This window comes from Acinetobacter nematophilus (assembly GCF_026344175.1).
Lineage (GTDB): Bacteria > Pseudomonadota > Gammaproteobacteria > Pseudomonadales > Moraxellaceae > Acinetobacter > Acinetobacter nematophilus.
Genome location: NZ_JAPKMY010000003.1, coordinates 287,175 through 344,488 on the forward strand (window position 1 = coordinate 287,175; position 57,314 = coordinate 344,488).

General features: G+C 38.3%; 59 protein-coding genes, 4 tRNA genes and 2 pseudogenes (2 of these 65 cut by a window edge). 36 read left to right on the forward strand and 29 right to left on the reverse strand.

Going from position 1 to position 57,314, the window contains the following annotated elements; all coding sequences use genetic code 11:
- A protein-coding gene (locus tag OSH00_RS08460; RefSeq protein ID WP_266130044.1) for a DMT family transporter crosses the window boundary here: on the forward strand, positions 1-307 show its 3' portion. It extends 614 nt beyond the left edge of the window; 307 of the gene's 921 nt are visible here — the last part of the coding sequence; its start codon lies beyond the left edge, outside the window; it ends in the stop codon at positions 305-307.
- A 66-nt stretch (positions 308-373) separates the two neighbouring features.
- Here OSH00_RS08460 and OSH00_RS08465 read toward each other — a convergent pair whose 3' ends face one another.
- The 4 genes from OSH00_RS08465 to OSH00_RS08480 all read right to left on the reverse strand — a co-directional run bounded on the left by OSH00_RS08465 (position 374) and on the right by OSH00_RS08480 (position 3,837).
- Entirely contained in the window at positions 374-811 is a 438-nt protein-coding gene (locus tag OSH00_RS08465) for a hypothetical protein (protein ID WP_266130045.1), read from the reverse strand.
- 15 nt (positions 812-826) lie between these two features.
- Positions 827-1,036, reverse strand: a complete 210-nt coding sequence (locus OSH00_RS08470) for a YheV family putative zinc ribbon protein (protein WP_266130157.1) — start codon at positions 1,034-1,036, stop codon at positions 827-829.
- 54 nt (positions 1,037-1,090) lie between these two features.
- Positions 1,091-3,118 carry a M3 family metallopeptidase gene (locus OSH00_RS08475; RefSeq protein WP_266130046.1) on the reverse strand — a complete coding sequence of 676 codons (2,028 nt, stop codon included), beginning with the start codon at positions 3,116-3,118 and terminating at the stop codon, positions 1,091-1,093.
- 92 nt (positions 3,119-3,210) lie between these two features.
- Positions 3,211-3,837, reverse strand: a complete 627-nt coding sequence (locus tag OSH00_RS08480; protein ID WP_266130047.1) for a hypothetical protein — start codon at positions 3,835-3,837, stop codon at positions 3,211-3,213.
- Between the two features lie 62 nt (positions 3,838-3,899).
- Here OSH00_RS08480 and OSH00_RS08485 point away from each other — a divergent pair, with 62 nt between their 5' ends.
- The gene (locus OSH00_RS08485; RefSeq protein ID WP_266130048.1) at positions 3,900-4,703 is read left to right on the forward strand and encodes a barstar family protein; all 804 of its coding nucleotides are present in this window, start codon (positions 3,900-3,902) and stop codon (positions 4,701-4,703) included.
- Positions 4,704-4,759: 56 nt separating this feature from the next.
- Here the strand turns inward: OSH00_RS08485 and rnr are convergent, their stop codons facing one another.
- The gene (gene rnr / locus OSH00_RS08490) at positions 4,760-7,204 is read right to left on the reverse strand and encodes a ribonuclease R (protein ID WP_266130158.1); all 2,445 of its coding nucleotides are present in this window, start codon (positions 7,202-7,204) and stop codon (positions 4,760-4,762) included.
- 264 nt (positions 7,205-7,468) lie between these two features.
- Here rnr and OSH00_RS08495 point away from each other — a divergent pair.
- The 3 genes from OSH00_RS08495 (at position 7,469) to OSH00_RS08505 (ending at position 7,774) form a co-directional block, all read left to right on the forward strand.
- Positions 7,469-7,558, forward strand: a tRNA-Ser gene (locus tag OSH00_RS08495).
- A gap of 15 nt (positions 7,559-7,573) precedes the next feature.
- Positions 7,574-7,650: transfer RNA gene (locus OSH00_RS08500), tRNA-Arg, on the forward strand.
- Between the two features lie 47 nt (positions 7,651-7,697).
- Positions 7,698-7,774 (forward strand) — tRNA-Arg (locus OSH00_RS08505).
- Between the two features lie 74 nt (positions 7,775-7,848).
- On the opposite strand, the gene OSH00_RS08510 is transcribed toward OSH00_RS08505, so the two are convergent.
- Complete coding sequence (locus OSH00_RS08510; protein WP_266130049.1) at positions 7,849-8,784, reverse strand: hypothetical protein; 936 nt, start codon at positions 8,782-8,784, stop codon at positions 7,849-7,851.
- 179 nt (positions 8,785-8,963) lie between these two features.
- Here OSH00_RS08510 and OSH00_RS08515 point away from each other — a divergent pair, with 179 nt between their 5' ends.
- The gene (locus OSH00_RS08515) at positions 8,964-9,161 is read left to right on the forward strand and encodes a hypothetical protein (protein WP_196075046.1); all 198 of its coding nucleotides are present in this window, start codon (positions 8,964-8,966) and stop codon (positions 9,159-9,161) included.
- Between the two features lie 199 nt (positions 9,162-9,360).
- Positions 9,361-9,715, forward strand: a pseudogene (locus OSH00_RS08520) (type 2 periplasmic-binding domain-containing protein); the annotation flags it as partial.
- A gap of 77 nt (positions 9,716-9,792) precedes the next feature.
- Here OSH00_RS08520 and OSH00_RS08525 read toward each other — a convergent pair.
- On the reverse strand, positions 9,793-10,230 hold the full coding sequence (locus OSH00_RS08525) for a winged helix-turn-helix transcriptional regulator (RefSeq protein WP_266130050.1): 438 nt from the start codon (positions 10,228-10,230) through the stop codon (positions 9,793-9,795).
- 104 nt (positions 10,231-10,334) lie between these two features.
- On the opposite strand from OSH00_RS08525, the gene OSH00_RS08530 reads away from it, so the two are divergent.
- From OSH00_RS08530 to OSH00_RS08550, 5 genes are all read left to right on the forward strand, one after another.
- Positions 10,335-10,766 (forward strand): hypothetical protein, encoded by a 432-nt coding sequence (locus OSH00_RS08530; RefSeq protein ID WP_266130051.1) that lies wholly within the window; start codon positions 10,335-10,337, stop codon positions 10,764-10,766.
- A complete protein-coding gene (locus tag OSH00_RS08535; protein WP_338150154.1) occupies positions 10,705-11,604 on the forward strand; it encodes an MFS transporter in 900 nt (299 codons plus the stop codon). The genes OSH00_RS08530 and OSH00_RS08535 overlap by 62 nt, the downstream gene beginning before the upstream one ends.
- Before the next feature lie 122 nt (positions 11,605-11,726).
- A tRNA-Arg gene (locus OSH00_RS08540) sits at positions 11,727-11,803 on the forward strand.
- Positions 11,804-11,992: 189 nt separating this feature from the next.
- The gene (locus OSH00_RS08545) at positions 11,993-12,208 is read left to right on the forward strand and encodes a hypothetical protein (protein WP_266130053.1); all 216 of its coding nucleotides are present in this window, start codon (positions 11,993-11,995) and stop codon (positions 12,206-12,208) included.
- 132 nt (positions 12,209-12,340) lie between these two features.
- The gene (locus tag OSH00_RS08550) at positions 12,341-12,697 is read left to right on the forward strand and encodes a hypothetical protein (RefSeq protein WP_266130054.1); all 357 of its coding nucleotides are present in this window, start codon (positions 12,341-12,343) and stop codon (positions 12,695-12,697) included.
- Between the two features lie 20 nt (positions 12,698-12,717).
- Here OSH00_RS08550 and OSH00_RS08555 read toward each other — a convergent pair whose 3' ends face one another.
- Positions 12,718-14,007, reverse strand: coding sequence for an SRPBCC family protein (locus OSH00_RS08555; RefSeq protein ID WP_266130055.1), 1,290 nt, complete (start codon positions 14,005-14,007; stop codon positions 12,718-12,720).
- 191 nt (positions 14,008-14,198) lie between these two features.
- On the opposite strand from OSH00_RS08555, the gene OSH00_RS08560 reads away from it, so the two are divergent.
- From OSH00_RS08560 to OSH00_RS08585, 6 genes and pseudogenes are all read left to right on the forward strand, one after another.
- Complete coding sequence (locus OSH00_RS08560) at positions 14,199-14,699, forward strand: YcxB family protein (RefSeq protein WP_266130056.1); 501 nt, start codon at positions 14,199-14,201, stop codon at positions 14,697-14,699.
- Between the two features lie 46 nt (positions 14,700-14,745).
- Entirely contained in the window at positions 14,746-15,384 is a 639-nt protein-coding gene (locus OSH00_RS08565) for a fumarylacetoacetate hydrolase family protein (protein WP_196075039.1), read from the forward strand.
- Positions 15,385-15,624: 240 nt separating this feature from the next.
- Positions 15,625-16,158, forward strand: a complete 534-nt coding sequence (locus tag OSH00_RS08570; RefSeq protein ID WP_266130057.1) for a PAAR domain-containing protein — start codon at positions 15,625-15,627, stop codon at positions 16,156-16,158.
- On the forward strand, positions 16,151-16,888 hold the full coding sequence (locus OSH00_RS08575; RefSeq protein WP_266130058.1) for a VRR-NUC domain-containing protein: 738 nt from the start codon (positions 16,151-16,153) through the stop codon (positions 16,886-16,888). The genes OSH00_RS08570 and OSH00_RS08575 overlap by 8 nt, the downstream gene beginning before the upstream one ends.
- A 12-nt stretch (positions 16,889-16,900) precedes the next feature.
- Positions 16,901-17,998, forward strand: coding sequence for a type VI immunity family protein (locus OSH00_RS08580; protein ID WP_266130059.1), 1,098 nt, complete (start codon positions 16,901-16,903; stop codon positions 17,996-17,998).
- A 17-nt stretch (positions 17,999-18,015) separates the two neighbouring features.
- Positions 18,016-19,115, forward strand: a pseudogene (locus OSH00_RS08585) (type VI immunity family protein).
- 104 nt (positions 19,116-19,219) lie between these two features.
- Here OSH00_RS08585 and OSH00_RS08590 read toward each other — a convergent pair.
- Positions 19,220-20,020 carry an AraC family transcriptional regulator gene (locus OSH00_RS08590; RefSeq protein WP_266130060.1) on the reverse strand — a complete coding sequence of 267 codons (801 nt, stop codon included), beginning with the start codon at positions 20,018-20,020 and terminating at the stop codon, positions 19,220-19,222.
- A gap of 119 nt (positions 20,021-20,139) precedes the next feature.
- Between OSH00_RS08590 and OSH00_RS08595 the strand changes: the two genes are divergently transcribed.
- The gene (locus OSH00_RS08595; RefSeq protein ID WP_266130061.1) at positions 20,140-21,081 is read left to right on the forward strand and encodes a DMT family transporter; all 942 of its coding nucleotides are present in this window, start codon (positions 20,140-20,142) and stop codon (positions 21,079-21,081) included.
- Between the two features lie 91 nt (positions 21,082-21,172).
- On the opposite strand, the gene OSH00_RS08600 is transcribed toward OSH00_RS08595, so the two are convergent.
- Positions 21,173-22,417, reverse strand: a complete 1,245-nt coding sequence (locus tag OSH00_RS08600; protein ID WP_266130062.1) for a YihY family inner membrane protein — start codon at positions 22,415-22,417, stop codon at positions 21,173-21,175.
- Between the two features lie 118 nt (positions 22,418-22,535).
- Here OSH00_RS08600 and wrbA point away from each other — a divergent pair, with 118 nt between their 5' ends.
- Positions 22,536-23,129, forward strand: a complete 594-nt coding sequence (wrbA, locus tag OSH00_RS08605; protein WP_266130063.1) for an NAD(P)H:quinone oxidoreductase — start codon at positions 22,536-22,538, stop codon at positions 23,127-23,129.
- A 164-nt stretch (positions 23,130-23,293) separates the two neighbouring features.
- Here wrbA and OSH00_RS08610 read toward each other — a convergent pair whose 3' ends face one another.
- The 5 genes from OSH00_RS08610 to OSH00_RS08630 form a co-directional block, all read right to left on the reverse strand.
- On the reverse strand, positions 23,294-23,656 hold the full coding sequence (locus OSH00_RS08610; RefSeq protein ID WP_266130159.1) for a hypothetical protein: 363 nt from the start codon (positions 23,654-23,656) through the stop codon (positions 23,294-23,296).
- A 230-nt stretch (positions 23,657-23,886) separates the two neighbouring features.
- Positions 23,887-24,750: an acyl-CoA thioesterase gene (locus OSH00_RS08615; RefSeq protein WP_266130064.1), complete on the reverse strand. Its 864-nt coding sequence runs from the start codon at positions 24,748-24,750 to the stop codon at positions 23,887-23,889.
- Between the two features lie 152 nt (positions 24,751-24,902).
- On the reverse strand, positions 24,903-25,478 hold the full coding sequence (locus OSH00_RS08620) for a xanthine phosphoribosyltransferase (RefSeq protein WP_196075033.1): 576 nt from the start codon (positions 25,476-25,478) through the stop codon (positions 24,903-24,905).
- A 103-nt stretch (positions 25,479-25,581) separates the two neighbouring features.
- Positions 25,582-26,289, reverse strand: coding sequence for a DUF3108 domain-containing protein (locus OSH00_RS08625; protein WP_266130065.1), 708 nt, complete (start codon positions 26,287-26,289; stop codon positions 25,582-25,584).
- A gap of 152 nt (positions 26,290-26,441) precedes the next feature.
- Positions 26,442-27,128 (reverse strand): hypothetical protein, encoded by a 687-nt coding sequence (locus OSH00_RS08630; RefSeq protein WP_266130066.1) that lies wholly within the window; start codon positions 27,126-27,128, stop codon positions 26,442-26,444.
- Positions 27,129-27,358: 230 nt separating this feature from the next.
- Here OSH00_RS08630 and OSH00_RS08635 point away from each other — a divergent pair, with 230 nt between their 5' ends.
- Positions 27,359-28,240 carry an energy transducer TonB gene (locus OSH00_RS08635; RefSeq protein WP_196075030.1) on the forward strand — a complete coding sequence of 294 codons (882 nt, stop codon included), beginning with the start codon at positions 27,359-27,361 and terminating at the stop codon, positions 28,238-28,240.
- A 470-nt stretch (positions 28,241-28,710) separates the two neighbouring features.
- Here OSH00_RS08635 and OSH00_RS08640 read toward each other — a convergent pair whose 3' ends face one another.
- From OSH00_RS08640 to radC, 3 genes are all read right to left on the reverse strand, one after another.
- Positions 28,711-28,995, reverse strand: a complete 285-nt coding sequence (locus OSH00_RS08640; protein ID WP_266130160.1) for an antibiotic biosynthesis monooxygenase family protein — start codon at positions 28,993-28,995, stop codon at positions 28,711-28,713.
- Positions 28,996-29,099: 104 nt separating this feature from the next.
- Positions 29,100-30,011 carry a bestrophin family protein gene (locus tag OSH00_RS08645; RefSeq protein ID WP_266130067.1) on the reverse strand — a complete coding sequence of 304 codons (912 nt, stop codon included), beginning with the start codon at positions 30,009-30,011 and terminating at the stop codon, positions 29,100-29,102.
- Between the two features lie 38 nt (positions 30,012-30,049).
- Positions 30,050-30,784, reverse strand: coding sequence for a RadC family protein (radC, locus tag OSH00_RS08650; RefSeq protein ID WP_266130068.1), 735 nt, complete (start codon positions 30,782-30,784; stop codon positions 30,050-30,052).
- A gap of 103 nt (positions 30,785-30,887) precedes the next feature.
- On the opposite strand from radC, the gene coaBC reads away from it, so the two are divergent.
- The 6 genes from coaBC (at position 30,888) to OSH00_RS08680 (ending at position 35,436) form a co-directional block, all read left to right on the forward strand.
- The gene (gene coaBC / locus OSH00_RS08655; RefSeq protein ID WP_196075028.1) at positions 30,888-32,153 is read left to right on the forward strand and encodes a bifunctional phosphopantothenoylcysteine decarboxylase/phosphopantothenate--cysteine ligase CoaBC; all 1,266 of its coding nucleotides are present in this window, start codon (positions 30,888-30,890) and stop codon (positions 32,151-32,153) included.
- A 165-nt stretch (positions 32,154-32,318) separates the two neighbouring features.
- Positions 32,319-32,693, forward strand: coding sequence for a cytochrome b562 (locus tag OSH00_RS08660; RefSeq protein ID WP_009586962.1), 375 nt, complete (start codon positions 32,319-32,321; stop codon positions 32,691-32,693).
- A 326-nt stretch (positions 32,694-33,019) separates the two neighbouring features.
- Positions 33,020-33,859 carry a methylated-DNA--[protein]-cysteine S-methyltransferase gene (locus OSH00_RS08665; protein ID WP_266130069.1) on the forward strand — a complete coding sequence of 280 codons (840 nt, stop codon included), beginning with the start codon at positions 33,020-33,022 and terminating at the stop codon, positions 33,857-33,859.
- The gene (locus tag OSH00_RS08670) at positions 33,846-34,583 is read left to right on the forward strand and encodes a 2OG-Fe(II) oxygenase (RefSeq protein ID WP_266130070.1); all 738 of its coding nucleotides are present in this window, start codon (positions 33,846-33,848) and stop codon (positions 34,581-34,583) included. The genes OSH00_RS08665 and OSH00_RS08670 overlap by 14 nt, the downstream gene beginning before the upstream one ends.
- A 3-nt stretch (positions 34,584-34,586) precedes the next feature.
- Positions 34,587-34,838 carry an Ada metal-binding domain-containing protein gene (locus OSH00_RS08675; RefSeq protein WP_266130071.1) on the forward strand — a complete coding sequence of 84 codons (252 nt, stop codon included), beginning with the start codon at positions 34,587-34,589 and terminating at the stop codon, positions 34,836-34,838.
- Complete coding sequence (locus tag OSH00_RS08680; RefSeq protein ID WP_266130072.1) at positions 34,819-35,436, forward strand: alpha-ketoglutarate-dependent dioxygenase AlkB family protein; 618 nt, start codon at positions 34,819-34,821, stop codon at positions 35,434-35,436. Before OSH00_RS08675 ends, OSH00_RS08680 begins: the two co-directional genes overlap by 20 nt.
- A gap of 10 nt (positions 35,437-35,446) precedes the next feature.
- On the opposite strand, the gene OSH00_RS08685 is transcribed toward OSH00_RS08680, so the two are convergent.
- The 5 genes from OSH00_RS08685 to rsgA form a co-directional block, all read right to left on the reverse strand.
- Positions 35,447-35,920, reverse strand: a complete 474-nt coding sequence (locus tag OSH00_RS08685) for a hydrolase (protein WP_266130073.1) — start codon at positions 35,918-35,920, stop codon at positions 35,447-35,449.
- 146 nt (positions 35,921-36,066) lie between these two features.
- A complete protein-coding gene (secB, locus tag OSH00_RS08690) occupies positions 36,067-36,525 on the reverse strand; it encodes a protein-export chaperone SecB (protein ID WP_196075021.1) in 459 nt (152 codons plus the stop codon).
- A 32-nt stretch (positions 36,526-36,557) separates the two neighbouring features.
- Complete coding sequence (gene grxC / locus OSH00_RS08695; RefSeq protein ID WP_004825086.1) at positions 36,558-36,815, reverse strand: glutaredoxin 3; 258 nt, start codon at positions 36,813-36,815, stop codon at positions 36,558-36,560.
- Between the two features lie 16 nt (positions 36,816-36,831).
- Positions 36,832-37,242: a rhodanese-like domain-containing protein gene (locus OSH00_RS08700; protein ID WP_266130074.1), complete on the reverse strand. Its 411-nt coding sequence runs from the start codon at positions 37,240-37,242 to the stop codon at positions 36,832-36,834.
- A 91-nt stretch (positions 37,243-37,333) separates the two neighbouring features.
- Positions 37,334-38,392: a ribosome small subunit-dependent GTPase A gene (rsgA, locus tag OSH00_RS08705; protein WP_266130075.1), complete on the reverse strand. Its 1,059-nt coding sequence runs from the start codon at positions 38,390-38,392 to the stop codon at positions 37,334-37,336.
- Between the two features lie 124 nt (positions 38,393-38,516).
- Here rsgA and orn point away from each other — a divergent pair, with 124 nt between their 5' ends.
- The 5 genes from orn (at position 38,517) to OSH00_RS08730 (ending at position 47,147) form a co-directional block, all read left to right on the forward strand.
- Complete coding sequence (orn, locus tag OSH00_RS08710; RefSeq protein ID WP_196075018.1) at positions 38,517-39,074, forward strand: oligoribonuclease; 558 nt, start codon at positions 38,517-38,519, stop codon at positions 39,072-39,074.
- A gap of 445 nt (positions 39,075-39,519) precedes the next feature.
- Positions 39,520-40,254 (forward strand): Bax inhibitor-1/YccA family protein, encoded by a 735-nt coding sequence (locus tag OSH00_RS08715; RefSeq protein WP_266130076.1) that lies wholly within the window; start codon positions 39,520-39,522, stop codon positions 40,252-40,254.
- A 159-nt stretch (positions 40,255-40,413) separates the two neighbouring features.
- A complete protein-coding gene (locus OSH00_RS08720) occupies positions 40,414-41,217 on the forward strand; it encodes an enoyl-ACP reductase FabI (RefSeq protein ID WP_266130077.1) in 804 nt (267 codons plus the stop codon).
- Positions 41,218-41,390: 173 nt separating this feature from the next.
- On the forward strand, positions 41,391-44,177 hold the full coding sequence (locus tag OSH00_RS08725; protein WP_266130078.1) for a type VI secretion system Vgr family protein: 2,787 nt from the start codon (positions 41,391-41,393) through the stop codon (positions 44,175-44,177).
- A gap of 3 nt (positions 44,178-44,180) precedes the next feature.
- Positions 44,181-47,147 (forward strand): hypothetical protein, encoded by a 2,967-nt coding sequence (locus OSH00_RS08730; protein ID WP_266130079.1) that lies wholly within the window; start codon positions 44,181-44,183, stop codon positions 47,145-47,147.
- 99 nt (positions 47,148-47,246) lie between these two features.
- Here OSH00_RS08730 and OSH00_RS08735 read toward each other — a convergent pair whose 3' ends face one another.
- From OSH00_RS08735 to OSH00_RS08745, 3 genes are all read right to left on the reverse strand, one after another.
- Entirely contained in the window at positions 47,247-48,194 is a 948-nt protein-coding gene (locus OSH00_RS08735) for a formylglycine-generating enzyme family protein (protein ID WP_266130080.1), read from the reverse strand.
- A gap of 126 nt (positions 48,195-48,320) precedes the next feature.
- A complete protein-coding gene (locus tag OSH00_RS08740; protein ID WP_277613809.1) occupies positions 48,321-49,283 on the reverse strand; it encodes a formylglycine-generating enzyme family protein in 963 nt (320 codons plus the stop codon).
- A gap of 125 nt (positions 49,284-49,408) precedes the next feature.
- A complete protein-coding gene (locus OSH00_RS08745) occupies positions 49,409-50,368 on the reverse strand; it encodes a formylglycine-generating enzyme family protein (RefSeq protein ID WP_266130081.1) in 960 nt (319 codons plus the stop codon).
- Between the two features lie 165 nt (positions 50,369-50,533).
- Between OSH00_RS08745 and OSH00_RS08750 the strand changes: the two genes are divergently transcribed.
- The 4 genes from OSH00_RS08750 to OSH00_RS08765 all read left to right on the forward strand — a co-directional run bounded on the left by OSH00_RS08750 (position 50,534) and on the right by OSH00_RS08765 (position 53,701).
- On the forward strand, positions 50,534-51,529 hold the full coding sequence (locus OSH00_RS08750) for a hypothetical protein (RefSeq protein WP_266130082.1): 996 nt from the start codon (positions 50,534-50,536) through the stop codon (positions 51,527-51,529).
- A 76-nt stretch (positions 51,530-51,605) separates the two neighbouring features.
- Entirely contained in the window at positions 51,606-52,016 is a 411-nt protein-coding gene (locus OSH00_RS08755; RefSeq protein ID WP_266130083.1) for a hypothetical protein, read from the forward strand.
- A complete protein-coding gene (locus OSH00_RS08760; RefSeq protein WP_338150155.1) occupies positions 51,905-52,549 on the forward strand; it encodes a DUF6708 domain-containing protein in 645 nt (214 codons plus the stop codon). The genes OSH00_RS08755 and OSH00_RS08760 overlap by 112 nt, the downstream gene beginning before the upstream one ends.
- 144 nt (positions 52,550-52,693) lie before the next feature.
- A complete protein-coding gene (locus OSH00_RS08765; protein ID WP_266130085.1) occupies positions 52,694-53,701 on the forward strand; it encodes a DUF6708 domain-containing protein in 1,008 nt (335 codons plus the stop codon).
- Between the two features lie 37 nt (positions 53,702-53,738).
- Here OSH00_RS08765 and OSH00_RS08770 read toward each other — a convergent pair whose 3' ends face one another.
- The 3 genes in view from OSH00_RS08770 to OSH00_RS08780 are tightly spaced (at most 22 nt apart) and all read right to left on the reverse strand, a layout consistent with a single transcriptional unit that may run on beyond the window.
- The gene (locus OSH00_RS08770) at positions 53,739-55,142 is read right to left on the reverse strand and encodes an efflux transporter outer membrane subunit (RefSeq protein WP_266130086.1); all 1,404 of its coding nucleotides are present in this window, start codon (positions 55,140-55,142) and stop codon (positions 53,739-53,741) included.
- A gap of 22 nt (positions 55,143-55,164) precedes the next feature.
- A complete protein-coding gene (locus OSH00_RS08775) occupies positions 55,165-57,150 on the reverse strand; it encodes a MacB family efflux pump subunit (protein ID WP_266130087.1) in 1,986 nt (661 codons plus the stop codon).
- A 2-nt stretch (positions 57,151-57,152) separates the two neighbouring features.
- A protein-coding gene (locus OSH00_RS08780) for a MacA family efflux pump subunit (protein WP_266130088.1) crosses the window boundary here: on the reverse strand, positions 57,153-57,314 show its end. It continues 1,197 nt past the right edge of the window; only the last 162 of its 1,359 coding nucleotides appear in the window; the start codon falls outside the window, past its right edge; it ends in the stop codon at positions 57,153-57,155.

Consider the following 57,314-nt stretch of genomic DNA (forward strand, 5'->3'; position numbering starts at 1 on the left):
CTCTCAAATGCAGTTGAATCAACACACTATTCCTTTAATTTTATATGCCAGCATTTTCTCTTCCATTTTGTTGTCTTATTTATGGATTGAGGGTGTAAGGCATTTAGGACCGAATAAAAATAGTATTTTCATGAATTTACTGCCGATTTTTACTGCTTTGATTGCAGTGGTATTGCTGGGTGAGCATTTACAAATCTTTCATTTGATTGGTGGTGGTCTAACTTTATGTGGAATTTTATTGGCACAAATGATGCAGAAACCGATTCAGTGGGGTAAACAAAATAAATCACCGCTGGATTCACTTTAAATCTTCTACTGACTATAAAAAAAGCCTAAACAGCATGTTTGTTTAGGCTTTTATGAATACAGCGCATTATTGCTTTTGAGCAGCAAGCTGTTGTTCTAGTAATTTAATCTGCTCTTCTTTCAATTGAATCAATTGATCTGCATCCGCATGTTGAGCTTTAAGATTCTCGTGTTGATCATCCAATTGTTTTTGAATGTCTTCTAACTTGGCAACTTCCTCTTTTGCCAAACTGGCATTATCAGGAATTTTATCTTTTAAAATCGATTCATCAACCAGTTCCACATTGACCGCTGAAGCAGCGCTTTGCTCAGCGGGCTGAGCGGTAACTGGAGCAGTTTCTGGTACTTTTTTGGCAGGTGCAGTTTGATGAATTTGTTCATTATTTTGTGTCGTTTCGGATGAGTGACTCAACCAGAAAAAAACAGCAACTAATAAAATAACCGCAATTAAGCCACCTGCAATGATCCACATTAATTTCGAATTATTTCTTTGTTCTAGATACATTTTATAAGATCCAATTTATTTTGAAGAGCGAGGCTTGAATTGAATCACCCCAATTTCATCAGGTATGGCTGGCTCTTCAGGCGCATCTACTTGCGTAGGGCGATTTTCAGAGTAACCACACTCGATGCATTCAATCCATTCAGCATCGCCTTGAGTGAGCATTACAATACGATCCATCGCTTCACATTTAGGACATTTTGCACCAGCAATGAAACGACGTTTAATATTCATACACCCACCACACTTTAAACAATTTTGACCATTAGTTTAAGCGTTTTTTTAGCTGTTCGTCCAACCTTGATGACGCAATAATGCATCTATTTTCGGCTCACGACCACGGAAATTGATAAATGCGTCAAGTGCTGTATCTTTTCCGCCAACTGCAAGGATTGCCTTACGGAATTCCTGTCCAGTCTGGGTATTAAAAACGCCTTCATTTTCAAAACGGTCGAATGCATCACTGGCTAAAACCTCAGCCCACTTGTAGGAATAATAGCCTGCAGCATATCCACCTGCAAAAATATGACTGAATCCATTTTGGAAGCGGTTATAAGGGGCAGTTGCTAAAACTGCATATTTATGGCGAATATCATCTAAAGTGGCTTGAATCTGTTCTGCATTGAGTGCAGGCGTCATTTTGTGAATGGTTAAATCAAATAAGGCGAATTCGATTTGACGTAGAGTTTGCATACCGGATTGGAAGAAACGTGCATCTAACAGTGCTTTAAGCAGATGGTCTGGAAGTGTTTCTTTAGATTCGATATGTTCACTGATTAAAGCTAGACTCTCACGATCCCAAGTCCAAAACTCCATAAATTGGCTTGGCAATTCTACTGCATCCCACGCGACACCGTGTGTTCCTGCAACTGCAATATTATCCACTTCAGTAAGCATATGATGTAAACCATGACCAAACTCATGGAATAAGGTATTGACTTCATCATGGGTTAATAATGCCGGTTGATTGCCTACTGGTGGGGTAAAATTTCCAACCATATAGCAAATGGGTTTTTGTAACCCTGTTTCAGTTTGCATACGTGACCGGAAGCCACTCATCCATGCACCGCCACGCTTACCATTACGTGCATAGAGATCAAAATAGAATCCACCAATCACAGTTCCTTGATCTTCTAGCTCATAATAATGTGCATCTTTATGCCAAAGCGGAGCTTCACGCTCAATCACTTGGATACCATACAAGCGTTTTACAACATTGAATAAGCCTTGAATTACTTTAGGTGCAGGGAAGTAAGGTTTTAAATCTTCTTGAGAAAGATTGAACTGTTGAACTTTAAGTTTCTCAGAATAGTAGGTACTGTCCCAAGCTTTCAGTTCATCGATACCCTCTTGTTGAGCGATGGCTTTGAGCTCATCAACTTCTTTTAATGCTGGAGTACGCGCATGTTCTGCTAAATCCACAAGAAATTGATCTACAGTGGCAACATCTGGTGCCATTTTTGACGCAAGTGAATATTCAGCATAATTATCAAAACCTAGAAGCTTTGCCATCTCCTGACGTAAGCTCAGAATTTCAACCATGACAGGCGCATTGTCAAACTGGGTGTCGGCTGCTTGATCAGATGCACGTGTTACATAGGCATGGTAAATCTCTTCACGTAAGGCCCGATCGTCCGCATAGGTCATGATCGCCAGATAAGATGGAATATCTAAAGTTGCAACAGGTTGGTCTAATTCGCGTTGTTGTCCATATTGTTTGAGCAATTCAATGCTACTTTGTGGTAAACCTTTTAACTGATCCGTAGTTAAAACTTTGCTATAAGCTTGGGTTGAGTCTAAAACATGGTTCGAAAAGTCTGACGAGAGCTGTGATAAGCGCGCTGAAATTTCAGCATAGCGTTTTTTGGCCTGACCTTCTAAAGCGACACCTGAAAGCTTGAAATCTCGGAGAGCGAGTTTAATTGCACTCTGTTGAGCTACTGATAAGTCAGTAAAAATCGAGTTGTCATATATATTTTGATAGGTCTGGAACAAAGCAACATGTTGACCAAGCTGGGTGTAGTATTCGCTGAGGCTTGGTAATAAGGCTTGATATACTTCGCGTGTTTCAGCATTGTTCATGACCGCATTGAGGTGTGACAAAATTCCCCAAGATTCACTCATATTGTTTTCAAGTGTATCTACCGTTTCAATCACAGCAAGTTGTTGCTGAATCGTTTCAGGAACTTGAGCCAATTCATTTAAAAAGTTTTGACCATTTTGAATGGCTTGTTCAATATTTTGTTTGAGTTGATCTAAGGTGATTTGATCAAATTGAGGGACGGGCAAAGTTGCCTTTTCTAGAGTCATGTGCTTCATGCCAAATCAATTCTAAAGTTATAGATAGATGTAGGGCTTTTAAGCGACGAAATCAAGGCATGACAATAAAATTAACACAGTGCTTAGTTTAACTGTTTGGTTTTGATGTTGTATTCAAAAGGTACAGAAAATGGTCCAGTATCGAAACTAATGCCTAAGATATCTTTGTTCAGATAAAAACCATCTGCTTTTTCTAGATCAATAATCTTTCGATCTTCTGCATAGTCTCGATATAGATATTGTAGATCTGCGCTGTCACAATTCTCGGTAATTGCTGATTTTTGTTCCTCCACACATGGATCAAGTTGTTTGGCAATTTCGTTTGAAATCTGGCTTGCCGACAATTGATATTTTTTGAGTATTTGTGGCAAGTTCACGAATTGTTTGTTTTTTAAATCGATCACGTAGTATTTTTCACGATAATAACTTCGACCGCCTTCAATTTCTAAATGTATTTGAATACTTAAATAGTTTTGATCCTGATAAAGGGACTCTGCACTAAAATCGATACGTGTAGCATCATCTGCCAAAAGTTCGTGTTTGATCTGTTGGTTGATCTTTTCAAAGCCTTTGCCTTGGATAAAAGGAATAGTTCCTGAAAAGTTTGTGTATTTTGAAGGAATCGTTTGAGTTTTAAACATGATGGTTTCAGCAGAAGCTACACAGCTGAGTAAAAGTATTACAAGTGACAGGGTGGTTTTAATTTTCATAGTATTATTGCTAGAGTTATTTGAGTTGCTATGGATAGATTATAAAATAAGGGAAATCCATAATGGTACAAGAAAAGTATTTATTAAAAGTAGTAAGTTTTGATCCGGACCAAGAGCCAGAAGAGCAACATATTTATTTGATAGAGGTTTATGAATTTGAATTAACAGGAAATCTAATTGTTTTTAAAAATTGCATAAATTCTAAGATCTTAGATGAAATGGATGAGCTACATTTACTGAAAAGACGTAGAAAAATTGACAACCTCTACTTTGTTTTGATGTATGAATTGAGTGTAGGTGATAAAGAATTTTCTAACGATTTACATTTTTCTTATGAGTTTAATTATACGAATTCTGATCTGATCGTTTATGACTTTACTCATGGTGGGGATGAAGAATTCGAGGAGCCATCATTAAATGAAAAAACTGCATTTTTCTTAAAACAAAATCAATTTTTAAAAAAATACTCTGAAAATAAAATATTTATAAAACAATGGCTTGAATTGAATGAGTTTGAAAAAGAATGTTGGTTAAAAGTTGCTTATAAGGTTACTTGCAATCAATACATAAATGAAAACATTTCAAAAGTTAGCCATATTATTTTAGATGGAAACTACATACATTCGGAAAGTGATCTTTATTGTTATATTGGGGAACAAGTTTGTGGCATTTTGGGTTATATGGGATATAGTACATCAGCTTTAAGTAATTGTTTAACAAGAGAAAATTTAATACCTATTTGTAGGTCATTAAATATTACTTGGAAGAATTTTAAAAGTTCCGAGCTAAATTTTAATTGCATTGATGATTTAAATTATTTGGTTGAGCTACTCAAAGAGGATGCCATTTTAAAAATTCAAATTTAAAACTCTGATTATAAAAAAAGAGAGCCGAAGCTCTCTGATTTTACAGTAAGTCAAAATCATTCATCTTTTGCTTTCGCATTCGACTTTTTCTTTTTTACTTTTTTCTTCACTTTATCTTTAGTCTTTGATTCAGACTTTGTTGAAGTACTTTTTCCAGATTTTTTACTGTAAGAGCTGGGTTTTCCTTTGGCTTTTTTCTTGCGAAAGGGACGTTCTCCATCTTCACTGACATTTACATGATCAGATTCAGACTTCACTTTGTTTGGACGCTCAGAGAAAACTTCTTCTTTTGCGGTAGGTTTGGCAACACGTGGCGCACGACTGCGAATCGCACGACCTGCATGAGACAGTTGTTGCAGCAACTCAAAATCAATCTTACGCTCATCCAGATTAACGCCCGCAACCTTAATCTTCACTTCATCGCCTAGACCAAAAACCTGTCCACGATTTTGTCCGATTAAAGTTTGACTCATTTGATCATAAACAAAATAGTCATCGCCCAACTGACTCACATGCACCATACCATCGACATACAAGTCTTTTAAGGTGATGAATAATCCAAACTCAGCCGTTGCACTGATTATACCGACAAATTCTTCTCCCAAATGTTGCTGCATGTAGTGACATTTCAACCATGAGGTAACAGAACGAGACGCTTCATCTGCACGACGTTCAGTTGCCGAGAAATGTTCACCCGCATCATCTAATGCCGCACCAGAAAGTGGATACTTTTTGTTGGTTAAACTGGCTTTGATTGCACGATGTAAGAGCAGGTCAGGGTAGCGACGAATTGGAGATGTGAAATGCGTATAAGCTTCATAAGCCAAGCCATAATGGCCTACATTTTTTGGTCCATAAAAAGCTTGCATCATTGAGCGTAACAACACCGCATGAATGCTTGGCGCATCAATACGATCTTTGGTTGCTTCAATCACGGCTTGATAGTCGGCTTGAGTCGGTTGATCAGGGAATTTAAGACCCAGTAATTTAACGAAATCTTTAACTTTTTGAATGCGTGAAAACTCGGGCGCTTCATGCACACGGTACAGCATTGGAACTTCATTTTTTAAACAGTATTCTGCTGCCGCAACGTTAGCCAGCAACATACATTCTTCAATCAGTTTGTGTGCGACATTACGTGTGCGTGGAAGAATTTCTTTAATTCCCCCTAATTCATCAAAGGTCATATAGGTTTCAACGGTTTCAAATTCCATCGCATGACGTTGTGCACGTAAACCTTTTAAAGTTTCATACAATTGATAAAGCGTGTTGATCGATTTACGTACATCTCGATCTTCAGGAATTGCGTTGCTGTCGCCGTCTAGGTACTGGGCAACTTGAGTGTATGTCAATCGTGCTTTTGAATGCATGACGGATGGATAGAATTCAAATTTAGTCACACGACCGGCACGGCTCAAGTTTAAATCACACACCATACATAAACGATCAACATGCGGATTTAAAGAACATAGTCCATTTGATAACGTTTCAGGCAACATGGGCAATACATAGTGAGGGAAATACACGGATGTACCACGCTCTTGTGCTTCATCATCTAAAGGTTGACCGATTCGCACATAATGGCTGACATCCGCAATTGCCACGACCACACGATAACCACCGCCTGGACGTTTTTCTGCATAAACAGCATCATCAAAATCGCGGGCATCTTCACCATCAATAGTAACCAATGGTAGATCACGTAAATCTATACGACCTTGACGATCTTTTGCAGTCGGCTCTTTATAGGCTTCTGCTTCTTTGATGACTTCTTCCGGGAATTCATAAGGTAAACCATATTCTAAAATGGTTTGGGGAATGATAATTTCGGTATCTGCTTTATCCGCCATGGATTGAATCACATGACCAGTTGCAAATTCATCACGGGTTGGATAGTCATCGATTTCAACACGTAAAGCATCACCCACTTTGGCTTTTGCATGTTCGATGAGTTCTTTTTCTAATGTTATGGGTTGATGTGCATTGGGATTTGCAGGTTGTATAAAGTACTCGCCCTCAAATTCTGCAACTTTACCAATAAGCTGCTTCACTCTGCGCTGAGTGACTTCGGTGATATATCCCCACGCTTTCCCTTTTCGGTCTACAGAGGTTTGCTGAACTTTTACTCGGTCGCCATGAAAGACTTGGCGTAATTCACGTTCTGGTAGTAAGTATTCTTCTTTTTTACCATCCAGACTGGCAACCCCTAAGCCTTTTGCATTGACATAAACTGTGGCATCAAGGGTCGGTTGATCTGCCATCAACTGATACTTAAAACCGTCTTTCATCAACTGACCATCACGCACCATCGCACTTAAACGATGGCTTAAAGCATCTATACTTTTTTGATCGACAATTTCAAACAGTTCTACAAGATCTGCATGTGACAGTGCTGTTTGCTTTTGTTCAATAATGTCTAAGATCAGTGTACGACTTGGAATGGGATTATCGTAACGTTCAGCTTCAGCTTTGGCTTCAGGATCGACCCAATTTTTCATGATGTATTTGGTTTCTAGTCAGAAGATAGGATTAGCATAAGACATACTGTGGAATACTGCACGTAATTGATTGCAATATTGTGTTTTTAATTTGGTTTTTTTAGAAATTGGAGATGTTTTTTAAGGTCGTGATTATTTTGCAGCATAAAAAAACAACAAAATGATGAAAAACGCTTAAAAAGTATTTAATTGAGTAAATTTCTCTATTTTTTTTAATCTCATCACTTGCCGAATCGGGTTTAACTTTGTATTATGGCGGCTCGTTACGGTGAGATGGGTGAGTGGCTGAAACCACATCCCTGCTAAGGATGCATACGGGTAACTGTATCGAGGGTTCGAATCCCTCTCTCACCGCCAACGATTACTTATGACGCGCTCATAGCTCAGCTGGATAGAGCACTTGGCTACGAACTAAGGGGTCGGGAGTTCGAATCTCTCTGAGCGCACCAATAAGTTAATCAAGATGTAACGAATGCCTTTAGGCAACACAAGTATTGCGCTCATAGCTCAGCTGGATAGAGCACTTGGCTACGAACTAAGGGGTCGGGAGTTCGAATCTCTCTGAGCGCACCAACTTGAACATCCTTGGATGGTAAATCAACCGCTTAATTGCGGTTTTTTTGTGCTTATAATTTACGAAAGTGATTTTAGTTTTTCAACAGATAGATTCTCTTGACTATTTTTCGAAAAATAAAATAGCTCAATGCGATGATTCCAATCGCAATGCCAGAGATCTCTAAATAGGAAAAAGTTTTAATTTCAAAAACTAAAAAAATACTGGTTAAACAAATGCTCAGCCACAATAAAAAGAAAAATAGGATTTCATTAAAAAAGAATATTTGAAACAGCCATTTGCGTAGTTGCCTATTTTTGATTCGAGTCAGAAATAAAAATCGATGTTTAAAATTTAATGGAATGTTTGATGAAGTTTCTTCTTTGGACAAAAGTATTCGATAAAAATGCGCTTCATCAAAAGATCGGTTTAATTTATTTTCAACAGAATCATTTAACGTTTCGTTTCTCTTTAACCATGCATCCACTTCAGTACAAGGCAGTAAAGACTCACCCAAACCGTCTATATCTAAATATCGATGTTGTGGTGTTTTAAGTTCAAAAGATTTTGGAAGCCAATATTTGGATGGTGATGGGCATGACGGATCACGATATTTTTCTTCAATGAAATTGATCATAGCCAGCATCTCGTTTTTTGCCTCTATGCTCAATGGATCAATCATCATTCCCATCATATCAGTCATGTTAAGCTCAACTGAAAAGGTTGGAGTCCGCTGTAAATATTGTAAAAATGATTGGGCTAAAATTTCTACTTTTTCATCATTGTAGAGTGCTGACCATATATTGAGTCTGGATTCAAATGTTTCACAACTTTTTAAGATTGTCGCACGAAAGACGTAATAGCTTAAGCCTTCTTCATTTTGAAGAGAGTGAATGTCTTCAGCTTTAAATAAGGCCAACCAAAAAATCGGGATCGCGTATTTGACTTGGATGTATATTTCATCACTGGATACAGACTCTTGTGTCTGATCTAAATTTGATGAAATTCGTAAGTTTGAGTAGTGTCCCATTTTTTAACATTTTTATTTGAGTTTCACTTGAAGATTATACTCAGAAAATCGTATCTTGATCTAAAGCAATTTATGAATTTATGCACGTCTATTCTTGTCGCGAAGCCAGCGCTATTCGCCCAATTCCCTGATCAAAAACTTTAAAATAATAGTTTGAATATTGGCTTTGAAGGGATCCCATGACTGCATATACCGACGGATATTATATCTATGAGCATGTGGATTTCATTTGCCATTTTAACTTACAGCAATGTGATGGCTGTAATCGAACCTTGACAGGCTTTGTCTATGAACTCCAAATCCAAAGTCTGGACAATGAGTCTGTGATTTTTTGTACCGAATGCATGGAGCAATTGGAATTGGTAAATGTGGATTAATGACGACCAATCATATGCTTTATTGTTTTAATTTTCTCGAATATTCTCAATAAAAAATCAATGATCAACCATTATTTTTTATCGAAAAGCTTATCTGATAATCATATTTATTTAGAAAAAAATATCACAGTAAGATGCGCCAAAATTATTTTCTCTGCTTGAGCACATAGCAATAAAATAATGATTCTGGACGATCTCTAATAAAGGTACGACAGCAGATTCATTTTTTCTAAATCCCATCCTGAAATTAAATTACAAAAGTATGAGCAAAATACATAAACCTTTGATGCTTTAAAAGATGGTCGTGGTGTTGCGTTTGCGTATGATAACGTGTTGGTTTTGGCTTGGGCAAAAGAAAATCCTCATGATATGGTGGGGGTCACGATGCTAGGACACATGACTTGATTGCACCTGCGGTAAAGAAAGGTGACAAAGCGTTTTTAGATTGGTTAAACCAAGACCTCGAAAAATTATCTAAAGCAGGGGTAATCCAACAAGCCTATGAGAAAACACTCAAACCTGTATATGGCGATAGCATCAATCCAAAAGATTGACTGGTGGAATAATGTCATTATCAGCTTCTACGACTGAAAAAGCTTAGGTCGTTGAGTACAAGGAAAGCGTTTTGCAACTAAGAGATCTTTTTGACCACGGTATCTTGTGCAAGAATCTGCTTTCCTTGTTTTGTCATGGGTTGCATAAGTGCTAATTCATCTCCTGTGTGTTGATCTATCAAAATAGAGTGGGGTTGATCTTGATCAAATAAAAATTGTTCACCCCATTGTCTGAATGCAACCACAATTGGAAATAACGCAATGCCTTGTTCTGTCAATACATATTCAAGATAAGCAGAACCATCTGAAGCAGGTTGAGTTTTAAGAATCTGTGCATCAACTAATTTGGTCAAACGATCGGACAAAATGTTTTTGGCAACATTTAAATTTTTTTGGAAATCGCTAAAACGTCGAAGACCATCAAAAGCATCTCTAATAATCAGTAAGACCCAACGATCTCCAATCAACTGTACTGAACGAGCCACTGGGCATGCTTGGTATTTTTCTTGATTCATTTTTTTTACACGCCATCAAAACTAAGACTATAAAACCAGTTGCAATTTAAAACAAGTTTAAGTATTTTTAATCTGGTTTTAAATTAAAACCAGGTTGGCATGAAATGAAAAATAAGACGATCCAAGCGCAACAAATAAAAGCCCATCAAGAAAACTTCTCAACATTCTCACTGGTTTTGGTGATTTTATTGGCATGTGCTGCGGGGTTGAGTGTGGCAAATGTGTATTATGCCCAGCCTTTACTGGATTTGTTTGCTCAAGATTTTAAATTGCCTTATTCATGGGCAGGTCTCGTTGTTTCATTGACTCAAATAGGCTCAATCATTGCGCTGATCTTTATTGTGCCTTTAGGTGATTTACTACAACCAAAACGATTGATATTGTTGCAAATACTGAGTTTATGTTTGTCCCTGATTTTATTTGATTGTTTCAAAGCATATTGTTGCTCTATTTGCGAGTATTTTGCTTGTGGGAATGCTGGGAACAGCAATGACTCAAGGGCTAATTGTATACGCCTCAGTATTGGCACCTGCTGAAGCACGTGGAAAAGTAGTGGGTATGGTTCAAGCAGGCGTGTTGTTGGGCATACTTTTATCCAGAGTTGTGGCGGGAACTTTAGCCGATTGGTTCGGGTGGCAAGGAACTTATGTATTTTCACTCATTTGTATGAGCATGATCTGTATGCTGTTATGGAAATTTCTACCGATGACTTTTCAGGGTATTGCATCATCTAAAAAAAACACTTACCGGCAGATTATATTTTCCGTATTTGAGCAACTATATCGCAATCGTGTTTTACAAATTCGTGGTCTATTGGCTTTGATTATTTTTATCAATTTAAATCTTTTTTGGAATGCTTTGGTTTTTCCTTTATCTATCCCGCCGTTTGAATATTCACATCGTTTAATCGGCTGGTTGGGTGCGATTGGTGCGATCGGCGCAGTAATGGCGATTCGTGTAGGAGTATTGGCAGATCGTGGCTATGCACAACAGGTCACCCAATTTGCATTTTTACTCATGATCATTTCGTGGTGGGTGTTGAGCAGTTTGTATTTCTCGATTTGGATCTTTATTTTGGGTATTGTCTTGTTGGATGTCGCTATTCAAGCAGTACATGTGATTAACCAAAGTTTAATCTTTCTAACAGACATTCAGTTACATGGGCGTTTGGTGGGAGCGTATATGTTGTTTTATGCATTGGGTAGTTCTATCGGTTCAATCTTGGCAACCACTTTATATAGTTCTTGGGGATGGTCAGCCGTGTGTTTGGCTGGAGGAATATTAAGCTTAGTTGGATATTTATTTTGGTATTTGACCAGAAGGATCGTTGTTGAATGGCAAAAAAGTATGCTTCAGCCGATTGTTAAAGCTTAAAGCGACTGCTTTTTAACTACTTAGAAAGCAATAGCCCAAATACTAGACACTTAGACGATAACAGGATAAATAGGACTTAACAAAAAACTGAAAAGGCGTATAATGCGTCCCATCAAGACGTCGCGCTCATAGCTCAGCTGGATAGAGCACTTGGCTACGAACTAAGGGGTCGGGAGTTCGAATCTCTCTGAGCGCACCACTTGATAAAATATTAAAAGAAACCGCTTTATTGCGGTTTTTTTGTGCCTAAAAAATGTCACAATGATGAAGATAATAAAAATAAGGTCAGCGATAATGTATAAAAAGCTTTATTTTTAATGACGGTGCTGACTACTCAATTGAGTGGTTGTACAGCAATTTTATGGAACAACAGTGATTCGGTTTAGCCATGGGCAAAGTGGTTTCAACTCATGCTGATAGCGTCACTGTAGATCAAGATCAAATTGTTGGTTTTGCTTATTTAAAAGAAAGTTCCACTTCAAAAAACAATACTTCAAAAAACAATGCTGATATAAAAAATCTGGAAACATCTTTAATTGTAATTGGGCAAAAATATGCTTATATGATTGATATTGGGAATCAGGAAATTCTAGAGACCGTATAATCTGATTTAGACCCAAAGTATTGGCGGATTAGACCTGTTCGTTCGAGCGAAAACTATTTTGGATTATCTTTATTACCTCAAATCAACGACGATAAGCATTTACAACAGCTTAAATTCAGTGCCGATATTGAATTGTATTATGCTAAAGACAAATTAACCCAAAATGAGCAGCAGCAATTATCTCGGTTGAGCTTGAGTCAGTATGAATATGGTCAGGAAAACTCTGAGTTCTATCGTAGAAAATTTGGATTGGTGGGACATATTGTGGGTCTAAATGCTGAAATAAACAAAATGAAATTTCAGCACTTTAGCCAAAATTATCCGATCGAGATCTATACACGTGGTAAAACGCATTATTCTCTACATGCGAAAACACTTTTGCAGAAGGTAGCACTCACTCCTGTGACCTTGGTGGGAGATATTGTGGCAATCCCGCTTTATTTGCTTTTCAATATCGGAACCACAATCAAAAATATTGCCCATTCATGACATCTTTATAACAGCATCGACTACTTTACTTTTTGAGCAAAAATGGTATTTGCCCCTAGAGCAGGTAACATTTCGTGATAGGGCAAGCTGCGTGCCGCTTTGAGTAAAAATGGTGCTTTTTCATCGACTTTGATGGTTGTGGTCATTTTTAATAAAGTGTCATTGCCTTGAGGTAAAAACTGAATTTGACCTTTGAGATAGCGCAAATCTCCTCCATTGGCGTAGAAGTTATTTTCAGTCGCTTTGGGGTAGCTAAAATGCATCTTAAAATCAAAAGGAATACTGATCACACCTAAACCCACACTGACTTTAAATTCCGCATCTTGACCCTGTTGAGTACTAGGTACTGTTTTAATATTTTTGATTTGTCTTGGAAAAATTTCTTTATAGGACATCGGTTGAGTCCAACGTTGTAACTGTTGTGGTGTTGCATTTAAATATTGATAAGTGGTGGTAAAGCGTAGCACTTCACGGCCATGCGTATAAGGAACTGTGACAGGGTTTAATATCAGGCTCACAGGTTGTTGAGCATTGGCACTCACTTGAACAATTTTATTGATTTGAGCTGTGCTCAATTGAGGACTCGGGAGTTGACCTGCGTTTAATGCGGTTATTTTTTTCGTTGAAAACTTATTTTTTAATGCTTCCAATACAAATGCACTTGAACCATTCGGAATGGCAAGTTTGACTTCAGGAAAAGCATTTAAAATCTTCTTAAATAAAAATCCTTGCGGCTGATTTAAATCTCCCCACTGCGTCAGGGTAATTAAGGTTTTATTCTCACCTAAACTAAACCATTCAAATTTACCTGCTGCATAAGGAATAGGGCCATCAATCACCAGTGTTGAAACACTGTTTGCTTCGAGTTGATGTTGTAGTACCACATCTTCATTAAAATTTAAAACAGGGATCGGTGTAGGGATTGAAATACGATATTTCAATTGACTGACTTGACCAGCAGTTTCTATTACTTTTGCTGACTTTAAAGTGGGAAATAATCCAACATATTGGCTGTAATTGCTCAATGTTTTTCCGACTTCTTTACTGCTGACAGGTACTACGATTGCCGCTGTAGAAAAATGAGCAATCGGTTGTGGATTTTGAGCCAAGGTGGGTAAACTCGTTTTTATGGCTGGGTGCGGATAAATTAAAATATTGTCCTGTGCAATTGCGGCAACTTGTTGTGCATTTTGGTCAAAGGGTTTTAATGCACTTGGAATATTTTCAGTCCATGTGACTAATTTTGCTGTACTATTTTGGCTTATGCCAAGTAAGATGATCAAACTGATATGCGCATAAAAAGATTTCATCACAATTTCCTTTTGCCTATTTTATTTTTGGTGATCTTCAATGAATTCAGACGATCTTTGTCTTATAGCTATTAAAAAGAGTTTAATTAAAAAAAATAGACCTGTTCTGTAAAACGTGACGAAAATCAGCCTTTCAAACCTTAATCTGGTGTAATATCTGGGCATCCTAAAATATTTGTATTGAAGTCACTATGTCAGACAGTAAGCCTGCATTATCTGCACGTTATTATCTTAATTTAGAAGAATCTCAAGATGGTTTTAAACTGGCAACATTTGGGAAAAAACAGATGAGCCAACTGCTTACACCTTTGGTCAGTATCGGGATCATGGTGTGGGGGATTTATCTTGGGTTGGATGGTGTAGGTAAATATTATGTATGCTTGGGTGCTTTTTTCTTAATTCTGCAAATGTTGATGCGCTACTGGTTTTTACCGATGATGTTTAAGCGTCAGTTTGTAAAATACCAATTTGGTAAGAGTGAGCAAGGCATCGAATTGTTCCAAGATTATATGGAATTATTCAGTAGTGGCCGTCCGAAACAAGTGCATCATTATTCAGATGTGCAGAAATTTGCAGAAGGCAAACTGACCTATATGATCGAATTAAAAAATCGTACTGTGGTGATTGTACCTAAACGTGCTTTTGCAACACCTACAGATCAAACGATTTTTATCAATACATTTAAGAAGTAACTTGAACTGAACAGTTTTTAACGGTGATCAATAAGAAGGGAATAATATGAGTACACGTCCATCTAAAATTGTCTGTGTAGGTCGTAGTTATGCAGCACATGCGGCAGAATTGGGAAATGCAATTCCAGATCGTCCAGTCTTATTTATCAAGCCACCCAGCAGTCTGATTTCATTACAAGAGGGTATTTCTTGGAATGAAGCATGGGGAAATTGTCATCATGAGTGTGAACTGACATTACGAATAGATCAACCCCTCAAAGGTGAGACGAATCTTGAAAAAGTTTTAGATGCAATTGGCGCTGTGACACTGGGTCTGGATTTAACGCTGCGTGATTTGCAGGATGATTTAAAGAAAAAAGGTCAACCTTGGGAGCGGGCTAAAGCATTTGATGGTTCATGCGTATTGGCGGATTGGGTCAGTGTCGATGAGGTTAAAGACTGGTCGGCAGTAAGCTTTGAATTTGCTGTAAACGATCAGGTTCGTCAAAAAGGCGATACCTCGCTGCTGATTTTTGATATTGCTTATTTACTTGCCGATATTAATCAAGTGTTCTCTTTAGAGCCGGGTGATGTCATCATGACTGGAACGCCAGCAGGGGTTGCTGCATTGGCTTCAGGAGATCAACTTTCGATGACGTTACATGGTCAAAGTCAAGATTTTGTTTGGAAAACCTTTGTAAAATAAAAAAGAAATCACCCACATTAAACCCATTGTTTATACCTGACTAAACAATGGGTTTTTTGTTGAATGTGATTCTTATTTGTCTCTCTTAAATACTTGAATTTTTGAGATAAATTTCTTGTTTTGGTTTATTGAAAATTACAAAAGCCCTATTTTTTTGATTCAATATTCAGTATATTGACTACTATTGTTTATATTTAAATATAAATCATTTTAATAAAATTAAATTATAAGAGCAGAGTTATGAATAAGCCTATTATTGTCCAAGGCTGTAAAACTGATCATGGTGGCGTTGTTTTGCATGGTCATCCAACAATATCAATAAATGGTATAGGGATGGCAGGCAAAGGTTATATGGTCGCTTGTCCTAAGTGTAAAGGCATTTTTCCAATAACCGAAGGTGCACCTAATTTTATTCTTCCTGATGATACTCAAGTTGCTTTAGTTGGAATGAAAACTGCCTGTGGCGCAAAATTACTGCCAAGCTCATTTCAGGTGGTTGTTGAGCCCAGTTCACCCTTTGGTTCTCAGTTAATGGGCAATCCAAATGATGAGGGTGAGGAAACAGTCCCACCACCACAAGACCATCAAGGGCGTTTTCAATTGGTTGATCAAAACACTGGTGAACCTATAGCGAATCGTCGAGTTCGTGTGACGATGGGAGATGGTACAATGACGATTTATGCAAGTGATGACCAAGGTTTTACCGATTGGATTTATACGCCATCCGAAGAGGAAATTCATCTTAATTTAGTGGATGAATTAGATAATGGCTGATCAAGGAAAACCGCAAGGGATTTTAACGACAGGACCCTCTCAAAATCCGACGATTAAAGTCGTTGCTATTATTAGCGATGCCTTAGATCTTCAAGATAAAAAAGTGATTTGTAAGGCGATTTGTTATTGTGAAGTCAATCCCAACAAAGGAAAAAAGAAAGAAACCAATCAATACCAAGCTTGCGTATCAGAACGTTTAGGAGAGCTGGATAAATTTTTAAATTATCAAAGCCCTTACAAAGCAGAAGTGAATTATGATATGCATCGGAATCCGCCTGCACCAATTATGGAAAAAGGAATAATCACCAAGGTACACCCTTATCTTCCAGGTTGGATTAAAAAGTATTGGGAAGTTGAAAAAGGTTATTCTTTTGAAAAGGGGCAGGGTATGGTGCGTCGTCCTGATGTGGTGATTGTGAAAGATCCTAATCTTCCCCCGACCCAAGACAATATCAAACATGTTATTGAAATAAAATTTAAAGACAGAATAAGTAAAGCGCAAAAGGATGATTATCCAATAATAGCAGGAGATCCAAACAAAGTTAAACAATTAGATCCCAATGAATGTGATTGTGGAAATGATGATGAGAATGGTAAAACCTCAACGGTTATAGAGTTTATAACTTGGGCTGCTGGACTGATTGCTGCTGCAATTCAATTAAGAAAAGGCAAACTTCCAAAACTTCCTCGATTTCCATCACCTAAACCTTCACCTCAGCCTGCGTGGTAAACGGAGAATGCAATGTATTTAAAAACTGAAGAAGAATATAAACTGTGGGCTGAGCAACAAGAGCAAGGTGCAATTGGTGGGGGGCTTTTTGCTAAAGGTGGTCCTGAAGATTATGTGGGTGCAATACCTGCAATTCGTGCAGTTTTATATTTTAAAGAGGGCTTTAGTGATGATATGCGAGAAGCGATTGCCCAATGCTTTGATGATTATCAAGCTTATGCCAAAGACCATTTAACATGGTTATGGCAGGATGAACCACCAAAAGGGGAAAGGGAGAATATTGCTTATAGTGATGCCAAGCCTATTCGGGAGAGCTTAAAAAACTATAGTCCAATGAAAGCTTTTTACTTTATATATATTAGCGGTAAAGAAAAATTTGCAACTGGAGCTTGGGAATTTACCGTTGCAGGAAAAAGTAAGTGGCAAGTTGAAATGGGAATTCATCAAAGTACCTTAACTTTTTCTATGCCCATTGAATGGGTAGAAAAAAATACGAAAATTTTTATTGAGTTATTTATTAAATTTGCAAATCGCCTAAAAGCCAAGCATGGTTATGCTGGCTATGCTTGTATTCTCTCTCAAATTCGAGATGAAAAAAATGAACCAACGGAAGCTTACTTATCTCGAAAATGGTGGGCAATGGATGTAGGTGACCCTATTTTAGGAGCAAAATATCTCATAAATGGTATGAAAACAGTGAGTTGGTTAACAGCAATTAATTATGAATGGTTTAATCCGATCAAGGAAGAACAAGCGCTCAATAGTGAATTGCCCATGAATTGGTTTATTGGTTATGACTATGGCACAGGGATCGTCATTCAGGCAGGAAATTTAGCTCTAAATGGCTTTGTTGAAGAAGACCCATTACCTGCTCCTTATGTATTGTTAAATCGAGTTCTAAAACCGTTGCGTGTTGAAAAGATTCGAGCAATACATTATGGGAATCATAATAATGATGAAAATCCTTTGATTACTGGCTATCGCGCAGAAGCATGGATGAAACGCTTTGATATCGAAGAAGCAGAAAAGTTGGATTATTTTGGGAAATTGCAACAAGAAGCTAAATTGATTTCTAAATATGCCTTTTTAGATAGGCGAGTGGATTGGTAGGGTAATCTGTTTATCATATGTATTTAAAAACTGAAGAAGAATATAAACTGTGGGCTGAGCAACAAGAGCAAGGTGCAATTGGTGGGGGGCTTTTTGCTAAAGGTGGTCCTGAAGATTATGTGGGTGCAATACCTGCAATTCGTGCAGTTTTATATTTTAAAGAGGGCTTTAGTGATGACATGCGAGAAGCGATTGCCCAATGTTTTGATGATTATCATGCTTATGCGAAAGATCATTTAACATGGTTATGGCAGGATGAACCGCCAAAAGGGGAAAGAGAGAATATTGCTTTTAGTGATGCCAAGCCTATTCGGGAGAGCTTAAAAAACTATAGTCCAATGAAAGCTTTTAATTTTATATATATCAGTGGTAAAGAGAAATTTGCAACTGGACCATGGGAGTTTAATGCAAGTGGTGCGAGTAAATGGCAAATCATAAATGGTACTTATCAAAGTACCTTAACATTTTCTATGCCCATTGAATGGGTAGAAGAAAATACGAAAATTTTTATTGAGCTATTTATTAAATTTGCAAATCGCCTAAAAGCCAAGCATGGTTATGCTGGTTACGCATGTATCATTTCACGAATTCGAGATGATAAAAATGAACCAACGGAAGCCTACTTATCTCGAAGATGGTGGCAATGGATGTGGGTAATCCTTATCTTGAGTCAGACAATCTACTGAATGGAATAAAAACCGTGAGTTGGTTAACAGCAATTAATTATGAATGGTTTAATCCGATCAAGGAAGAACAAGCACTCAATAGTGAATTGCCCATGAGTTGGTTTATTGGCTATGACTATGGCACAGGGATCGTCATTCAGGCAGGAAACTTAGCTCTAAATGGCTTTGTTGAAGAAGACCCATTACCTGCTCCCTATGTATTGTTAAATCGAGTTCTAAAACCGTTACGTGTTGAAAAAATTGGAAGTTTACATCGGGGAAATCATAATAATGATGAAAATCCTTTGATTACTGGCTATCGCGCAGAAGCATGGATGAAACGCTTTGATATCGAAGAAGCAGAAAAGTTGGATTATTTTGGGAAATTGCAACAAGAAGCTAAATTGATTTCTAAATATGCCTTTTTAGATAGGCGAGTGGATTGGAGTTGATTTGTATGTGTCAAAATTTTTTAATTTATTAAAACGTTTTTATTTTCAATTAACTGATCATTATATTCAGTAGATTGACCATTTCACTTTATTGTTAAAACAGTCTAATGATCAAATAATTTTCTAAACTGATCTGGTGTGAGCACCATCCAACGTTTAAACATATTAATAAATGCAGAGGCATTGGCATAACCTAGATCTAAAGCAATACTTTCTACAGTTTGACCTTCATTCAGCAAAGACATGGCTTTCATGACTTTGAGCCGTTGTCGCCATTCATTTAAAGACATTGCAAGTTCCTTTTGACTGAGTCGCGCTAAAGTACGCTCAGTCATATTGATTCGTTTGGCTAAGCTTTCCAAGGTGCTTTGATCAGCAGGATGCGCATGCAAGAAATCCAAAATTTGTTTTAATGCAATATGATCTGTATGTGGTAAATAACTCCCAATGAGTTCTGCGTGATGCAGTTGGTCCAATAACACCTGCAACAGTCTTGAATATTCAGGATCAGTCTCTTGAAATACGTGTTGTTTGAGGTGCTCTAAAATTGCAGAAACCAGTGGAGATGTTAAAAGAATGCCTGCTTGCTGTGGGAGGGCATGACAAAGCGACTCATGGATATATAAGGTTGCATGTGAAACTGGGGTCCGGTTTAAACCACTATGTTGGGTATTTGGAGGTAACCAAACACCATAAGGTGGTGGAGTAATATAATTCATCTGATTGATGTTTACTTCCATCACCCCATTGAATGCATAAATAAATTCTCCCCAAGCATGTCCGTGTTGAGGATAAATAGATTGTGCAGGATCATGTCGGAAAATAAGCCAAAGCGGGGCAATAATCTCATCATTGGTCGTGAGTTGAGTAAGGTGCGTTGCATGGGCTGTTTTTCTTATTGCCATGATAAATTGCCTGAATTAGAAGATGCTTTGTCTACTTTGAATTATATTCTATAAAACAGACAAGAATATAGTGTAACCATTCTCTTAAGGTCGAGTGTAATATTGTGGATACGCGGAAAATGCTGGATCGCAAAGCATCTGCTTTGATGGTTGGATTATGTCTGATTTGGGGCTTACAACAAGTCGTACTTAAATTAGCAGCGGCAGATATTTCACCCATGATGCAAATTGCCATTCGCTCTGGACTTTCTGCAATTTTAGTCTATCCCTTAATACAGCGACAAAAAGGGACAACGCTATGGTCTAAACAATATTTATTTCCAGGCATGTGGGTTGCATTTTTATTTTCAGCTGAGTTCTTCCTCGTAGCAGAAGCACTTAGATATACTTCTGCATCTCATACCGTAGTTTTACTCTATACTGCACCTATCTTTGTAGCATTGGGTTTACATTGGAAACTTCCTGCAGAGCGACTCTCCATGTTGCAATGGTTGGGAATTTTTATTGCATTTTCAGGTATTGTGGTCACCTTTTTAGGTCGGGAAGAAGTACATAGTACTGCTGCACAAGTAATGATTTCTAATACTTTGTTTGGTGATTTTCTAGCTTTGCTTGCAGGCTTATTTTGGGCTCTGACCACGATTTCTTTGCGTTTGACTCAGTTATCAGATGCTCATCCGACACAAACCTTATTCTATCAATTGGTTGGTGGCTGTGTATTGCTATTGCCTTTGGCTTTTCTGATGGGGCAAACTGAAATTCATTGGACAGGTTTAGTTATTGGAAGTTTGATTTTCCATACCATTGTGGTGTCGTTTATCAGTTTTATGTTGTGGTTTTGGCTACTTCGAAATTACTTGGCTAATCGCTTGGGGGTATTTTCTTTTCTTACCCCGATTTTTGGAATGTTATTTGGTGTACTTTTTCTTAACGAGCAGATTGAATTAAATTTTCTTTTTGGTGCAGCAATGGTTATGTTAGGGGTAATGATTGTCAGCTTACATCATTGGATTGAAAAGAAATTTTATTCTCAAGTAAAGGCCAATGAGTGGTCTGAATAACAGTATTTGAATCGCAAAAGACTAAGCATTTTTTATTGCCTCCGACTGATCAGTGGAATGCAAAATGCTTAGCCGCCGTTGCTTCATTCAACTATTTGTCATCTAAAATAGTTGAAAGTGGAATAGATAATTTGGCTGCCAAATATTCATCAGACTCAATCAGTGTTGGACCAATATGTTTCATCCACACATCATCATCATGCACATGTTCGACGTCTTTACGACGTGGCAATGTATAAGGCAATGACGTGTAGAATGACCAGAAATCTATTTCATCTAAGTTTCTGACCAGCACATACTCGTTGTTATCTGTACGCTTCACCAAATTTTGCTGCTCTAGAAGCTGCACATAGCGAGGCCAGCGACCTATTTCCCCACGACCTAGAATATCGAGTGCTTCACTGTCTGTGACCACTTGTCCCGTTTTTTGCTTTTTATAGAATAATTCCAAAATATCCAACATCATCAGTACAGGGTGGCGTGTTTGGATTTTACCTGTATGAAAGGCAGTTAAGGCATAACTGATTTCAACACCCAATAAGACAATATTCCAAGATAAGAATATCCATAACAGGAAAATGGGTACTGCTGCGAATGCACCGTAAACCAAGGTATAACTGGTAAAATTGGTCATCACAAAACCAAAAAGATTTTTCAGCAATTCAAAAGCAACAGCGCCAAAGACTCCAGCGATAGCAGCCGCTTTGATCGGCACACTGCGATTGGGAATCGTCCAATATAAAATAAAAAATCCTAAAGTGGTGAGCGCAAAAGAAATCACTGCGAATAAGGCTGTACCATCTACTTCATAACCTGCAAAATTATTGCTGAGTATATTCATAGATGCCAATGTGGAGGAAATCACAAAGGCACTGCCCAGTAAAATTGGCCCCAAGGAGATTATGGTCCAATAGCGCATAAAGCCGATGATACCATTACGGGTTTCTTTGACTCGCCAAATACGATTAAAGACACTTTCAATACTGGTCAGCATCAATACTGTTGTGATGAATAAAAACAACACACCAATCACGGTTAAATTGCTTGAATTCTCAGTAAATACATTAAAGGCTTTATCAAAAGCAATACTGGTTTTAGGCAGAAAATTACTGTAAATCATCTGCTGAAGTTGTTGTCTGGCAGGTTCTAGCGCCTTGATTGATGAAATAATGACCAGAAACACCGTCAACATGGGAACAACAGCAAATAAGGTGGTATAGGTCAATGAACCTGCTTGGTCACGACAGCGATCTGCTTCAAAACGACGTATTACAAAAAGAATGAATTGAAACCAAGTTTTTTGATAAAAGGGTAATTTTTTAATTAATTCAAACATATATCTCTGATCTCAATTATTTTTCGGCATATCTTTCAGTTTCATTTTTTAAGCTTACCCAAAAAAGCTGAAAAATACCGTATAGTTTTATTGTCTTAGCTATGATCAACCTATACTTATGCAAGCTTATGTTCTCGTACTTTACTATAGTAAATATGGATCTACCAAAGAAATGGCATACCTGATTGCCAATGGTATCGAAGCGACAGGAACTGCGGTAAAAATTCGTACAGTTCCTCATCTTTCAACAGTGGTTCAAGAAGCACAACCGAGTATTCCAGAAGAAGGTGATATCTATTGTAGTTTGGAAGATTTACAAAACTGTGCAGGCTTGGCGCTGGGCTCTCCAACGCGCTTTGGTAATATGGCTTCCGAAATGAAATATTTTTGGGACCAAACCACCAGTCTTTGGTTAAATGGCGCACTGCACAATAAACCCGCTTGTGTCTTTACTTCATCAGGCTCAATGCACGGTGGGCAGGAAAGTACACTGCTGACCATGTTGCCGCCGTTATTTCATCACGGGATGATGATTATGGGACTGACCAATGCCCATCCTGCATTATCCAACACTAAATCCGGGGGCACACCCTATGGCGTCAGTCATGTCAGTGGACCACGCCACGACCAGAGTTTGACGACAGATGAGAAATCATTATGTACAGAGCAGGGCAAGCGTTTAGGTGAAATTGTTCAAAAGCTCAATCGTTAAGCATAAATGGGTTTTAATACGGCTTTGATGCTTTTATAAAATAAAGACATCAGGATTAAAGCCACAATCTAAATGGGCTCGATTTCACTTTAGGATCTTAGACATTTTTGTAAGACCATGATGCTTTTAGTTGAAAGCATCATGTGACACCTATTGTGGTTTTACTATTTGATATTAAAACGGAATTTGCATTTTTGGCATTGATAGTCAAAGAAGATATTTTGATCAACAATGACACCGGCTTTCTTGCCAAAGCGATTTCCTAAAAATCCACCAGTAATGCCTACACTGATCGCACCCACAAATGTACCGACAGTTCCGCCAACAATCACGCCCAAAGGTCCAGCGACCGTACCGATTGCAGCACCAATTGAAGCTCCGGAGGCTGCACCGCCTACCGTGCCAGCTGCTGCACCTGCTGAGGTCAGCAATACACTTCCTGCTTTACCTAGAAGCTGTTCATGATCACGTCGTGTTAAGTCTGCCGAGCCGCATTTTGGGCAAGTTACTGTTTGTTCATCAGTCATTGATTCTTTACTCACTCAACAAAGTCCATTTTTCTTCGCTAAGTTATAGTTAATATTTCACTCATTTTCACGACAGCTGTTTTGCATGCTGATCATGAGACTTGATTCGATTGTAACTGAATATAATGTAGATTCTTTATATTTTATGTGAAGACGTGCGAGAGAAAAGTTTAAATGTGAATATCGGTTTAAGCGATTAAATCAAAAACTTACACGATACCAGCTGCTTTTTATCGTGATTTAACACGCATTAAACTCTCCTGTGTGATGCTGCATACTAATTTTCCAGCTTGCCAGATTCGCCCAAAATTCAGTCCTCTTGATTGACTCGAAACAGTAGCATCCATGTCATACAACAGCCATTCGTCGGCCCTAAAGGCAGAATGAAAATATATGCTGTGATCCAAACTTGCACTGCGGACTCCACCATTGGCATAACTGACACCGTGCGGTCTGAGTGATGTGGTCAGCAGATTGTAGTCTGAATAATAGGCAACTATTGCTTGGTGAATCATAGGAAGATCAAATTCAGCAGGGATGTCGTGAAAAGTTTGCATATATTCGGCATAGCGGGTTTCTGATTTTATGGGTTTAAATGGATTAAATGGTTGTACCGGACATACGTTGACAAAAAACTGACGCATGAATATATCCCGAGCAGCTTGAGGAACATCCTTACAGATCATTTGCTTCAGCTGTTGTTCTGATAGAAGTTGATCGGGTTGGGGATATTCTGGAGGATCAATCTGATCATTCAAGCCTGTTTCGATCAGTGCAAATGAAATCATCGCTGAAAAGATCAGATGACCTGCTTGCCATGCATTCACTTGTCGTGTGGTAAAGCTTTTGCCATCTCGTAAATTTTCAACTTTAAATAAAATTGGTAAATCTGTACGACCACTGCGAATAAAGTATGCATGTAAAGAATGTGCAGGACGATCAGTGGTTTTTGAAGCAGCAATTAAAGCTTGGGCAACCAGTTGTCCTCCCATCAGGTGTGAGCCAAAGAGTGAAGTATTTTGTCCTTGAAACAAGTAGTGATCCAGTTGTTTTACATTCAGTAGATCGATGAATTCTTGGGTGAGCGATCTCATTTATCATTTGCCGGACGATGTATTTATTTGAATAATATAGAGGAAAAAAACAATGAAATGAATGCTTAAAAAGACACTGTTTAAATTTAATGAGATATAAAAAAGAGCGCATGCTGCGCTCAATTTTAAGATAAAAGCTTAAGCTGAAAGTCTTAATCTTTTACAAAAGTAACAGTACCATTTGCCAAAGATTCGACACGTGCTAGAGATTCTACACGGTAACCTTTATCCAGTAACAACTGACGACCCGGTTGGAATGATTTTTCAATCACGATACCAATGCCCACCACCTCTGCTTCTGCTTGATGGATTAAATCAGCAAGACCGAGGGCAGCTTGACCATTGGCGAGGAAATCATCGATAACCAAAGCCTTATCGCCTTGGGTAATATGCTTTTTAGAAATCGCAATGGTGCTTTCAATTTGTTTTGTAAAAGAGAATACTTTTGAACGATATAAATCATCTTTAAGTGTTAAAGATTGATATTTGCGTGCAAAAATAACAGGTACGCCAAGCTCCAAACCAGCCATTACAGCAGGAGCAATACCTGATGCTTCAATTGTAATGATTTTGGTAATACCCGCATCTTTAAAGAGGCGAGCAAATTCCTGACCAATCAGTTGCATCATGGCAGGGTCAATTTGGTGGTTTAAGAAAGAATCGACTTTCAGAACTTGATCAGATAGAACGATACCTTCAGCTAAGATTTTCTGTTCTAGTGCGTGCACAGGGAGAATCCTCTAGAGGCAAGGTGCTTTTTAAAGCAAAGGCGTATTTTAAAAAGCACCAAAAAAAATGCAAGCTCAAATTGACCAAAAGGTGAAAAATCTCTTACTTTTTGTAACTGGTCAGGGTTAGGTTATAAGAGGTCTTACCATCCACATGTGACATTTTTACTGGTAAATAGTCCAATTGTGGTGCTAACCAGAAGATTGAGCTTTTTTCACCATTGTCGTGAGTGAGTACCACTTTGACCGTGTTATAGGTCCCAGCAGGGGTTTTAATTGACTCGGTGCCCTGTTTTACAAAGCGGCGAGCATCAAGACCTTTGGCATCTGCAATCAGATAGCTCGATTTTAAACCAGCACCTTTTAAGTCTTCACGTACTTGCAGTTCAGCATTCAGTTCATCCAAAGCACCTGCTTTCCAAGGGAAAGATCGTGCTTGATCTTTTTTCTTGGTATTGATGGTTTTGGTGTTTGGATTAAAATTGATGGTCATGGTGTCGTTATGTACCAACACTTTACTGGTACGGCTAAAGCTATTGGAATTAATTTGACCGTTGCTGAAAGTAAAACGACTGGTTTCACTTGCTGATGCAATTGCAGCCGCTTTCGCTGCAAAAACATAGGTCCAATTATTGCCATTTTGACTTAAAGTACGGGTAGCAGAGCCTAGATTTTTGCCATTGTAAGCAAATTGATAGCTGGCTTGGAATGGACTCATGGCAAGAGCATTGCTTGAAAATCCAACCAATAACATTGCAGTAGAAATACCGGCAGCTGTGCTGAATGTTTTAAATAACGTTTTTGCCATCATTAAATGTCCTATGCATTTAAAAGTATCTGTTAGTTATAAATGTCTATTATGCAATGTAATTGGGGAGAAAATATTCACTTTATTTCAAATCCTGTGAAATTATGTATCGGTTTTGCTAGGTTTGACTTGAAATTTGACCCAAAATGAACGATTTAGCTTTTTTGTTCGATCGGGGTAACCTTATCATCAATATATTGCTCGTCTTCGAAGCTCTCCATTTGGTCATTATCATCTCTAAATTTGCTTAATAAAGCGGAGAGATTGACATTACCAATCACCACCAATTCCGTTTCACGAAGTTCGGCATGATTAACATGTACTTTGTTTAATGTATCCATGATTGAACGATTTTTACCTAACCAACGGTTTAGGTCCAAGTGGAGTAATTCATCTTTTACTGTGATTACATCAAATTTTTCTAAGATCATGCCCAAAGGGTCTTTTTTAAGCATTTTTTGATAGAAGAACAATGCGCAATTAACTCCCATTTTGTACCAAATATTGGGATAGGTTGCTTCAATCACTTGGGTGTTGCTGATTTGCTCAAAGACGATCAGTTGCATATCTTTGTTCATTTCCATTTGAACTAATTTAAGATCGACAGACAATACCAAATGCATGCCTTTGACATTCAGTGTTGCATAAAGTCTTAACCAATCATCGTGCAGGTCAGCATGTAAATCTTCGAGAATTTTGACATTGTCAGTGACATAACGTTTAAACGTTGCATTTAAAAATACTTGAGAGAGTGGAAATTCGCGTTCTTCTTCTATAAAACCTTCGGCTTTTTGGTATACTTGTCGAATACGTTTAACAATGTTAGAAAGTAGCGTCGGCATAAGTATGGTCCCAAATCATCATCACTTTAAGGCGATAAACTTGTCGATGATTAAAAAAATTCAAGTCTAAAGATTGCAGTTTAGCAAAAAACATTGCACCATTTTGAGTGTTTTAAAATTACGTTTTTACTTTCATTAAGTCAGTCACAAAGTTTGTGAATAATGTAAGACTAAACTTATTTTAATAAATTTTAAATTTGGCAATTGGGGAATTTTGTCGGATTAATGTCATGATAAAAAAATTATTTGCCAATACACAACATACTGGGTACTGGTGGCAAGATGCATTATTTGTCGGGGCAGTTTCAATTGCTGTAATTGTCCACGGGTTATTTCTATCTGTGCAATTTGGAATGCCGCAGGAAAATAATGCTGCCACAAAAGAAATTGCTGTCAGTATTCGTCCCAGTGAAGATAAAGTCAAAGATGCCGATTTCCTTGCACAAGCAGATCAGCAAGGGTCTGGAACCTTTCGTAAAGAGCATCGAATGTCCTCTGATATGCCAGCACAAGCTGAAGATAAAAGTGCTGGGGATCAACAGCTGGAAGCTTTAGAACAAATACAGCAAAAACGAGAATTAAAATTTGAAGAAAAAGTGCTGATGACGGTTTTAAGTTGGCAAAAACAAGCTGAACAAAACGATCGAAAGAAGGCGCTGGAAGAATTACAAAGCCAAATGCAAGCCAAAGCTGCAATGGTGGCGAGTTTAGAAGCACAATATTTACAGAAACAACAAAATTTTAGTAAACAGCAAAAAATTAAAACCTTAGACGGTATTCAAGCGAAACAAGATGCATCTGCTGGCTATCTGGATAAATTCCGTGAAAAAGTCGAAATGTATGGCAACCGCTATTATCCAGATCTCGCTAAGCAACAGCGCCTTTCAGGTGAAGTTCGTCTGATGGTGATTCTGAATAATGAAGGAGGAATACGAGCAATTCGCTTAATCGAAAGTTCAGGGCACGCCATTTTAGATGAAGCCGCAAAAAATTCGGTACGCAAGGGGGCACCATTTGGACGTTTTGATGCAAAAATGAAGGATATTTCCGAGCTGAGAATTGTCAGAACGTGGCGTTTCGATCCCGCTGAGTCTGAATTTGAAGTTCATTAGAGCCTTGAGAAAAACTTGTTATTGTCTTAAACAATCTACGGACTCGCAGCTTAAAATCCTGTTAAGCCGACAGACGATAAAGGGTGAGCTTGGTCGTGTTGTACTAAGCTGTTTCCTTCCGGGAATTTCATTCATAATGCCAAATCATAAGGACTTTTGCAGAGCGATTTTTACGGTTTAAATCTGCATCGCTTTCCGTAAGAGCGTGACCGGATCATCGTGTTGTTGAGTATTAAAATGGCAGTCCAGAGCGAAATATTCCCTGAACGAATCTGAAGCGAAAAGTCTACGCCCATTTAGTATTTTTTTTAAAGTCCGTTGATATTTTAACCATCAGTCTGGAGGACAGGGCAGCTTTATCACTCAGATGCAAGCTCTTGTTGAAGAGAGGGACTAAGTTCCATAAAACTTGCCTTATTTTGTTTGAAAAACATAGACTTTCGCAAGCATCCGTAAAGTGTCAACAGACCTTAATATGATCGTGTAATTTCACAAATTTCGACATGAAAGTGTTTATACCATTGTTGTTTACCCATCTGTTGTGCAGCTTGATGTTCTGCATCTTTGTGCCACGCATGGATATCTTCAAGTGAATTCCAGTAGGAAAGTGCAATTTCAAAGTCATTTTCACAAATAGATTCAAATTTTTGACAGTTAAATTGGGTTAAGGCTTTTTCCCTTAAATACTGTGCCGTTTGAATATAGTGGTGATCTAGTATATTCACCTGAGCTTTAAAAATAACCACGTATTTCATATCACGTATTGAATCCATTGATGGCAGTTACATTCAAAAATAAATTTTATCATTGCTGAAAAATATTTAGAAAGATCAACAACTAGACTCAAGATCAAATTGCGTTAAAGTAAATTATGATCCTGCGCTTGAATCGGCGGAGGCGTAGGTTTACCTAAAGTCCCGAGCAGTTCAATTTCAATCATTCGAACCATAGAGTCAAGGGGTAAATCATTGCTTTGGGTACCAAAGGGTTCTTCAATCTCAGTACTTAATGCATCTAAGCCGAGAAATGTATAAGCTAAAATGCCAACCAATAAGGGAGTGGCTAAACCTAATAATGAACCTAAGCTAAAAGGAAGCATAAAGCAGAAAAAATAGACAGTACGGTTTAATAGAACTGAATAGGCAAATGGTAAAGGTGTCGTCGCAATACGGTCACAACCCGTTTGTACCAAACTGAGTTCATTCACATGCTCATTGAGCTGCGTGTAGATGATGTCTGAAATCTCACCCTCTTTCAAAGCCTGCATCAACTCCCATTGAATCAAGCTCAGCGTGTATTGGGGTGCATTGGTCTGTTGATAGAGTTGCGTTAATGCTTGAGGACTCATCCCGCTGGTTTCCACCAATGCATCTGGATTGGCGGTTTGATGACGTAGACGATCTCTCAATAAGTTTGCAAAAACAATGACATGTTGAATAATTCTTTCACGGCGACCCTGAGGGAAAATACGACAGTCACGGTCAAAGTGACGTGCATTGGCAATCAACATTCCCCAAAGCTTACGCGCCTCCCACCAGCGGTCATAACATGCCGTGTTTTTAAAGCCTAGAAAAATAGACAGAACCACCCCGATGAGGGTAAAACCAACGAGGGGAAGCTCGGGAAAACGATATAAATCAGTATACTCAATTCCACCTACGATGGCAGAGATGAGCATCACAAAACCTAGCGGCGGTAAAACTTTTGGCAGAATCGTACCACGCCAAGACAGGAGTATTTTAAGGGTATCGTTTTGATCGCGGACAATCATGTTTTTGAGTCTATAATTTTTTAGTGATCTTCACCGCTTCAAGGATTCTTGTCAATCTTATTTGCAGGGAAAGTTTTAGATTTGATGAGTCCATGTTCACTAAAGGAATAGCTTTGTTCAGAGGCGATGATCATATGATCTAGTAATTCTATTTCAAGCAGTTGACAGGCTTTGGATATTTGCTGGGTAAGATCGTAATCTTCACGTGAGGGTTTTGCTAAACCTTTAGGATGATTATGCGCAATCACAATAAAAGTCGCCTGTTTCTGTATGGCATGACGTAATAATTGATTGATCGAAATATTGCAGTAATTGATAGAGCCGAAAAATAGTTTTTTAAAGCTTAGCTTGCGTAACTGGCTATCTAGACAGAGCACGGCAAAGACCTCTTGTTGTTCTCCAATTAATTCATAGCGCAAATAATCTCGAATTAAGTCAGAGCGGCTTAAGTCCATACCTTGATGGAGTTGATGTTTAAGATAGCGCCGACCTAATTCTTTGACTGCCATCAGTTGTGAATATTTGGTTTCGGCAATTCCATGAAACTGACGGAGCTCTTCTAAAGAGGAATCGAATACAGCATTTAAATGCCCAAAATGCTGAATTAATAGGCGTGATAATTCGACAGCAGAGTGCTGTTTAGAGCCTGAACGAAGGAAGATTGCCAAAAGCTCTGCATCGGATAAACTGTGTGCCCCTTGCAAGAGTAATCTTTCACGTGGGCGCTCTTGTTCGGGCCATTGTTTGATTGAATGGTTCATTGTTTTCCACATTTTTAATTTATTGTACTTTTCATTTTTTCTCCCGATAACTGCTTGGGAGATAGACTATTTAATGCTATTGTGAGCGCCACTGCAACAGAAAGGTAGCCTGATCGTGAGTTTCGATCTCAGTGTATTTTCTAATAAAAATATTATTCTTGCTGTAACAGGCGGTATTGCTGCCTATAAAAGTGCCATCCTTGTACGTCGTTTAAAGGATTACGGTTTTAATGTCCGTGTTGTGATGACGCATGGTGCACAAGCATTTATTACACCGCTGACTTTTCAGGCATTGTCTGGCAATCCCGTTCATACAGAATTATTAGACCCTGAAGCAGAAGCTGGCATGGGACATATTGAATTGGCGCGATGGGCTGATCTGGTTTTGGTTGCACCCGCAAGTTGTGACACGATTGCAAAATTTGCTGCCGGTTTGGCAGATGATTTACTCAGCACTCTTTATCTGGCAACTAAGGCGCCTGTTTGGGTTGCGCCTGCGATGAACCAGCAGATGTGGGCTGCCAAACCCACTCAACGTAATTTAAATACATTGGTTGAAGATGGTGTGCATGTGATCATGCCAGAAGCAGGTTCTCAGGCGTGTGGCGATGTTGGTTTGGGACGTATGCCTGAACCGGAAGATCTTGCCGAGCAGGTTAAAAATTATTTCCATCAGGCACAACGTGCCATTGCAGAAAAATTTGGTTTATTGGCAGGAAAACGTGTGGTAATTACTGCAGGGCCGACACGTGAAGCCATTGATCCAGTGCGTTATATTTCAAACCACAGTACAGGAAAAATGGGTTTTGCCATTGCAGCAGCCTGTTATTCAGCGGGAGCAAAAGTCACCTTATTGGCAGGTCCAGTCAGTTTGGATACTCCAAATGGTGTACGTCGGATTAACGTCTCTTCAGCAATCAAGATGCTGGATGAAAGCATGCATCAGCTTGAGGAAGGTTGTGATGTGTTCATCGCAACGGCGGCTGTTGCGGACTATCGTGTGGCAGAAGTTGCTGAACACAAGATCAAGAAAGCAGGTGATGAGCTCAATGTTTCCTTGGTTAAAAATCCAGATATTGTCGCCACGATTGCACAACAGTCAAAACGTCCATTTATGGTGGGTTTTGCTGCTGAAACACGGAATGTTGAAGAATATGCAGCAGGAAAACTGATTGCGAAAAAACTGGATATGATTGCTTGTAATGATGTTTCTCGTGCGGATATCGGTTTTGCTTCAGATCAAAATGCTATGACTGTGTTTTTTGCTGAGCAATATCAAATGGAAAAACGAGATTTGGAAAAAGCATCGAAACAAGAAATTGCCCAACAGTTGGTTGAAGCAATTCACGATGCTTTAAATCATAAAATTGAGCCCGTATAGATTTTTCCTGTTCTGTTTAAAATATAAAAATGCAACGATTCCGTTGCATTTTTTATTTGCTATTTTTTGTGGTTTTAAACTATGTTTAATGTTGAATATGGACAATAGCTGTACTTTTATTCCCGTGGATAACCCACGATAGCCACAGTTTTAAGGAAGATCACAATGATCAAAAAAACTTTAGCCACCGTAATGATGATCTCTGCCCTAAGTTTGAGTTCAATGAGTTTTGCTGCAACCCTGCAACAGAATATGCAGGCATTGGGTAAAAATTACAAAGCGTTTAATCAAACCACGAATCCAGCAGAAGCCAATAAAGCTTTAGACAACATGCGTGCCGCAGCAACAGATGCAAAAAAAGTTAAACTTAAAGGTCGTGGTGATGCCAGCGCGCCAAGTTCAACACAGCTTTATGATCAATTAATTGCACAGATTGATAAAACGCAAGCCTTAGTCAAAGGCGGACATTTGGATCATGCCAAAATGGAAGGCAAAAAAATTGCTGAAATTCGTGATCAAGGACATAAGATCTATCAATAATCCTGTGACTGGACCAATATAGTGTGATCTATTAAAACCGTGAGTTGAATGGCGAGCGGTTTTTTTGTGCTGAGATGAGAGTCAATTTGTTAAAAAGGCATACAGAAACATAATTTTACTTGATCAATAAAATCAAGACTAAGAAAAAGCATCAAATTGATTGACTGTATCTGTCTCAAATTAAAATATTTATATGAATGATCGGGTGGTTTGGCTGACCACTTGAGTATAGTGATCAGGCAATAAATTGCTAAACTGCGCATGATTCGGATTTGTTCATCACTTTATCGCTGTTAAGTTATAACGAGAAGATCAGGAGACATGTGATGCAACAGCAAAATCACTTTGCACGTATTGCAAAAGCCATAACCTATATTCAGCATAATTTTAAAACCCAGCCCAATCTAGATGAAGTGGCTGCACATATCCATTTAAGCCCCGCTCATTTCCAACGTTTATTTACGGAATGGGCGGGTACCAGCCCTAAAAAATTCTTGCAATATATCAGTTTGGAACATGCAAAAAAATTATTAAAGCAAGATCATTCTGTATTTGATGCGACTTTTGATACCGGACTTTCGAGTACCAGTCGTTTGCATGATTTATTTATTCAAATTGAAGGGATGACGCCTGCTGAATATAAAAGTGGCGGAGAGAATTTAATCATCCATTATCAATATGCTGAAAGTCCATTTGGAACGGTTTTAGTGGCATCTACCGCGAAGGGTGTTTGCTTTATGTCCTTTGTAGACAATGAACAAGAAAGCTTTGCCGCAATGCTCGAAAAATTTCCCAATGCCCAATTTGATCAACAGACTGATATATTGCATGAACATGCTTTGGCAATTTTTTCATCTGGAAATAAGCAGCTGGGACAAATTAAACTTCATTTAAAAGGTACTGATTTTCAGCTTAAAGTCTGGGAAAGTTTACTCAAAATCCCAATGGGGCAATTAACCACTTATGGAGATTTAGCAGAGCAAATAGGAAATTCAAAAGCCTCTCGTGCGGTAGGTACAGCAGTGGGTCACAACCCCGTGGCGTTTTTGATTCCGTGTCATCGGGTCATTCAAGCAACAGGCGTTTTGGGTGAATATCATTGGGGTAAAAGTCGAAAAATGGCGATGATTGGTTGGGAAGGTGTTCAAACCCATGCCGATATTTAATATTCAACAGGCTCAAGCCCTGAGTGAGAAAATTCAGCATTTGGATTGGACCTTGATCCTTGAACAGCTCAATCAGCAGGGCTTTTCACAGATCGAAAATTTCTTATCCGATGACTTGTGTGAATTAATCAAAGCCGATTATCACCATGAAAACTTATACCGAAAAACCGTCAATATGCAGCGCTATCGTTTTGGTGAGGGTGAATATAAATATTTTCGCTACCCTTTACCCCACTTATTGCAATTGCTACGTACCCAGTTTTATCCCTATTTGGTGCCGCTCGCCAATGCTTGGTTCGAAAACTTAAATATCCAACGACAATATCCCACGTCACATGAAGCATTTTTGAAACAATGTCAGCAAGTCGGTCAAGATAAAGCCACGGTGTTGATTTTGCATTATCAACAACATGGTTTTAATACTTTGCATCAAGATCTGTATGGTGAAGTGTTTTTCCCGATTCAAATGGTGATTGTTTTAAATCAAACCAACATTGATTTTAAGGGGGGTGAGTTGGTGATGACAGAACAAATCCCACGAGCGCAGTCGAAAGCAATGGTGTTACAACCGAACAAAGGCGATGTACTGCTTTTTACCACGCAATTTAGACCCAAGAAAGGTACGCATGGCTACTATCGGGTCAACATGAAGCATGGCGTGAGTCACTTAACTGAAGGGGAGCGTTATAGTTTAGGAATTATTTTTCATGATGCCGCGAGTTAAAGCATGATTCAACATAGCGACATAGACGGCTTAGGATTATATCGCAAACTTAAAAATGCTGAAATTTTATTTGCAGGCAACCAAAAACTCAGAATTTATGGACGCCTAGACTGCGCCTCTGGGAAACGAATGTTAAGAAACAATCGGGTATTCTTTAGCAGTGAAGCTGAAGCCTTGGCATTGCACTATCGACCATGTGGACACTGTATGAAATCAGCCTATTTGAAGTGGAAAAATGCAGCAACTCAAATTTAAAACTGAACCAAATCAAAATCTGCTTCCATACGATGGAACAGTCAATTATTTTGGCATCATCATGGATGAAGCGCTTGCACAGCATTATTTTGAGCGATTGCTGAACACGATTGAATGGCAGAATGACCAAGCCATTATTTTTGGAAAAAAGATTACAACCAAGCGTAAAGTGGCATGGTATGGCAATCAGGCTTTTGAATATACCTATTCCAATACCTCAAAATATGCCTTGCCTTGGACCAAGCACTTGCTGGAACTGAAACAGCTGATCGAAGAGATCACGGGTGAAACATTTAATTCTTGTTTGCTGAATCTTTACCATACGGGTGAAGAGGGAATGGCATGGCACAGTGACGGTGAAACAGACTTAAAAAAGAATGGTGCGATTGCCTCTTTAAGTCTCGGGGCAGTTCGAAAATTTGCCTTTAAACATAAAAATATCCAAGAAAAGGTTGAGATTGCTCTGGAAAATGGCAGTTTACTGATCATGAAAGACGTCACACAAACGCATTGGTTACATCGTTTACCACCCACCAAGAAAATACATACCGCTCGGATTAATTTGACCTTTAGAACGATTGTTGAATCTAGTGTATAAATACTCATGTTTATCTCTCATGAAGCAGAAATAGGATGCCACCCAAGATAAATCCGAACAAACAACCATAAAAAATATAGGAATAAGGAATTAAATTCAGCAGAAATTGAGTTTGACTGAATGGGTAAAAAGGGTACATGTCCGCATGCATCAGACCATCTAGAACAATGTGGCTAAAACTGCCCGTCAGTGCACTGAAGGTTGCCACTCGCCAAGTGATCTGCCAATGAATTTGTTTGAATAAATGGTATAAACAAAACTCACTCATCGCTTTGCCAATTGGGATGGCAAACAAACCGATCAACAAAGCTCCAATTAAATTGTGGCTATATAGATGTAAAGTGTTCCAGTCGAAAATAATGCCAAGTAAAGGTTCGATGTCCATGAGCATTTGGACACCTGAAAAAATGAGAAAGCTAAAGTGCTGATTTCCGATTCCTTTACAACTTGCACCTAAGCCTAAATGTAAGGGGGTAATGGGCATAGATGATTTGTCATCGTATTATGATTTTTAAAGTATAAAAAATGCCGTGATTGGGTTTTGTGAAGTTTCAGTGAACTTTAATGTTGAACAGAACAATATAAAAAAGACCGCATAAAGCGGTCTTTGCTAACTTAAAATCTAAGCATTTAAGCTTGACCTTCAGCAGCAGCAGTTTGAGCACGTTCCATATTCGCTTCGAACTCAGCATCAAAATTGATCGGCGTAAGAAGCAATTGTGGGAAGCTACCTTTGGTCACAAGATCATTCACAGCTTCACGTAAGAATGGGAACAAAATGTTCGGGCAGTATGCACCTAAGATGTATGGAAGACGATCTTCTTCGATACCATCAATCAAGAAAATACCTGATTGTGTGACATCCACGATAAATGCTGTATCACCTGCATTGTTCGCTTGAACAACGACTTTTAAAGAAACTTCAAAGTGTGTTGCATCTACTTTTTCAGCAGCAGAAGACAAGTTGATGTTTAATTCAGGTTGCCATTCTTTAGTAAAAACTTGAGCCCCAGGGACTTCAAAAGAAATGTCTTTTGTATAAATACGCTCTAAAGCAAGTTGCGGTTGAGCTTGTTGTTCTTCACTCATTCTTTATTCCTTAAATTTTAAGAAGTGATTAATCAGGCAAGTAGTTCATCGAGTTTGCCGGCTTTTTCTAAAGCATAAAGCTGGTCGAAACCACCGATGAATTCATTATTAATAAAAATCTGTGGCACAGTACGGTGCTTGGTTTGCTGGATTAGCTCAGTCTTAACCTCAGGTGCTTCCTGATCGAGATTGATTTCGGTAAAAGCAACACCTTTACGCTCAAGTAGAGATTTTGCACGTACACAGTATGGGCAGAAAGTTGTTGAATAAACTTTTACTTCAGCAGACATGTTGAGCTCCTTAAGCTTATTTTTTAGCTTTAACTAATGGCAAGCCTTGGGCTTTCCAGTTACTAATACCACCATCTAGACGATAACTGTCAGCGTGACCGACCTGCTGTAAAGCACTACCTGCCACTTGACCCAAGTTACAGATAAAGACTAAAGGGCGATCTGCGGTTTTCAATTCTTCAATATGACTGGCAATTTGGCTATATGGAATATTGCGGCTGCCACTGATGTGACCTTCGCGAAAATCTTTCGCATCACGTAAATCAATCAGCATTGCATTTTTGGCTTTCACCAAAATACCGAGGGATTGTGGTGAAATTTTACGACCACTACGTTGTCCTTCAAAAATGAAGAACAGGACAATCAGTACTCCTAAAATACCAAATAAGAAGGGGTGATTCCCCATAAACTCAAACCAACGTTCCACAAGTCACCTAATTACAATCAAAAATTGCGTCGAGTATAGCGTATATATATGGTGATCAAAATCACCGCTTCAAGGTTATCTCAGAAGAAATTTAATTTTTTTGTTGCGCATCAGTGATTTCTTCAATTAAGCGCAAATAACTTTCCAGACGTCTGGCTAGAATTTCACCATCATCGACTGCCTTTTTCACAGCACATTGCTTTTCGTGGGTGTGGGTGCAGTTGCGATACTGGCAGTATCCAACCAAATTCGAAATCTCTGGAAAGCCCGCATCAATTTTTTCAAGGCTCAGATGCCAAAGTCCAAATTCACGAATTCCCGGTGAGTCAATCAACGCACCATTTTCACCAAAGCGAATCAGACGTGTCGATGTTGTGGTGTGTTGCCCAAGCGCAGAGTTTTCAGAAATGATATTGGTTTTCTGTTCTGCATCGGGAACAATCACATTGATCAGTGTACTTTTGCCCACACCCGATTGACCTACAAAAGCAACGGTTTCATTGTCCAAGCGTTGTTTAAGCTCGCCAATATCACCCTCGGACTGTGTGATCAACACTTCATAACCCAAGTCTTGATACTCTTTGATGAGATCTAGAATTGGGTCATTGTCTTTGAGTAAGTCGGATTTGTTCAAGACCAGAAGCACAGGAATGCTGGCATCTGCACAAGCCACAAGGTAACGATCAATCAATGTGGGAGCAGGCTCCGGCAAAGGTGCAAAAACAATCACGATCAAGCTGATATTGGCTGCCACAGGTTTGACCTTGTGATAACGGTCTGGACGAGTCAGTAGCGAGGTTCTCGGGTGGATCGCCGTGATAATGCCCAAGCCCGTATTGGGGTCTGCCTGCCATTTAACTTTGTCCCCTGTGACCAACAACTCAAGGTTGGTACGGGTATGGCAGCGCCAGACGCTGCCGATTTCAATCGGTTTCCAAAAAGGTTCTGGTTCGCCTGCCTGAACAGTGGGTTTTTGAGGATGTTGAGCGGGAGTAGAAAGGGCTTGTACTTCGAGTTGTCGTCCATAATGCTGAACCACCAGACCTTCAAGGTCATTGGAAGTGTCGATTTCTTCTTGACGTGTTTTATGTTGTTTCTGAATGCGGCGTTGTTGCTGCTCAGTCAAACGACGTTTACGAATTAAAGCCATTCATGTCCTAAAAAACCTTGAAAATGAGAAGGCAAAAATACCATGATGAGCGAATGAATTACAGCGCAGAAGTAAGAAATTTGCTACTATTCATTTTTTTATTGACCTAATAAGATTGCACTCTATGAGCAGTACACTGGATACCCGCTTAATTTGGATTGACCTCGAGATGACAGGTCTAGATACAGATAATGACAAGATCATTGAAATCGCAACCATTGTGACAGATGACCATTTAAATATTTTGGCGGAAGGTCCAGTTCTTGCAGTGCATCAATCAGATCTCATTCTGAACGCAATGGATGAGTGGAATACCAAACAGCATGGTCAGTCAGGTTTGATCGAACGTGTACGTCGCAGCAAACTGACAGCTCAAGATGCGGAACAACAAACCTTGGAATTTTTGAAGAAATGGGTCAGTCCGAAATCTTCGCCGATGTGTGGTAATTCAATCTGTCAAGATCGTCGTTTTATGCATCGTTTAATGCCAGAACTTGAACAATTCTTCCATTATCGTAATTTGGATGTATCGTCAATTAAAGAGTTGGCAAAACGCTGGAGACCCGAAATCATGAGCGGTCTAAAGAAAAATGCATCACATTTGGCGATGGATGATATTCGCGACTCAATCGCAGAATTAAAATACTACCGTCAATATTTCTTTATTGAGAATAAAGACTAAGCCAGCTTGGGTGAGGTGATCAACTGTGGTACTCACCCATAAGGTTCTTTACCGCGCCCCCCACTGATTCAGTGAATACCTCATTTGTCAGCAAATAACATCATCTGGCTGTATGCAGTACGCCAATCGAGCGGATGATCTACATATTCTTTGGCTTTCAAAACGATTTAAATTCTATCATCTGCCTCTTTTCTTCTTAAAAACATTTAAAAGTTTATTTGTCCATTCGTCTAAACATCATCTCAATAATTAAGCATCTTCATATATCAGATTGAAACAAGGGCGTTTTTAATCTCTTTTTTACTATGAATTTTGATTTTTTAAGCTATACTGGAAGTGATGTCTTCTGACAACTCGTTACAAAAAAGAGCAAGCAGTTCAAATTGTTTGCATAAAAAACGTTTTAATATCCTTTTATATTTGAATTATTACAAAGAGATTGACTATGCAAAGTAATAACCCAATTTTAACGCGTGCGGAAACGTATGCGGATTATGAACAGCCAATGACCATACAAGGCGCAATTCAAAAGTCAGTTTTATTGACTGTGATTGCTGCGGTGTTAGGTGTTGGAATTTTCTTCTATAGCTTTAGCACCATGAATGTAGGGATTGCATATGCTGCTACAATGGTCGGTGCAATTGGTGGTTTGATTTTAGGTTTAATTGCGACATTTAAACCGAATACAGCACGTGTTCTGGCGATTCCCTATGCATTCTTTGAAGGTGCATTTTTAGGTGGTGTTTCCGTCATCTTCCAATTAAAGTTCCCAGGTATTCCTTTACAAGCGCTTTTGGCAACTTTTGTCACAACATTGGTGATGTTTGGTTTATATAAATTCCAAATTATCCGTGCAACTGAAAAATTTAAATCGGTTGTGATTTCAGCGTCGATCGCCATTGGTTTGGTGTTTGTGGTTCAATTCATCATGCGTTTGGCATTTGGTTCAAGCATTCCGTTCTTATTTGAAAGCAACCTGTTAGGTATTGGCTTTGCTGCTTTTGTTGCAGTGATTGCTTCACTGAACTTGATCCTTGACTTTGATTTGATTGAGTCTGCTGCTGCACAACGTGCCCCTAAATCATATGAATGGTTATGTGGTATTGCTTTATTGGCAACTTTGGTTTGGATGTACTATTCATTCCTGCGTTTACTGAGCTTACTGCAAGGTGATGATTAATCATTGCGGATTAAACAAAAATAGATTCGATAAAAGCGCACTTTTCTCAGTGCGCTTTTTTATATTTTTACTAAACTTTTAAAAAAAGATGCATTATGCAATTTAGTTCTGGGTCAAGACTTGGCATTATGCTTACAAAATTGATCAAGTGAGAATTTCATGGCACAAGGACTATTGGCAGGTAAACGCTTTTTAATCGCGGGTATTGCAAGTAAATTATCCATTGCATTTGGTATTGCTCAGGCATTACACCGTGAAGGTGCAGAACTCGCATTTACTTATCCAAATGACAAATTAAAAAAACGTGTAGATGAGTTTGCAGAACAATTTGGTTCAACACTGGTTTTTCCTTGTGATGTTGCTGTAGACGCTGAAATCGACCACGCTTTTGCTGAACTGGCAAAACATTGGGATGGTTTGGATGGTGTTGTTCACTCGATCGGTTTTGCGCCTGCGCATACCCTTGACGGTGATTTCACAGAGGTTACTGATCGTGAAGGCTTTAAAATTGCACATGACATCAGTGCTTATAGTTTTGTGGCAATGGCACGTGCCGCGAAACCATTATTGCTTGCTCGCCAAGGATGCTTATTGACTTTAACTTATCAAGGTTCTGAGTCTGTGATGCCAAACTACAACGTGATGGGGATGGCAAAAGCATCTTTAGAAGCCGGTGTACGTTACTTGGCTTCAAGCCTGGGTGCTGAAGGAATTCGTGTAAATGCGATTTCAGCGGGTCCGATCCGTACTTTAGCGGCATCTGGGATTAAGTCTTTCCGTAAGATGTTAGATGCCAATGAAAAAATTGCACCACTGAAACGCAATGTGACAATTGAAGATGTTGGGAATGCGGCATTGTTCTTATGTTCACCTTGGGCAAATGGTATTACAGGTGAAATCTTGTATGTCGATGCAGGTTTCAATACTGTGGGTATGAGCCAATCCATGATGGATGGCGAATAAAGTTAAGTCTATTTAACTGACTGAATTCAAAACATAAACCTCAATATTAAAATATGAATATTGAGGTTTTTTTACAATTTCTTAAAAATTAACCGATCAATAAACTGGGATTCAATCGTTTTTTTTGATTAAATATAGATAAATATTAATATTACTTTAAGTTTGATAAGAAAATGAATTTTGCCAATATATTTTCGGCTTTAGAACAACTTGGATTAACCGCTCAAAAAAGAGCCTTGCATATTCAGTTTAGCAATCCTGATTTGACCGCCCAAGTGTTCTTGCAACGCATCGATGGACAACATGCCATCAATCAAGGCGTGTCTGTGGAACTGATCTGTCTTGCAACATCTGCAAATATTCCACTCAAACAGTTTATCGGTTGCCAAGCTGCAATCGACCAAGTCACCGACCGTGGGCAACTGTTCCGTACCACAGGCATCATTACCGAAGCTGCGCAGGGACAGAGTGATGGTGCACTGACGGTCTATAAGCTCAAACTTGAAGATGCAACGTCACTGTGGCATAAACGCCGTAATAGTAGAGTGTTTCTGAATAAGTCGGTGATTCAAGTTGTTGAAATACTTCATAAAGAATGGCAGCAAAGAAGTCCGCTGTTTGCTGCGAGTTTGAGTTTAGATAAAAGTGGTCTAACTAAAGACTATGATATTCGACCATTCATTATGCAGAATAATGAACGAGATATAGATCTTATTCAAAGGCTTCTAGCATCGGAAGGTGTGACGAGTTTAATTGATGAAGCACAGCTTAAAGTCTCTCATTTTAATGAACCCATCCAGCCTCAAAAGCTTCGATTGATTGATGACAATACTCAATACGAAAGTTTAGAACGACGCACGATCCGCTTTCATCGAAGCTCGGCTGTAGAGACTAGCGATTCGATTATCAATTTTACAGGACAACGCTCCCTTCAACCGACATCGGTACATATCCACCGTTGGCAAGCCGATATTCTTGAAACCGAAGAAGGTGCAGGCAATGTACAAAGCAAATATCAGCACAGTGACCAGTACGATAACGCCAGTCTAGGCTTAGAACAAGTATGGCACTTTAGCCCTGCATGGATACCTGACTTGAATGGGGAAGATGGTGCAACACCATCGGGCAACAGTCAGATCGAACGTTTTAACCAAAACCTCAGCAACTACTTTGATGCCCAAGCCAAACAATTCACGGCAATATCGACGGTACGAGATGCGCAGGTTGGTTATCACTTTGAGCTTAACCAACATCCAAGCCTAGAGCTAAAAGATTCTGCCGATCAGCAGTTCTTGATCATCTCAAAAACCTTTTATAATCAAAATAATTTACCCAAAGACTTGAGCCATCAAGTCGAAACTTTGTTAAAACAAAGTGATTGGCAACGCACCCATCTCACCGTAAACAACAGCGAAGAACGCCAAGCGAATCAGTTGGTGCTACAACGACGTAATATTACGGTTGTTCCAGAATATAATCCCTTAACTCAAAGACCCGCAGTCCATCCAATGCGAGCGAGAGTGGTTGGTCCAAGTGGAGAAGAAATCCATGTGGATGAATGGGGACGCATCAAGGTTCGCTTCCTGTTTACCCGCAATGAAGACCACAGCCACGATGGTGGTGCAGGCTCGAATGACAATGATACCGACTCGGCCTGGGTTGATGTATTGACACCTTGGGCAGGCGAAGGTTATGGGGCACGCTTCCTACCGCGGATCGGAGAGATTGTTGTTATTGACTTCTTTGATGGCAACATTGACAGACCGTTTGTGGTGGGACGAATCCATGAAGCACAACGCAGCCCGAGCAAGTTTGATAACAAAGGCAAGCTGCCTGATACCAAGAAATTGGCAGGGATTAAAAGCAAGGAATATCAGGGCAGTGGCTATAATCAACTGCGTTTTGACGATACCACCAACCAGATCAGCAGCCAGTTGCACAGCAGTCATGGCGCGAGTCAACTCAATCTTGGCAATCTCAGCCATCCTAAAGAAACCGAGAGCAGCAAAGGGCGAGGAGAAGGTTTTGAGCTAAGAACGGACCAATGGGGAGCTGTACGCGCAGGGCAAGGCTTACTGGTCAGTACCCACGCACAAGATGGCGCATCAGGCAATCATCTCGATGCCGCAGAAGCCAAAAGCCAGCTAGAAAGTAGCCTGAACAATGCCAAAGCCTTAAGTGAAGTTGCCAAGAACCAACAGACGGATCCTTTGGAAGTCTTAGAGCGAATCCAAGGGTTTATCAATACACTGGCTCAACAAGATCCGAAAAAGGCTGCTGCATTTAAGTCCGCAGTAATGATGTTGGCTTCACCAAATTCAATTGCACTATCAAGCAATGAAGACATCCATGTCTCTGCTGATGGGCAAATCAGCCATAACGCAGGCGAGAGCATCAATATAAGCACACAAAAATCCTTGGTGGGGCATGCCAGTTCTAAAATCAGCCTGTTTGCAGCGCAGGAAGGCGCAAGACTTTATGCTGGCAAGGGGAAAGTAGAGGTCCAAGCTCAAGATGGAGGTGCTGATTTGATTGCACGCAAAGGCATTCAAATCATTTCCACAGAAGATACGGTTTATATTACTAGCCCGAAAGAAATCAAGCTGATTAGTGATGGCTCTGAAGTAAAGCTCAACGGATCAGGTGTATTTGTAACCACTGGTGGATTATTTGAAGTGAAATCTGGACAGCAGAAGTTTACAGGTGGCGCTAAGGTTGAAATGAAATCTCGTGAATTCAAAGAAACGCCTTGTTATTTAACCTATGAAGCTAAAGACTTACTTGGAAATCCATTAGCGAATAAAAAGTATTTAATGATACTGCAGAATGGTGATGTTATTCAGGGTGTTACGGATAGTCAGGGTAAAACAAAAAAAGTAACAACACCATCTCCTGAAAATATCTCTATTTATATAGAAGATGAAAATATTAATAGCTATAATTTAAAAATAAAGGAATAGATTGTGGAAAATTTTTTATTAAAAAATAATCAAAATGGCGATATTTTTAAAGCAAATATACAGCCAAAAAATAATAAGCTCATTTTGGTTGTAAAAGATAATGTAGGTAATGTGCTTTCTGGAATAAACTATAAATTAATAGTTAAAAATTTAAGTACAATTGGTCCAAATATATTACTACAGGACTCCTTTTCAACCAATAGCAAAGGAGAAACGAGAGCAGTATATTTTGATGCTTATTTGGTTGCGGAAGTTACTATTTGGCTTGATAGTAAAAAGCCCTTAACTAAAGATGATAAAAATGGTGTTTATAGAATAAAATCGGAAAGTTATAGTTATATCAGTACAAGACCAGTTTTTAATAAATCTGGTGATTTGAAAGTAAACAAGAAAGAGACGATTGTTGTAGAAAAACGAATTGATGTTTTACAGAAAGCTTTTATTTTGTATCAGGTTTTTATGAGAGTGGGAGGGCAAATAAAGTATTTTCCTAAAGGTGGTTATCGAATATTTAATGAAAAAAATGAAAGATTGGATGCCTCATCAAAACAAATTAAATCCAGTGTATTGAATGAAAAATCAATATCAAATCTGTTGTATACGGATCATAAAACTTATATTGAATTTGATTTGAATGGAATTAAATTTAAATCTCCATTAATGGCGCCACTAGTGACTTCAACTAAAGGAAATTTTCATCCTTTTGAAATTAAGCTAAGTAGCACGACTACAAATCCTAAAGAAACTTATACAGCGAGTTTAGGTGCTAAAACAACATTACCGATAATTATTGTGCCAAAAACCAATGAAATTTATATTTTACCGATGGATGTTTTTAAGCCGTTCGATAAGTTAACTAAAGATTTTGAGAAATCTATATCTTCAATTTATAAAAATAAAAAAGATTTAGAGTTACAACTTGAAGCAAGAAATCCAACTGACATAAAAAAAATTGAAGAAAGACTGGGTATCGCAAAAAAGGACGCCCTAGACAAAATTAATGGAGAGTTTAAAAACAGTGCAGAAATCCAAGAAGTACTTGTGATCGAAGCAAGTGGAAACTCAAATGGTAATCCAAATATTTTAAGAAGATATGCCAATAAACGTAGAATCGAAGAATTAAGAACCCAACGAATAAATAAAAGCACAACTAAAATCAAGATAACCAGTGATACAGGGACAAATGCTAGAGAAGGGACAGAGGAAATAAACACATCGAATCCTCGAGAGTTTAATGATAGTTTAAAAAAATTTATAAATGGTGTAGGTGTTGAATTAGCGAGCTACAAATCAAAATCAGCGGATGAAAAAAGCATTCGAGATTTGTATTTACCAGTGTTGGGACGTGTGGGTGGAGAGTACTCTAACCAATACAATATGATGAGTGAAAATGATGAACTCACAGTAGATGCGCAGTGGATGAGATTTGTAGGTACAAATGGTACAGAGGCTACGCTTAACTTGTCTAAGGAACATTTACATGGTAAAGCTGAAGCAAAGGCGGCTGCAAAATTTGTATTATTTGAGGGACGAGCAAATTGGGACTTTTTTTGGCCATCTAAATACGGTTGGAGTATTGTTTTTGATGATGGCGATCCCATTGCGACAATTCGAGTTGTTGCTGGTGCAGCATTACAAGGATTTGCAGGTGCAAATCTAGCAATTGCAGGTCAAACGAGTGTCGCGATTGGTAACGTTGCAGGCTATCAAAAACTACAAGCAATTTCACATGATCCTAAAAAATCGATGAAAGATGCAGTGGATGCAGTAAAAGGCTTAAAAGTAGAAGTCAAAAGTAATGAAGATATACCTCCTGATGTGCTAAATAAAGCTCAAGTAGAAGTAAAAGCCTTTGCTGGCGCCCAATTAGCGCTTACTCCAAAAGTTGAATTGCAGTGGTTTAATGCGAATGGAAACCCTCGTGAATCAAGTGGAGAGCCTAAGTTTGAAACATTAGCAAAAGCAGCCGTTACTGCTGGCGTGAGTGGTGGTGCAGGAGCAGAATTTAATTTTTATATGTACATTCATCCGAATGGTTCGATCAGGATCAAGTTGGCTGCCCATTTGTGTTATGGGATTGGGGCAAAAGGCGCGGTTGATTTGGAGGTGAATCCTAAAGATTTAGTATCTTTAATGCTATTTATCAAAAAGAATTTACTGAAAATGGGCTTTATGCATTTGGCTTATATTGCTGATAATTTATTTGAGCAATTGTCGCAACTTTTTGCAATGCTTGCCGCAAATAATGATTATACAATTTTAAAAAAATATTCTACTCAATTAAATAATATGTCAAAATTCTTTCTGAATGTGTCAGTACAGTTTGAAAAATGGCTTTCGTCTATAAAGGAAGATGAAGCAAAACTAGCATGTGCTCAAAATATAAATAATAATTTACAATCATTGATTGGTTTAACACCCAACTCCAAAGGGATCTTGGTATATTCTCTATGTCATTGGAATACTCGCTGGGCACATTATGATGATTTTCCAAGTGTAGATTGGGATGGGATTCATTATTTGGATCAACGAAAAACAGCTATTGTTAATATTTTTAAATCAACACTACATGTCAATGAATGGCGAAATATTATAGAAAGAGTCAATCAGCAAGGAAAAAAGAATACTGGAAATATAAAAAACTTAGAAAGGCATATTATTAACTTTTTAGCCAGTGGTTTAAACTTGGTGCGGTTTCAAATAGATAATATTGTTTTGGCTTTAAATAATAATACCAAATATACAGGACCTACCAATAAATGGATTAAGGACTTTATAGAAGCAAGAACGAGTTTGGAAGGAATTAAGACATGGCCTTTACCACAAATTGCCTATAATCAAGATGACAGTATTTTTAAACAAGTCAAACTTATGCAGGGATATGATGAAAATAATGAAATTTTATATTTGGCGAGTGCTAACGATAAACCATTATTCTCAGAATCTGATAATGATACATACTTGACTTAAAAATATAAGGATTTTAAGTTATAAGACATATTTCCTAAAATCCTTTTATAGTTGAAAAATAGGAGTTATGCATTTAGATCAATGAAACTATATTTAATCTTATTTTTTTATTGGACTGGGGCTATTAGCGGCGCATCTAACAGAGGTATTATAATAGGATAATTCATCATTTTGTTTTTTAGGTTCCATGAACATTCTTGAAAAAGTAAAGCCAAAAGCAGTTCGAATCATATATTCATCATTAATATTGGTACTTCTAAGGACTTTTGCTGTACCTGTTTCAGGCCCCTTAGGGTTTTTTTCAGGTGATTTTGAATAATAGTCAGGTGCATACCAGTCAGCTACCCATTCTAAGTTTTCATTGATTAAGTCGTAAAAACCTAATGGAGTAGGCTGATGAGCGCCAAGTTGAGTGATGAGTATTATCGAGTTCTCTGCAACAGTTTCTGTGAATGCTTGTTGTTGTTCATAACTATTGAAGTTTTTACCATATTCTAGTTTACCATTATCGGTGGGATAGACCACTTGTTGACCGCGGTTACGAGCAGCATATTCCCACTGCGCTTCGGTTGGTAAGTCCATAGGTACATTTAATTGTTTGCCCAACCATTGGCAGTAATCACGCGCTTGATACCAATTAAGCCCAGCCGCTGCATCTTTATATCTTCTAGCTTGTAAATCAGGATCATTCATAACTTTGGGTTTTCCCGTCGCTGCACTATAAGTGTCTAAGTCTTCATAACTGGACTTATAGGCATTCAGGCTATAACTATCTAAAGTGACTTTATGTAAAGGTTTACTATGAGCATCGCCATCAAAAGGTAATTTTCCTTTATTGACGAGTTCACCGAAGTCACCCATCATAAACGTACCACCTTGTACAAAAATCATATTCTTTTTGGTTTTCTCCACCAATGTTTTAATTCTTTGTTGCAACTCAGGATCGTTTTTTTGAGCTGTTGAATTGCTATGCGTCTCATTGGTGGTTTTTGCACAAGCAGATAAGGCTAAAGTGGAGAGTAAAATAGCAATTATATTGTGTTTCATCATTTTTAAATAAGACTATCAATATTTTAGTTTTTATCCTAACTGATAATCTGTACAATATAAAGTTTGATTCTGTTAAAAAATATATAGGTTAAAGGGATTTGGCATTTGTATAATAATAATTAATTAAAATAAAGGTTTAGTGTTGTTGGCAGCACATCGGACTGAAGTAGTGTAATAGCGAGAAAAATCCTTTCCTTTCAAGCCAGGTTCTTTAAACATTCTTGAAAAAGTAAAGCCAAAAGCAGTCCGAATCATATATTCATCTTTTGCATTTGTACTTCTAAGGACCTTAGCCGTACCTGTTTCAGGTCCTTTGGGATTCTTTTCAGGTGATTTAGAATAATAGTCAGGTGCATACCAGTCAGCGACCCATTCTAAGTTTTCATTGATTAAGTCGTAAAAACCTAATGGAGTAGGCTGATGAGTGCCAAGTTGAGTGATGAGTATTATCGAGTTCTCTGCAACAGTTTCTGTGAATGCTTGTTGTTGTTCATAACTATTAAAGTTTTTACCATATTCTACTTTACCATTATCGGTGGGATAAACCACTTGTTGGCCGCGGTTACGAGCAGCATATTCCCACTGCGCTTCGGTTGGTAAGTCCATAGGTACATTTAATTGTTTGCCTAACCATTGGCAGTAATCACGCGCTTGATACCAATTGAGTCCAGCGGCAGCATCTTTATATCGTAAATCTTGCAAATCTGGATCATTCATAACTTTAGGCTTCCCTGTTGCTGCACTATAAGTGTCTAAGTCTTCATAACTGGACTTATAGGCATTTAGGCTATAACTATCTAAAGTGACTTTATGTAAAGGTTTACTATGAGCATCACCATCAAAAGGTAATTTTCCTTTATTGACGAGTTCACCGAAGTCACCCATCATAAACGTACCACCTTGTACAAAAATCATATTCTTTTTGGTTTTCTCCACCAATGTTTTAATTCTTTGTTGTAACTCAAGATCGTTTTTTTCATTGGTGTTTTGAGCTGTTGAATTGCTCTGCGTCTCATTGGTGGTTTTTGCACAAGCAGATAAGGCTAAAGTGGAGAGTAAAATAGCAATTATATTGTGTTTTATCATTTTTTAAATAAGACTATCAATATTTTAGTTTTTATCTTACCTGCTAATCTGCACAATATAAAGTTTGATTCTGTTAAAAAAATATAAAGGTTAAAGGGATTTGGCGTTTGTATAATAATAATTAATTAAAATAAAGGTTTAGTGTTGTTGGCAGCGCATCTCACTGACGTTTTATAATAATCTTCAAAGTCATGGTCTTTTAAATCGGGCTCTTTAAACATTCTTGAAAAAGTAAAGCCAAAAGCAGTTCGAATCATATATTCATCCCTGGTATTGGTACTTCTAAGGACTTTAGCTGTACCAGTTTCAGGTCCTTTGGGATTTTTTTCAGGTGATTTTGAGTAATAGTCAGGTGCATACCAGTCAGCAACCCATTCTAAGTTTTCATTGATTAAGTCGTAAAAACCTAATGGAGTAGGTTGGTACGCACCTAATTGAGAAACTAAAATGATGGCATCCCCTGAAACCTTACGAGAGAAATCTTTTTGTTGTTGATAACTATTAAAGTTTTTACCATATTCTACTTTACCATTATCGGTGGGATAGACCACTTGTTGTCCACGATTACGAGCAGCATATTCCCATTGTGCTTCAGTTGGTAAGTCCATAGGAACATTTAATTGTTTGCCTAACCATTGGCAGTAATCACGCGCTTGATACCAATTGAGTCCAGCGGCAGCATCTTTATATCTCTTATCAATGATATCTGGATCATCCATAACTTTAGGCCGTCCTGTTGCTGCACTATAAGTGTCTAAGTCTTCATAACTGGACTTATAGGCATTTAGGCTGTAACTATCTAAAGTGACTTTATGTAAAGGTTTACTATGAGCATCGCCATCAAAAGGTAATTTTCCTTTATTGACGAGTTCACCGAAGTCACCCATCATAAACGTACCACCTTGTACAAAAATCATATTCTTTTTGGTTTTCTCCACCAATGTTTTAATTCTTTGTTGTAACTCAAGATCGTTTTTTTCATTGGTCTTTTGAGCTGTTGAATTGCTATGCGTCTCATTGGTGGTTTTTGCACAAGCAGATAAGGCTAAAGTGGAGAGTAAAATAGCAATTATATTGTGTTTCATCATTTTTAAATAAGACTATCAATATTTTAGTTTTTATCTTAACTGATAATTGGCATGTTATAAAGAAGACTTATTAAAAACTGAATTGAGTCTTTAAATATTTATATTTTAATGATATTAGCGTTGTTCAGTAATTTGGTTTGTACTAAATAAAATAGGTTTAAAATGAAAAACCCATGGTATTTCGTTCCTCGTACTAAAGTTGGAGAACGCGTAAAAAAGTATCAACTCTTTAAGCTGGATACTTTTGAACTCAAACGAGTGATCAATCATAATTTTTCAGTTGTTCAGATGAATTCTAACTTTATTGAATTCACAAATAAAAACTATGTGTGGAAGGGTAAAAATTTAATATTTTTATTTTTATTTTTATTTGCTATTCCTTATGTTCTTTTAGTTCTTTTTGGTAGTTATTTTATTTTAAAAGATGGTGTCGAAGATGAAAAAATAGTTATTTATTCAGGTGCAATTTTGCTAATGGCTGGAGGATTGTATATTTTTTTTACAATGTTAATTCCCTTTTTGAAATTCGATTTTTTAAAGTCCCTTTATTTACCAGTTTTGATACATAGACATAAAAAGAAAATGACCGTATGTTTCGATGGGAATAGCACCACTCAGTTTTCATTAGATGATTTGTATTTTGATATCGTTCAATCACAAGGTGTCGTTGGACTCCCTTTGTATGAGTTACATGCCTATATCCTTGACGGTGAAGTGATAAAACATGATATACAGTTGGGCACACCGAATATCCATAAAGACTATATAGAAGGCTTTTTATTGTTTATTAAAACTTATGTAGAACAGGGTCCTGAACCGTTGTACTACAGAAAAGGGATAGACGATCCTGAGCAAGATTATAAAAGTAAATTAACCTATTGCTATGATATTCAAGAGAAAAAAGAATCCATTAAGCAAAGTTGGCAAACCGTGTTTATCAATCATTTTCAGACACCGCTCTATGCGCTTATTTTTGCAGTACCTGAATTTGTACGGTTCTTTGGACGACGAATCACAGTTGTTTTTTCAAAGCCATTTTATTGGAGTGAAGCACTGAAAAGGGAACATGCTGTAGATGAAAATGATCCCTATAGTGTGACAGCAAAAGACAATTTAAAGTTTGGTTTTTTAAGTGTGAAAGAGAAGCAACATGAATAATCAGACTCCATACACAGTGGATTTAATCTTTAATGGAAACTGGGAGGCAGCCTAAGTCTAGGCTAACGCTATAAAAATGAACATAAAAGAGAAAAATTACTATTTTGGTTATGATGAATTTAAGAAAAATATTCCTATAGATGTAGCGGATATAGAAAATGTTTTAACCTTGCAAGATCGACATGATTTAAATCATAACTGGTCTTTTTTAAGAATGAATTATGATTATATTGAATTGATTGACCAATATTATGCAAGATTAGGAAAAGGCTTTAGTATTTTTTTTATTTTTTCCCCTATCATATTTTTACTATTCTCAATTCTTTATATTGATGTTTTTTATATTTCTTTCTTGATTTTCGTAATTCTTTTTTTTTGTTTTATCCAATTTATAAATATGACAAAGGAAAACCGATTTGCCGACCGATTATTTTTAATCGCAACACTCAAAAAGTGTATTTCTATATCAATAAACAAGAATATTTAGAGAAGCATTGGTTGGATGTAACTTATGCTTTAGGAACATCGCAAGGCTTAGGAGGAATGCCAATTTATGAACTTCGAGCGCATATCATTGAAGATGGTATTTTAAAAAATACATTTTTGATCGGTTTTCCTAAAATAGGCAATGGTGCATCACTGGGGTTATGGAGCTTTATTTGTCATTATATGCAACATGGTATGGACGAACTAAAACCACATCCACATCCTATGTATGGAACAATTGATCCTTTGAAACAATTAACCTTTTGTCAACGTATGCTGGGTTCAAAAGAAAGTATTCAAGATACATGGAGATCTTTTAGATGTGTGTATTTCAATAATCCATTACCGAGCTATTTTGCATTTCCATTTGACCTTTGTAATTTGATTGCAAGACGAATTTTCTTAACAATTAAACCTCTACCAGTGTGGCATTCAGATGTAGTTAAAGCCAATGAAATGGATAAAATTCGAGAAGAAGAAATCACTTATCGTGATAATTATGAGTTTAAAGAATTTGAAATAAAGGATAAATGAATTTTTATTCGGTGAGTGGTCTTTTATATGAAAGAAAAGCAACATGAATAATGAAGCTTTATACATATTCAGTTTAAAAACTAAAGATAGCAGATAAAGTACGAGAAGGTGATTTTATCTTAAACCATATTGAATAGGTCAAATATGCTCAATGGTACATTACAATATCCAGTGTATAAGAATGCTAGGCACCTAACACCTAAAGAAAAGCAAAATATTCTTGCTAAGAAAATAGCTTATAAATCAAGTGTGTTTCATGGCTATCATTTTATTAAAATGAATTCCACCTATATGGAGTGTGTGAATAATAGCTTCTTTTTAAAAGGCAATTCCTATTTTAATTTGCTTGGTGTATTACTATTAGGTATGCCCATTATATTATCATTATGGATTTTTACTTTTTATGTAAATTTGATCAAATATGATCATGATTTTTTAAGCTTTATTATCATTTTTTCTCCAATGCATATTTTATTTTCTTTTATTTTTTATGTTTTTTATAAAGGTTATCAAAATTTTAAAAAGTATGAAAAATTAGGTTATAACTATTATCCAATCCGCTTCAATAAAAAAAATCAAAAAGTCTATGTTTATGATGTCAGTGGTCAAATCTTTTCAGAGAATTGGGAGAAGATTGATTTTATTTTAAATCATCGACTGGGAGGCTACGAGGGCACTTTTTGGGAGATCAAGGGGTTTATCAAGGATAACAATGGCTTGATTACTTACACCTTTGCCTTTGCACTGAGTAAGCATAAAAAGCAAGAGACACTAGAAATATGGGAGTTTATTAAAGAGTATATGAATAATGGACCTGAAAAGCTTTATTTTAATAAACAGACAGTAGAAACGAGTCCTCGTTTAGTACCTGAGAAATTAAGCTATTGTTTAAATATTGAAGCACAGCCTGAGTCTTTAGAAACCAGTCAGGAAATCGTTGCATTAGATTATCAAAGTGAAATTCGATCATTCTACTCAAGAGCAATGATTAAAATTTTAGGCGCAACTCGGAATAAATTTATTCATGCTGATAAACAACCGAAATGGTCTCAACAAGTTGAAAATGAATGTCAGGTTGATGCTACAGACCCCTATGTTGTTGATGCTTCGACAACATACCAACTCGATACTTTTGGAAAAATAATCAAATAAAAAAAGCCCCGAAGGACTTTCTTATCTCAACAAATTTTTAAGGCATCTGCTTAATCGGACTACCACCTAAAGCCTGCATCAACGTCACATAAGCGTTGTACTGGCTTTGTTTGGTCTGTACCAAAGCCAAACGAGCGCTACGTGTTGTTTCCTGTGCATCCAAAAGATTTTTTAAGGCAATCGCACCATTACGATAACGAACATCAGTCAGACGTTCAGTTTTTTCTGCAAGCTCAAGATTTTTTTGCTGTAGAGCAACCTGTTTATCTAATTCAGTTCGATTCGATAAAGCATTTTCCGTGTCTGCAAAAGCTTGATATAAGGTATTACGGTATTGAACGATGGCTTTTTTATAGTCCAATTCACTGATTTTTAAATTCTTTTGCATATCGTTATATTGCAAAAACGGTAAGCTTAGACTTGCACCTAAAGTAAGTGCTGGATTTTTCAGTAAATTGGTCAGAGAGGTACTGGTTGAACCCAAATTTCCAGTCAAGCTGATCGATGGGTAATAACTTGCTTTGGTTGCATCTTTGGTGGCTAAGGACTCACGTAAACGTAACTCAGCAGCTCTCAAATCTGGACGACGTGACAAAATATCTGCGGGTAAGCCTGCCGCAATTTCAGGTAAACGAATCCGCGGCAACTGTTGAGGTTCTTGAATATTCAACTGTTGCACTGGAATCTGCAACAACACCGCCAAAGCAGTACGTGCTTCAACACGCTGTTGTTCGATCTGACTTAAGCTTGCTTTCTGACTTTGCACCGACTGTTCAGCTTGGGTTAGATCCAGCCCTGAAACAGCACCTGCACGGTATTGAGTGCGTACCAATTCATAGGTTTTTTGGGTAGAGGCTAAACTTTGTTGTGCAGAGCTATAGCGTTCATTTAAATAACCCAATTGCCAGTATAAATTTGCGGTTGTACCAATTAAGGTTTGTCCTGTCGCTTGCAAGTCTTGTTCAGTGGCTAAAGACTCCCACTTAGAGGCTTCAGTCTGACGTGCCAATTTACCAAATAAATCGACTTCATAACTTACCCCTGCACTCAGTGACAGACCTTTGGCAGCATCATCCCCCGAGTTGAGATCAAAGCTATGTCCCGTTGAAACACTTGAATTGACACGAGGTCCTTGTTGATCTCGTGCTAACCCAGCTCTTAATCGTGCAGTTTGTAGATTAATCCCTGCGACAGCCAAATCAGCATTACGTTCAATCACTTGATTGACCAATTGATTGAGTTGCGTGTCGCCAAACAGAGTCCACCATTGGTCTGCATAAAGGTCTGCTTGAACTTGTTGAGATTTTGCTTTGTCATAAGCAAAACCATTGGGGATTTGTACCGCAGGTGCTTCATACGGGGTTTTCACCACAGCAGCGCATCCCACCAGTGAGCTTCCAAGAATCAAGGCTGTTGCAAGTTTGCTTAAATTCATTTGCATTAATATTTTCCTTATTCTTAGGTTATTCACGTGAAAGTGCATCGACAGGATTCAGCTGTGCGGCATTTCGTGCCGGGATAAATCCAAACACCACACCAATCAAAGTTGAACATACAAATGCGGCGATGATCGACGTGCTTGAATACGCCATTTGAAAACTGCCTTTGGCAATATGTCCGATCAACTGTCCAATACCTAAAGACAGTAAGACACCCAATATTCCGCCTAAAATACACACCAAAATTGCTTCAATCAAAAACTGTTGCAGAATATCGCTTTGTCGTGCACCCACCGCCATACGTACCCCAATTTCCTGAGTACGCTCAGTCACGGAAACCAACATAATATTCATTACGCCGATTCCTCCAACCACAAGTGAAATGACCGCAATCGCAGATACCAATAAGGTCATGGTTTGCGTGGTTTGTTCAATGGTTTGACGGATACTGTCAGAGTTTTGTGTAAAGACATCTTGTGCGCCATGGCGCTGTTCTAACAGGCTTAAAATGGCATTTTCAGCCACAGCAGTAGGATAGGTGTCTTTGACTCGGACAATGATGCTGCGTACATTGGATTGTCCTAACATGCGACTCATGACAGTTGAGTAAGGGAGATAGACATTCAGGCTGTCAGAATTCATAAAGCCTTGTTGTGCATCAATCACCCCGATGATTCGACTTGGAACACTTCCCAATAAAATTACTTGTCCTAACGGATCAGTGCCATCAGCAAAGAAAGTCTTTTTCGTGTTCGAGTCAATGACAACATCCTGCGCACGTTGAGTCACACTCTGTTTGTCAAAAGGTTGACCTGATACAAACTCTAAACCTCTAACATTAAAAAAGTCGGCACTGACACCATTTACGGTGGCTGCTGCTTCTGTATCCTTAAAGCGAGCTGTAACGCTGCTATTAACTGTTGGGCTGACTGCTTCTACGTAGGGCTGTTCAGATAAAGCATCAGCATCTGCGGGCACAAGGGTTTTAAATTGAGCTGTCTTGGAGTTGTCACCAAAACCTCGCCCCTGAAAGACCGTAATGGTATTGGTACCCAGACTGCTGATATTTTCCAGAATTTGCTTTTGTGAGCCATTTCCGAGGGCAACAACAGATACCACGGAGGCAATCCCGATAATGATCCCTAACATGGTCAGGAATGTACGCATGCGATGTGCATTCATAGCGAGCAAAGCCATACGGAAGGCTTCAGCAAAACGATCTAGTGCTGAACGCCAACGGGAAGACTTTTTCCGGCTTGATTTGGGTTCTGCTTCTGCAACAACCTCAATTTCATCATGTTCGGGAACATTCGGCTTATCGGCAATAATATTCCCGTCACTGATCTCAATAATACGTGTCGCATTTTTTGCGACATTCATATCATGGGTAACCAAAATGATGGTATGGCCTTTGGCATTGAGTTCGCGCAAGATGCGCATCACTTCGATACCGCTATTTTTATCCAATGCACCTGTAGGCTCATCGGCAAGAATAACATCACCACCGTTCATCAAGGCACGGGCAATCGATACACGCTGTTGTTGACCGCCTGAAAGTTGATTTGGGCGGTTTTCAGTTTTTTCACCGAGTCCAAGATCAGTCAGGATTTCATGCGAGCGTTTTTGACGAACGGATGGGTCCATACCAGCATAAATTGCAGGAACTTCGACGTTTCCGGCAGCATTCAAATCACCCAATAAGTGATAGCGCTGAAAAATAAAGCCAAAATACTCACGGCGTAACTGAGCAAGCTCATCGGGTTCAAGTTTACGGGTTTCGCGCCCATTCACCTGATAACTTCCCGAAGTTGGCTGATCCAGACAACCTAAAATATTCATCAATGTTGATTTACCAGAACCAGACTGACCGACAATGGCAACCAGTTCGCCTGGATAAATCTTTAAGTTAATACTTTTTAAAATCTGAATGGTGGATTCACCCGCAGGGAACTCACGTACCAGATTACTGACCTCAAGGAGAGGTTTGATCTGATGATTGTTCTGATCCATGCTTAGAGTCTCATTGGGCCATTTCTGTTGCTACGTTTTGCAGAATCATTCGACGTGTCTGAACCATCGGCAAGAATCACTTGATCGCCTTCATTCAAACCACGCAATACTTCTGCGGAAACACGGTTGTTTAAACCGATCAACACCTGTTTGCGTTTGGCACT

What these genes read in the sequence shown, in the direction of transcription:
- OSH00_RS08685 (WP_266130073.1), bottom strand. Translation starts at nt 35,920, where the DNA reads ATGCCCATTACCCCCTTACATTTAGGCTTAGGTGCAAGTTGTAAAGGA.
- OSH00_RS08575 (WP_266130058.1), top strand. Translation starts at nt 16,151, where the DNA reads ATGGCTGATCAAGGAAAACCGCAAGGGATTTTAACGACAGGACCCTCT.
- grxC (WP_004825086.1), bottom strand. Translation starts at nt 36,815, where the DNA reads ATGTCTGCTGAAGTAAAAGTTTATTCAACAACTTTCTGCCCATACTGT.
- OSH00_RS08775 (WP_266130087.1), bottom strand. Translation starts at nt 57,150, where the DNA reads ATGGATCAGAACAATCATCAGATCAAACCTCTCCTTGAGGTCAGTAAT.
- OSH00_RS08510 (WP_266130049.1), bottom strand. Translation starts at nt 8,784, where the DNA reads ATGGGACACTACTCAAACTTACGAATTTCATCAAATTTAGATCAGACA.
- OSH00_RS08680 (WP_266130072.1), top strand. Translation starts at nt 34,819, where the DNA reads ATGCAGCAACTCAAATTTAAAACTGAACCAAATCAAAATCTGCTTCCA.
- OSH00_RS08670 (WP_266130070.1), top strand. Translation starts at nt 33,846, where the DNA reads ATGCCGATATTTAATATTCAACAGGCTCAAGCCCTGAGTGAGAAAATT.
- OSH00_RS08590 (WP_266130060.1), bottom strand. Translation starts at nt 20,020, where the DNA reads ATGGCAATAAGAAAAACAGCCCATGCAACGCACCTTACTCAACTCACG.
- OSH00_RS08725 (WP_266130078.1), top strand. Translation starts at nt 41,391, where the DNA reads ATGAATTTTGCCAATATATTTTCGGCTTTAGAACAACTTGGATTAACC.
- OSH00_RS08675 (WP_266130071.1), top strand. Translation starts at nt 34,587, where the DNA reads ATGATTCAACATAGCGACATAGACGGCTTAGGATTATATCGCAAACTT.
- OSH00_RS08515 (WP_196075046.1), top strand. Translation starts at nt 8,964, where the DNA reads ATGACTGCATATACCGACGGATATTATATCTATGAGCATGTGGATTTC.
- OSH00_RS08715 (WP_266130076.1), top strand. Translation starts at nt 39,520, where the DNA reads ATGCAAAGTAATAACCCAATTTTAACGCGTGCGGAAACGTATGCGGAT.
- radC (WP_266130068.1), bottom strand. Translation starts at nt 30,784, where the DNA reads ATGTGGAAAACAATGAACCATTCAATCAAACAATGGCCCGAACAAGAG.
- OSH00_RS08565 (WP_196075039.1), top strand. Translation starts at nt 14,746, where the DNA reads ATGAGTACACGTCCATCTAAAATTGTCTGTGTAGGTCGTAGTTATGCA.
- OSH00_RS08580 (WP_266130059.1), top strand. Translation starts at nt 16,901, where the DNA reads ATGTATTTAAAAACTGAAGAAGAATATAAACTGTGGGCTGAGCAACAA.
- OSH00_RS08665 (WP_266130069.1), top strand. Translation starts at nt 33,020, where the DNA reads ATGCAACAGCAAAATCACTTTGCACGTATTGCAAAAGCCATAACCTAT.
- OSH00_RS08740 (WP_277613809.1), bottom strand. Translation starts at nt 49,283, where the DNA reads ATGATAAAACACAATATAATTGCTATTTTACTCTCCACTTTAGCCTTA.
- OSH00_RS08535 (WP_338150154.1), top strand. Translation starts at nt 10,705, where the DNA reads ATGCTGGGAACAGCAATGACTCAAGGGCTAATTGTATACGCCTCAGTA.
- OSH00_RS08640 (WP_266130160.1), bottom strand. Translation starts at nt 28,995, where the DNA reads ATGAAATACGTGGTTATTTTTAAAGCTCAGGTGAATATACTAGATCAC.
- OSH00_RS08475 (WP_266130046.1), bottom strand. Translation starts at nt 3,118, where the DNA reads ATGACTCTAGAAAAGGCAACTTTGCCCGTCCCTCAATTTGATCAAATC.
- OSH00_RS08770 (WP_266130086.1), bottom strand. Translation starts at nt 55,142, where the DNA reads ATGCAAATGAATTTAAGCAAACTTGCAACAGCCTTGATTCTTGGAAGC.
- OSH00_RS08735 (WP_266130080.1), bottom strand. Translation starts at nt 48,194, where the DNA reads ATGAAACACAATATAATTGCTATTTTACTCTCCACTTTAGCCTTATCT.
- wrbA (WP_266130063.1), top strand. Translation starts at nt 22,536, where the DNA reads ATGCAAGCTTATGTTCTCGTACTTTACTATAGTAAATATGGATCTACC.
- OSH00_RS08615 (WP_266130064.1), bottom strand. Translation starts at nt 24,750, where the DNA reads ATGAGATCGCTCACCCAAGAATTCATCGATCTACTGAATGTAAAACAA.
- OSH00_RS08530 (WP_266130051.1), top strand. Translation starts at nt 10,335, where the DNA reads ATGAAAAATAAGACGATCCAAGCGCAACAAATAAAAGCCCATCAAGAA.
- OSH00_RS08720 (WP_266130077.1), top strand. Translation starts at nt 40,414, where the DNA reads ATGGCACAAGGACTATTGGCAGGTAAACGCTTTTTAATCGCGGGTATT.
- OSH00_RS08600 (WP_266130062.1), bottom strand. Translation starts at nt 22,417, where the DNA reads ATGTTTGAATTAATTAAAAAATTACCCTTTTATCAAAAAACTTGGTTT.
- OSH00_RS08610 (WP_266130159.1), bottom strand. Translation starts at nt 23,656, where the DNA reads ATGACTGATGAACAAACAGTAACTTGCCCAAAATGCGGCTCGGCAGAC.
- secB (WP_196075021.1), bottom strand. Translation starts at nt 36,525, where the DNA reads ATGAGTGAAGAACAACAAGCTCAACCGCAACTTGCTTTAGAGCGTATT.
- OSH00_RS08745 (WP_266130081.1), bottom strand. Translation starts at nt 50,368, where the DNA reads ATGAAACACAATATAATTGCTATTTTACTCTCCACTTTAGCCTTATCT.
- OSH00_RS08630 (WP_266130066.1), bottom strand. Translation starts at nt 27,128, where the DNA reads ATGCCGACGCTACTTTCTAACATTGTTAAACGTATTCGACAAGTATAC.
- OSH00_RS08480 (WP_266130047.1), bottom strand. Translation starts at nt 3,837, where the DNA reads ATGAAAATTAAAACCACCCTGTCACTTGTAATACTTTTACTCAGCTGT.
- orn (WP_196075018.1), top strand. Translation starts at nt 38,517, where the DNA reads ATGAGCAGTACACTGGATACCCGCTTAATTTGGATTGACCTCGAGATG.
- OSH00_RS08545 (WP_266130053.1), top strand. Translation starts at nt 11,993, where the DNA reads ATGGGCAAAGTGGTTTCAACTCATGCTGATAGCGTCACTGTAGATCAA.
- OSH00_RS08570 (WP_266130057.1), top strand. Translation starts at nt 15,625, where the DNA reads ATGAATAAGCCTATTATTGTCCAAGGCTGTAAAACTGATCATGGTGGC.
- OSH00_RS08525 (WP_266130050.1), bottom strand. Translation starts at nt 10,230, where the DNA reads ATGAATCAAGAAAAATACCAAGCATGCCCAGTGGCTCGTTCAGTACAG.
- OSH00_RS08625 (WP_266130065.1), bottom strand. Translation starts at nt 26,289, where the DNA reads ATGATGGCAAAAACGTTATTTAAAACATTCAGCACAGCTGCCGGTATT.
- OSH00_RS08560 (WP_266130056.1), top strand. Translation starts at nt 14,199, where the DNA reads ATGTCAGACAGTAAGCCTGCATTATCTGCACGTTATTATCTTAATTTA.
- OSH00_RS08765 (WP_266130085.1), top strand. Translation starts at nt 52,694, where the DNA reads ATGCTCAATGGTACATTACAATATCCAGTGTATAAGAATGCTAGGCAC.
- OSH00_RS08465 (WP_266130045.1), bottom strand. Translation starts at nt 811, where the DNA reads ATGTATCTAGAACAAAGAAATAATTCGAAATTAATGTGGATCATTGCA.
- OSH00_RS08485 (WP_266130048.1), top strand. Translation starts at nt 3,900, where the DNA reads ATGGTACAAGAAAAGTATTTATTAAAAGTAGTAAGTTTTGATCCGGAC.
- OSH00_RS08645 (WP_266130067.1), bottom strand. Translation starts at nt 30,011, where the DNA reads ATGATTGTCCGCGATCAAAACGATACCCTTAAAATACTCCTGTCTTGG.
- OSH00_RS08660 (WP_009586962.1), top strand. Translation starts at nt 32,319, where the DNA reads ATGATCAAAAAAACTTTAGCCACCGTAATGATGATCTCTGCCCTAAGT.
- OSH00_RS08750 (WP_266130082.1), top strand. Translation starts at nt 50,534, where the DNA reads ATGAAAAACCCATGGTATTTCGTTCCTCGTACTAAAGTTGGAGAACGC.
- OSH00_RS08755 (WP_266130083.1), top strand. Translation starts at nt 51,606, where the DNA reads ATGAACATAAAAGAGAAAAATTACTATTTTGGTTATGATGAATTTAAG.
- OSH00_RS08595 (WP_266130061.1), top strand. Translation starts at nt 20,140, where the DNA reads ATGCTGGATCGCAAAGCATCTGCTTTGATGGTTGGATTATGTCTGATT.
- rsgA (WP_266130075.1), bottom strand. Translation starts at nt 38,392, where the DNA reads ATGGCTTTAATTCGTAAACGTCGTTTGACTGAGCAGCAACAACGCCGC.
- OSH00_RS08555 (WP_266130055.1), bottom strand. Translation starts at nt 14,007, where the DNA reads ATGAAATCTTTTTATGCGCATATCAGTTTGATCATCTTACTTGGCATA.
- OSH00_RS08635 (WP_196075030.1), top strand. Translation starts at nt 27,359, where the DNA reads ATGATAAAAAAATTATTTGCCAATACACAACATACTGGGTACTGGTGG.